Below are 43,973 nucleotides of genomic sequence, written 5' to 3' on the forward strand. Positions count from 1 at the left end.
GGGCTGCCGGCGCGGGTGCTCGCCGGCCTGCCGGCGCTCAGGCGGGGCGCCAGGCTGCTGACGGTGCCGGCCCTGGGCCTGGGCGAGGGCGCGCGGCTGGCCTTCGAGCCGGCGGGTGGTCCTCTCGGCTAGAGATTCTGCCCTTGAGGCCCAGATGAAGAACGCGACATGGTTTCAGAACGCTGCTTGACGTCCTATCTTATCGGCACGCCAGGTCCGCCTGGCGATCGCATGGGAACCGCACGGTGAATAATTTCGGCCGCAATCTGGCGCTGTGGGTGATCGTGGCGCTGCTGCTCGTGGCGCTGTTCAATCTGTTTCAGCCCAATTCCTCTACCCGCCAGACCGGCCAGCAGGTCGCCTACAGCGACTTCCTGAACGAGGTGAATGGCGGGCGGGTCCGCGACGTGACCATCACGGGCCGTACCCTCACGGGCCAACTCTCCGATGGGCGTTCCTTCTCCACCTATACGCCAGAGGACCCCACCCTGGTCGGCAAGCTGACCGACAAGGGCGTGCGCGTCGTGGCGCGGCCGGAGGAGAGCGACGTCAACCCGCTCTTCCACTACCTCCTGAGCTGGTTCCCGATGCTGCTGCTGATCGGCGTCTGGGTCTTCTTCATGCGCCAGATGCAGGGTGGCGGTGGCCGGGCCATGGGCTTCGGCAAGTCCAAGGCCAAGCTGCTGACGGAAAAGCAGGGCCGCGTGACGTTTGAGGACGTTGCGGGCATCGAGGAAGCCAAGGGCGAACTCGAAGAAATCGTGGACTTCCTGCGGGACCCGCAGAAGTTCCAGCGCCTCGGCGGCAAGATCCCCAAGGGCGTGCTGCTGGTGGGTCCCCCGGGTACCGGTAAGACGCTGCTGGCCCGCGCCATCGCCGGCGAGGCCAATGTGCCCTTCTTCACCATCTCGGGCTCCGACTTCGTCGAGATGTTCGTGGGTGTGGGCGCCTCTCGCGTGCGCGACATGTTCGAGCAGGGCAAGAAGAACGCCCCCTGCATCATCTTCATCGACGAGATCGACGCGGTGGGTCGCCACCGTGGTGCCGGCCTCGGCGGCGGCAACGATGAGCGCGAGCAGACCCTCAACCAGATGCTGGTCGAGATGGACGGCTTCGAGGCGAATGAGGGCGTGATCCTGATCGCCGCCACCAACCGCCCGGACGTGCTGGACCCCGCGCTGCTGCGCCCCGGCCGGTTCGACCGCCAGGTGGTGGTGCCGAACCCGGACGTGATGGGCCGCGAGAAGATCCTGCGCGTGCATATGCGCAAGGTGCCGCTGGCTTCCGACGTGGACCCGAAGACCATCGCGCGTGGCACCCCGGGCTTCTCGGGCGCTGACCTCGCCAACCTCGTGAACGAGGCGGCGCTGCTGGCCGCGCGGACCGGCCGCCGCACCGTCGGCATGCACGAGTTCGAGATGGCGAAGGACAAGGTGCTGATGGGTGCCGAGCGGCGCTCGCTGGTCATGTCCGACGACGAGAAGCAGATGACGGCCTATCACGAGGCCGGCCATGCCCTGGTGGCGCTGCATGAGCCGGAATGCGACCCGGTGCACAAGGCGACCATCATCCCGCGCGGCCGCGCCCTGGGTCTGGTCATGTCCCTGCCGGCTGGCGACCGCTATTCCAAACACAAGTCCAAGCTGAAGGCGGAACTCGCCATGGCGATGGGCGGCCGTGTGGCGGAAGAGCTGATCTTTGGCCCGGACAAGGTTTCCAACGGCGCCTCGGGCGACATCAAGATGGCCACCAACCAGGCCAAGATGATGGTGACCGAGTGGGGCATGAGCGAGAAGCTCGGCATGATCGCCTATGGCGACAACAGCCAGGAGGTCTTCCTCGGCCATTCCGTGACGCAGTCGAAGAACGTGTCCGAAGCCACGGCGCGGGAGATCGACAGCGAGGTGCGGGCGATCATCGACCAGGCTTATGCCCGCGCGAAGCACATCCTCCAGGTGAATATCGAGGAGCTGCACGCGCTGGCGAAGGGCCTGCTGGAGCATGAGACGCTTTCGGGCGACGAGATCCGCATGGTGCTCAAGGGCGAGCCTGTGGTCCGCAACCGCCCGGACGAGCCCACCAATGCCGGCCGTGGCAGCGTGCCGACCTCCGGGCGGCCGCAGGCGCCGCGTCCGGGCGGGCTGAACCCTTCGCCGCAGCCGGGAACTTGAGGCTAAGCCATTCCGCTTCCGGTGGAATGTCGGCTAGAGAGAGGGACCCCTTCGCGGGTCCCTTTTTCGTTGGAGATCCTCCATGGCCGAACGCTGGCTGGAGCCCCTGGGGCTGTTGCACGGCCCGGCGGGCTTCCATGCTGTCCGCGCCGGGCATGCCATGCCCCTGGCTGGCGGCCCCGCGGCCTTCTCCCTGCTGCGGCTGATCGAGGACGGGAAGGAGCAGGGCATCCACCCCGCCTCCGCCCTGCCGCAAGGCTGGGAGGACCTGCTGCCGCCCTTGACCCGGCGCCCGCTGCCTTTCGCCGGCCTGCCCAATGACCGCCCGCTGGTGATGGGCATCCTGAACGTGACGCCGGACAGCTTCTCGGATGGCGGCAAGCATCTCGATACCCGTGCCGCCATCGCCGCCGGGCATGCGATGCTGGAGCAGGGGGCGGATATCCTGGACATCGGCGGGGAAAGCACCCGCCCTGGCTCTGTGCCACTGACGGCGGAGGAGGAGATCGCCCGCGTGCTGCCGGTGGTGCGGCAATTGGCGACCGCGGCGGTGGTCAGCGTCGATACCCGCTTCGCCGCCACCATGCAGGCGGTGCTGGATGCGGGGGCCGAGATCGTCAACGACATCTCCGCCCTGCGGCAGGAACCGAAATCCGTGCGGGTGGTGCAGGAGGCCCGCGCCCCGGTCGTGCTGATGCACATGCCGGCCTTGGACCTGCGCAAGATGCACGAGGCCACCCGCTATGACGACGTGGTGCTCGACGTGGCGCGCTTCCTGCGCCAGCGAGTGGAAACGGCCGAGGCCCTGGGCATCCCACGCGGCCGCATTGCCGTGGACCCTGGCATCGGCTTCGGCAAGACACGCGAGCAGGACCTGTTGCTGCTGAACCGGTTGCCGCTGCTGGCTGGCATTGGCTGCCGTGTGCTGGTCGGTGCTTCCCGCAAGCGGCTGGTGGGCTGGGTGACGGGGGTGGAAGACCCGGCCGAGCGCGTGGCCGGCAGCGTCGCGGTGGCCGTGGCCGCCGCCGCCGCCGGGGCCAGCATCCTGCGCGTGCATGACGTGGCGGAGACGGTGCAGGCGCTGCGCATGTGGCAGGCCTGCGCCGATGGCGCGCCGCCTCAGCCGGTGGAGCCGGCCTGAATGTCCACCAAGACCCGGCGGCGCCGGCGCGATGGACGCGCGGCACAGCCCCGGCTAGAGCCGCTATCAGAGACCCTGAGTGAAGGAGCGTCCCGCATGACCCAGGCCGTGCGCCGCCTGTTCGGCACCGACGGTATTCGTGGCGTGGCCAATCGTGCCCCCATGGATGCCCTGACCGCCCTGCGGCTGGGCCAGGCCGCCGGGCGTTTCTTTAGCCGTGGCGCGCACCGGCACCGCGTGGTGATCGGCAAGGACACGCGCCTCTCCGGCTATATGCTGGAGCCAGCGCTGACGGCGGGCTTCGTTGGCGCGGGCATGGACGTGGTGCTGGTCGGGCCGCTGCCGACGCCGGCCATCGCGCTGCTGACGCGCTCGCTGCGGGCGGACCTGGGCGTGATGATCTCCGCCAGCCACAATCCCTTCGAGGACAATGGCATCAAGCTCTTCGGCCCGGATGGGCTGAAGCTCTCCGACGCGCAGGAGATGGAGATCGAGGCCATGATGGCGGGCGAGCCCACGGGCCTTGCCGCGCCCTCCCGCCTCGGCCGCGCCAGCCGGCTGGAAGACGCCCCAGGCCGTTATATCGAGGCGGTGAAGGCCAGCTTCCCCAAGCGCCTCAGCCTGTCCGGCCTGCGCATCGTGGTCGATTGCGCCCATGGCGCCGCTTACAGGGTGGCGCCCACCGTGCTCTGGGAACTGGGGGCGGAGGTCGTCTCGGTCGGCGTCTCGCCGGATGGCTTCAACATCAACAAGGAATGTGGCTCCACCGCGCCGGGCAAGCTGGCCGAGCTGGTGCGGGAGCGCCGGGCGGATCTCGGCATCGCGCTGGATGGCGATGCCGACCGGCTGGTGCTGGTGGATGAGCAGGGCCAGATCATCGACGGCGACCAGATCCTGGCCACCATCGCGGAATCCTGGGCGGCGCAGGGGCGGCTGACCGGCGGCGGCGTCGTCGCCACCGTCATGTCCAACCTGGGGCTGGAGCGCTTCCTGGACGGACTGGGCCTGAACCTGCTGCGCACCAAGGTGGGTGACCGCTACGTGTCGGAGCGGATGCGGGAGACCGGCTGTAATTTGGGTGGCGAGCAGTCCGGCCACATGATCATGAGCGAATTCGGCACCACCGGCGACGGGCTGGTGGCGGCTTTGCAGGTGCTGGCGGAACTGGTGGAGCGCAAGCAGCCGGCCAGCGAGGCCTGCCGCCGCTTCACGCCGCTGCCGCAGCGGCTGGTGAATGTCCGCTTCAGCGGCGGCAATCCGCTGGAGGATGCCAGCGTGAAGGATGCCATCACCGAGGCGGAGTCGAAGCTGGGCAGCCGCGGCCGTGTGCTGATCCGCCCCAGCGGCACCGAACCGCTGATCCGCGTCATGGCCGAGGCGGAGGAGGAAGGCATGGTGGAGGAGACGGTGGAATCCCTCGCCGCCCTGATCCGCGCCCGCGCCGCTGCCCTGCCGGCCAAGGTGGCCTGAATGCGGGGGCGTGTGCTGATCGTCGCCGGCTCGGATTCCGGCGGCGGCGCCGGAATCCAGGCGGATATCAAGGCCTGCGCGGCGATGGATGCCTATTCCGCCACCGCCATCACGGCCCTGACGGCGCAGGACACGCTGGGGGTGCATGGTGTGCATCCGGTGCCGCTGGATTTCATCCGGCAGCAGATCCGCCTGAGCCTGCGGGATATCGGCGCCGATGTGGTCAAGACCGGCATGCTGGGCGATGCCGCGACCATCGAGGCGGTCTGCGACGCGCTGGCCGAGGACGGGCAGGGCATTCCCCTGGTGGCTGACCCGGTGATGGTGGCCAAGGGTGGCAGCAACCTGTTGGCGCCGGATGCCGTGGCGACGCTGAAGCGCCGCCTGCTGCCCATGGCCGCGCTGGTGACGCCGAATATCCCGGAAGCCGAGGTGCTCTCCGGCCTGCGCATCACCGGGCTGGAGGAGATGCGTGCGGCGGCGAGAGCTATTCTGGCGCTGGGTGTGCCGGCCGTGCTGCTGAAGGGCGGCCACCTGGAGGGTGACCAGTTGCTGGACCTCTTGGCCACTTCCGACAGCGAGGAAGTGTTCGAAGGCACCCGCATTCCCAGCCGCCATACCCATGGCACCGGCTGTACCCTGGCTTCCGCCATTGCCGCCGGGCTGGCGCAGGGCATGGTGCTTTGGGACGCCGTGGCGCGCGGCCGGAGCTTCGTGCAGGCGGCGCTGCGAGCGGCGCCGGGGTTGGGAAGGGGCCATGGGCCGCTGAACCATGGCGTCACGGTTGACCCGGCAAGGATTGCGGCCCTGTCATGAGATAAGCGCGGCTTCGCAAGCCGCCCACCTCTGGCAAGCTCGGCCATGCCGCACTGCGGCAGAGGAGGTTCGCGATGATGCGCCTGTCGACCTATACGGTGGATGCTTTCGCCGAGCGTCCCTTCGCAGGCAACCCGGCGGTGGTCGTGCCGCTGGAATCCTGGCTGCCGGACGAGGTCATGCAGGCCATGGCGGCGGAGCATAACCTCAGCGAAACCGCCTTCTTCGTTCCGGACGGGGCGGGGCAGTGGCACCTGCGCTGGTTCACGCCGCGCTTCGAGGTGAATCTCTGCGGCCACGCGACACTGGCCACCGCCTTTGTGCTGGCGACGGAACTGGGCGCCACGGGGCCGCTGCGCTTCCGCACCGCGTCCGGCATCCTGGGCGTGGAGCGGGAGGACAACCGCTTCGTGCTGGACTTCCCGGCCATGGTGCCGGTGCTCGCCACGCGCCCACCGCCGGGCCTGGCCGCCGCGCTGGGCGCGGTGCCGCGTGAGGTCTGGAAGGCGCGGGACTGGATCTGCCTCTTCGACAGTGCCGAGACGGTGCGGGCCCTCACGCCGGACCATGGCCGCATCGCCACCATGCCGGATTCCGTGCCCGGCGGGCAGGCCAGGGTCATGGCCACAGCGGTTTCGGACGACCTGCGCTACGACGTGGTGTCCCGCTACTTCTCGGCCCGCATGGGGGTGAACGAGGACCCGGTGACGGGTTCCGCCCATACCCAGCTGGTGCCCTTCTGGTCGGCACGGCTGAAGCGCCAGTCGCTGGTCTGCCACCAGGCCAGCGCGCGCGGCGGCACGCTGTGGTGCCGCCTGGAAGGGGATCGCGTCCGCATGGGCGGTCATGCGGTGCTCTATGCCCGGGGCGAGGTGTTCCTGCCCGTGCCGCGCTTGATCGACGCGCCGATACCGGCCTAACCCTGCCGCGACAAAGTCAGAGTCCACCACCATGCCGAAGATCACCCAGCCGAACCTCCGCCCGGCCAATCCGATGTTCTCCTCCGGCCCCTGCGCCAAGCGGCCCGGCTGGTCCCTGGCGGCCTTGGAAGGCGCGATGGTGGGGCGCAGCCACCGGGCGCCGCAGCCCAAGGCGCGGCTGGCTGAGGTGATCGAACGCTCCAAGGCCGTGTTGCGGATGCCGGAAGGCTGGCGGCTGGGCATCGTTCCCGCTTCCGATACCGGCGCGGTGGAGATGGCGCTGTGGTCGCTGCTGGGGCCGCGTGGCGTCGATGTGCTGGCCTGGGAAAGCTTCTCGGGCGAATGGGCGAATGACATCACGACGCAGCTGAAGCTGCCGGATGTGCGGCTGATCAAGTCCGCCTATGGCGCGCTGCCGGACCTGGCGCAGGTCTCCTGGGACCGGGACGTGGTGTTTGTCTGGAACGGCACCACCTCCGGCGTGCGGGTTCCGGGCGGCGACTGGATTCCCGACGACCGCCAGGGGCTGGCGATCTGCGATGCCACCTCGGCCGCCTTCGCCATGGATCTGCCCTGGGACAAGCTCGATGTGGTCACCTGGTCCTGGCAGAAGGTGCTGGGAGGGGAGGCCGCGCATGGCATGCTGGCACTCTCCCCCCGCGCGGTGGCACGGCTGGAAGGCCATACTCCTGCCTGGCCGCTGCCGAAGGTCTTCCGCCTGACCAAGGACGGCAAGCTGATCGAGGGCATCTTCCAGGGCGACACCATCAATACCCCCTCGATGCTGGCGGTGGAGGATGCGTTGGACGGGCTGCGCTGGGCCGAGCGGATCGGCGGCCTGCCGGCGCTGGTGGCGCGGTCGGAAGCCAATCTGGCCGCCGTGGCCGCCTGGGTAGATGGGCAGGATCAGGTGGCTTTCCTGGCGGAACGGCCGGAGACGCGATCCTGCACCTCCATCTGCCTGCGCATCGTGGCGCCCTGGTTCATGGCCCTGAAGCCGGAAGGGCAGGCAGCGGCGGCGAAGGTGCTGGCCAGCCTGCTGGAGAAGGAAGGCGTGGGGCTGGATGCCGCTTCTTATCGCGATGCGCCCCCAGGCCTGCGCATCTGGGGCGGTGCCACGGTGGAGACCAGCGACATTGCCGCGTTGCTGCCGTGGGTGGACTGGGCGCTGGGCGAAGTCGCGGCGCAGTTCGCCTCCGCGGCAGCCTGAAGGCAGAAGAATCTCCCGCTAAATTGGTAAAAGGGGCAAAATGTTCCCTGCCTCTGCTCCGCTAGCGGGAGAGTTCGGTAAGAAGTCCTTACCTACATAGCTTAGCCTTTCCGCATCAGATTCGGTGCGGAGTGGCCTGCTATGCGTCTTCCCCTCGCAGCAAGTGGAGCAAGCGGCCGCCGGGGTGCCGTGGTGCTCTTCCTGGGCGCTCCGCTACTCTTCGCGGGCAATGTGCTGGGGGCGCGCTGGCTGGCGGGCTCGGTGCCGCCGATGACGCTCGCCGCCGGCCGCTGGCTGGTGGCGGCCTTGCTGTTGCTGCCAGTAGCCTGGCCCTGGCTGCGCCGCCACGGGCTGGGTGCCGTGCCGCCGATGCAATTGCTGCTGCTGGTGCTGCTGGGTGGCGTGGTGACGGTAGCACCACAATATGGCGCTGCGAGCTATACCTCTGCCGGCAATATCGCCCTGCTCGCGGCCATGACGCCGCTGCTGGTCGCGGTGATCGAACGTGTCGTCTGGGGCGTGCGGCTGCGGCCCGCGATGCTGGCGGGCATCGCCTGCGCCTTCTGCGGCATTGGCGTGGCTACCTTTCGCGGCGAGTTCTCGGCCCTGCTGCGGCTGGAAGTGAACCAAGGCGATGCGCTGATGCTCGCCGCCATCCTGGGCTGGTCCGGCTATACCGCATTGCTGCGACACCGCCCGGTGCCCTTGCCGCCGATGGTGCTGCTCTGGGTCGTGGCGGCGGGCGGGGCGCTTTGCCTGGCCCCACTGGCGCTGCTGGAGTGGTGGCAGGCGGGCGTGCCCTCCCTAGGGGCGAGGGCCTTCTGGGGCATGCTCTTTCTGGGCCTGGTGGCGGGGGTAGGGGCTTATGGCGCCTATGGCCGCGCCGTCAGTTTGCTGGGCGCGGCGCGGGCGAGCATGTCCATGTATCTGGTGCCAGCCTATGCCCTCGGCCTCGGTGCGCTGCTGCTGGGCGAGACACTGCATGCCTATCACGCCGTCGCGGTGGCGCTGGTGCTGGGCGGCGTGACGATGGGAAGCTTGCAACCGGCCCGGACCTGAGTCTCCTCCCGGGAAGGTGGCAGGCGGAAAGGCTGCGCCTCTCGTCGCCTGCCACGCCCTCCGGTGGGAATGAGGGTCTCAGTCGCAACCCATGTCTTGGGGGGTGGGAGCGGCCTGAGCTGAATCTAGGCTTTGGCCCGGTAGAGCGGCAAGCTGCAACGCATTGATCTACCCTTGGTTTAAAGGTGTCACGCCAATGTGATTCTCTTGTGGCGGATGCGCGGGGCGCGCTTGCCCGGCAAATGCCCGCGCCACCGGGATGCCACCTTGCCGCTGCCGCCGCGTTGATGCGGTGAACGCATCGCTTTACTGGCAGGGAGGGCAAGACAGCCGTGTCCCAGGTCCGGGCTTCGGCCCCGTGTCGTCCGCTGGTGGCCGCCCGGAATACCCTGGGTGAAGGGCCGGTCTGGGACGAAGTGGAGGGCTGCCTCTGGTGGGTCGATATTGCCGGGGCGGAACTGCACCGGCTGCGCCTGCCTGATGAAATACATGATCATTGGCCGATGCCTGAGCGGGTGGCCGCCCTGGCACTGCGCCAGCAGGGTGGGCTGGTTGTCGCCCTGGCTTCCGGCTTTGTCCGCTTCGATGGCGCTTCCGGAAGAATGGAGCCTTACCCAGGCCGTCCGCCTCTGCGCCCTGGCCAGCGACTGAATGATGGCGCCTGTGATGCCGCCGGTCGCTTCTGGTGCGGCGCGATGCGGGAGGAGGGGGAAGGGCCGGATGCGGCCCTGCATGTGCTGCAGCCTGACGGCAGCCCGGTGGAACATCCTGCGAGCCTCAGCATCATCAATTGCGTCAACTGGAGCCCGGATGGGCGCACCATGTATTTCTCCGACACGCCGGCCGGCATCATCTATGCCTGCGACTTCGATATCGGCAGCGGCCGGATGGGAGAGCGGCGCATCTTCCATGCCGGCCAGGATGTGCCCGGCCAGCCGGATGGCGGCACGGTGGATGCCGAGGGCTGCCTCTGGAGTGCCCGCTACGGCGGCGGCGGCGTGGCGCGCTTCCGCCCGGATGGCAGCCTGGACCATTTCCTGCCCCTGCCGGCACAGAAGATCACGTGCTGCGCCTTTGGCGGGCCGGAGCTTCGCACCCTCTTCGTCACCTCCGCCACCGAAGGCCTGAGCGAGGAGGACAAGGTGGCCCAGCCGCTGGCGGGGCATCTCATGGCGCTGGAGCCCGGGGTCGCCGGCCGGCCGCCGAGGCGTTTCGCCGGCTGAGGCCGGCTATCCCGGAAGGCAGCGCGTGATGCTTCCATGCCCGCGCGCCAGCACCGGGCGGGTGCCCTCGGGGCAGGCCATCTGCTCATGGCTGGCAGCGGGAAGCCCGCGGTCCCAGCCAGGGGCCGGCGAGCCGATACCGGACACCGAAGCACCGCCCCGCCGCCGCCCGGCGCCATCGCAACGGCCCGGCACGCCCTTCACCGGGGAGCCACCATGCGGGCAAAGCCAGCGCCGGATGTCTTCCAACTGGGCGGAATTCGGCCTGCGGTATTCCGCCGCTGCCGCCGGCAAGGTCGCCAGCCCCAGCGCGATGCAGATCGCCATGCCCCGGATCATGCCGCTCCTATCGCATGAGGAGGCCTGCCGCGTGAAGCGCCGCCCGCGCGGGGCAGCAGGGACGTGAAGACTGATACATTGCGATACAGACTGCATGAAACAAAGATGTGCCGCTCGCCACGTAGGGCTTGAAGGGGTGGGCGGACGTGGCAACATGAGCCCCATGGATCAGCAGTTCCGCAATCGCCCCGTCATCGACATGACCCCGGAAGGCGAGTTCCGTGGGCCGACCCCCCGCCGTGCCAGCCCGCTGGATAAGCTGCTGGGCCGCCTGGGGGGCGTGGCCGCACTGGTCGCGCTGGTAGCTGGCGGCATCGTTGTGGCGGGCGTGGCCATCGCCTTCTTCGCCATCGCCTTGCCCGTGGCGTTGCTGGCCGGGGCGATTGCCTTTGGCAGCTTGTGGTGGCGCATGCGCCGGGCCGGCCGGCAGGGCCTTGGCTTTGTGCATGTGATGCGGCGCTGAGCCGCCCCGGCTTCACGGTTGATCCCGCCCGCCTCTACGAGGTGGGCGATGCCGGGGAAGTGCATGTCGCACCCCCCGAGGAAGCGACCAAGCCAACAGCCGGTGTCTGGGGCTGGTGGGCCGGAGCGGTCGCTCTCAACATGGCCAGTGCGGGCAGCGCGGCAGCGGGCTTCATGCTCGGCGGCCGGCTGATCGGCGCTGCGATGGGGCTGGTGGTCATCGGCACCGCGCCTTTGCTGGCTGTCGCGCCCACCATGATGCTGCTGCGCCGCCGGCGCCTGCACCGGCGGCTGCACCGCCGGCCCGAGGGTTTTGGCCGGCGCTAACGCCCGCCCGGCAGACGCTGCCGGAAGGCCAGGGCCTCCGCCATATGCGTCCGGGTGATCAAGCCCTCTCCCGCCAGATCGGCGATGCTGCGCGCGACGCGGAAACAGCGGATGAAGCCGCGATTGGACAGGCCGAGTTGCGCTGAAGCCTTCTCAGCCAGGGCCAGCGCCTCGGGCGCCGCCTGCGTGGTCAGGGCATCCAGCGGCGCCTCGGCATTGGTGGTGCCGGCGCGGACATGCTGCGCCTGGCGTGCCCGCGCCACCCGCGCGGCGACCACGCCGCTGGTTTCCCCCTTGGGCGCGCGGGCCAGTTCGCCGGGCGCGATGGGGGCCATGCCGATGGTGAGGTCGATGCGGTCCAGCAGCGGGCCGGAAAGGCGGGACTGGTACTGCTCACCACAGCGAGGCGCCTGGCCGCATTCTCGTGGGCCATCGCCCAGATGGCCGCAGCGGCAGGGATTCATCGCCGCCACAAGCTGCACCCGTGCCGGATAGGTGACATGGGCGGCGGCGCGGCTGACCGTGCAGGTGCCGGATTCCAGCGGCTGGCGCAGTGCTTCCAGCGCGGGCCGGGGAAATTCCGGCCATTCATCCAGGAACAGCACGCCGCGATGCGCCAGCGAGATCTCGCCCGGCTTGGCGCCTGGCCCGCCGCCGACGAGTGCCGCCTGACTGGCGGAATGGTGCGGCTCCCGGAAAGGTGGGCGGGCGGAGATGCGGCCTTGCTCGATCAGCCCCGCGACGCTGCGCACCAGGCTGACTTCCAGCGCCTCCTGCGGCGTCAGGTCCGGCAGCAGGCCGGGCAGGCGCGCCGCCAGCATGGACTTGCCGGCGCCCGGTGGGCCGACAAGAAGGAGGTTGTGCTGCCCTGCCGCCGCGATCTCCAGCGCCCGCTTGGCACTTTCCTGTCCCTTCACGTCCGAGAGGCAGAGACCAGGCGCTGTTTCCGGCTGCAGGCCCGGCGGCTTCGGCGGGTCCAGGATCTGCCGGCCGGTGAGATGCGCGATGAACTGCCGGAGGTCATCGGCGGCCAGGATCTCGATCTCGCCTACCCAGGCGGCTTCGTCCCCTTGCGGCCCAGGGCAGATCAGGCCCAGCCCGCGCGCCGCGGCGCCCAGGGCCGCCGGCAGGATGCCGGCCACGGGGCCCACGGTACCGTCCAGCGCCAGTTCCCCCAGAGCGGCGAAACCGGCCAGTTCCTCGCGCGGCACCACCTCCATCGCAGCCAGCACCGCCAGGGCGATGGGCAGGTCGAAGTGGCTGCCTTCCTTCTGGATATTGGCCGGGGCGAGGTTCACCAGCACACGTTTCGGCGGCAGGGAAAGCCCCAGCCCTGTCAGTGCGGCCCGCACCCGCTCCCGGCTCTCCGCCACGGCCTTGTCTGGCAAACCGACCACGGTGAAGGCTGGCAGGCCAGCAGAGATCTGGACCTGCACCTCCACGGGCAGGGTCTCGATCCCGGAAAAGGCAAAGGTCGCCAGCCGCGCGATGGTCATGAAGCATCGCTAGCGCGCCGCGTGGCGACTTTCAACTTATAGGATCATGCCTTCCAGGCGGTCAGGAAGCGTTCCAGCAAGGAACCGAGAACCTCCACATTGTAGCCGCCCTCCTGCACCAGCACGGTCGGAACGCCCAGGGTGGAGATCTTCTCGGCGGCGCGGGCGAAGCCGTCGGCGCTGACGCCGAGGAAGCTCAACGGCTCATGCTCCGAGGCATCGAAGCCCAGCGGTACCACCAGCGCATCGGGCGCGAAGGCCCTGATCCGCTCCAGTCCCGCATCGATGGCCGCCAGCCACGCCTCGTCGCTGCTGCCGCGCCGGAGGGGCAGGTTGAGGTTGAAGCCTTGGCCAGCGCCGCCGCCGGTCTCGCCGGCATAGCCGACATACCAGGGATAATAGCCGGCGGGATCGCCATGGACGGAGACGGTGAGCACATCGGCGCGGTCCCAGAAGATGCCCTGGGTGCCATTGCCATGGTGGGCGTCGATATCGAAGGTCGCCACCCGATTCGCGCCGGCAACACGCAGGCGCTGCGCGGCAAGGGCGCTGTTGTTGATGTAGCAGTGGCCGCCGGCACGGCCCGCATAGGCATGGTGCCCCGGCGGCCGGCAAAGGGCGTAGGCGGTGCCGCCATCGGCCACGGAATCCGCCGCGGCCAGAGCCACGCCGGCAGCACCCGCCACGGCTTCCCAAGTGCCGGCGCCGATGGGGCAGGCATTGTCGGCCGTGTACCAGCCGACGCGGCCGATGATGGAATCGGGGCAGGTGGCGCCCTGCGCCAGCATCTCGGGCGAGGGGTGCATGTTGGGCACCGCTTCGGGGCCCCGTTCCTGCAACCCGTTCCAGCCGCGCATGGCGCTTTCCAGGAAGTCGATATAGCCGGCGTCATGAATGGAGAGCAGCGCCTCCCGCGTCGCCGCCTCCGGCTCCGCCGGCGTCAGCCCCAGGCGGTGCAGGGCGGAAAGCAGGGCGCCCGCCCGCTCCGGCACCTCGAAGTTCGCACGGACCTGACCGCGCTGAAGGAAGAACTGCGGAGTGTGCCGCAACTGGCTGGGATGAGCGAAGGTCTGCATGGTGCGGTGACGCTAAGACGGAGAGGCGGGCTTGTCGATCCGCCCCCGTGAAGGTTAGCGTTTCACTTAAGGGAAGATCCAACGGAGTGAATCGATGACCGTGTCGCGTCGCGGCCTTATGGCCGCTGCTGCCGTGCTGCCTGTCCTGTGGCGTGTCGAGGATGCCATTGCGCAGGGCGTGCAGCCCAAACGCGGCGGCACGCTGAACAGCATCGTGAACCCCGAGCCGCCGATTCTGCACGTCGGTATCAACAATCAGGCGCCGACGCTGATTATCGGCGGCAAGATCTTCCAGGGCCTGCTTCGCTACGACGCGAAGCTGAACCCCATGCCGGAGCTGGCGAAGAGCTGGGAGGTGAGCCCCGACGGGCTCGAATATACCTTCCATTTGCAGGAGAATGTGAAATTCCACGACGGGAAGCCGATGACGGCGGACGACGTGGTCTTCTCCATCATGAAATTCCACATGGAGGTCTCGCCCCGCGCCCGCGGCGTCTTCGCCCGCATCAAGGAAGGCGTGGCGGTGAACCCCACCACGGTGAAGTTCGTCCTGTCGGAGCCTTTCGAGCCCTTCCTGCTGATGTTCGACAACACGGTCTCGGCCATTGTGCCGAAGCACCTGTTCGACGGGCAGGATTACCGGCAGGCACCGGCGGTGCAGAAGCCGGTCGGCACCGGCCCCTTCAAATTCGCCGAGTGGCAGCGCGGCAACTTCATCAGGCTGGAGCGCTTCGACGAATACTGGAAGCCCGGCCAGCCTTATCTGGACGCCATCATCTATCGCGTGGTGCCGGACAGCCAGAGCCGCCGCCTGGCGCTGGAATCCGGCCAGGTGCAGCTGACGCAGTCCAACGATATCGAGCCCTTCGACGTGCCGCAGATGCGCGCGCGCCCGAACCTGGAGGTGAAGACCACCGGCTGGGAATACATGGGCCCGCTGATGTGGATGGACTTCAACCACCGCGTGAAGCCGCTGGACGACGTGCGGGTGCGCCGGGCACTGACCATGGCTGTGAACCGCGACTTCATCGCGCAGCGCCTGTGGTTCGGCATCGGCAAGCCCGCCACAGGGCCTTTCCACAGCGCCACGCGCTTCTACGATGCCAGCGCCAAGGCGCCAGCCTATAATGTGGAAGCCGCCAAGAAGCTGCTGGACGAAGCCGGACTGAAGCCGAACGGGCAGGGCGTGCGCTTCACCATCAAGCATCTCAGCCTGCCTTATGGCGAGGTCTTCACCCGCCTCGGCGAGTTCCTGCGGCAGTCCTTCCGCCAGGTGGGCGTGGACCTGCAACTGGAAAGCGTGGATGTCGGCACCTGGTCCCAGCGCACGGCCAACTGGGAGTTCGATACCACCATCAACTACCTCTACCAGTATGGCGACCCGACGCTGGGCGTGGAGCGCTCCTACGTTTCCACCAACATTAAGAAGATCCTCTTCTCCAATGTCGCGGGCTACGAGAACCCGAAGGTGGACGACCTCTTCAAGCAGGGCCGCGACGCCGCCGACCCCAAGGTGCGCCAGCAGGTCTTCAGCGAGGTGCAGAAGCTCCTGGTCGAGGACGTGCCCTTGCTCTGGCTCATGGAAATGTCCTTCCCCACCATCTACGACAAGAAGCTGAACAACGTGATCACCTCGGGCTCCGGCGTGCACGCCAGCTTCGACGACGTGTTCCTGGCCTGACGGTCGCATGGAACTCTCGCGTCTCCCTGCTTATCTGGCGGGGCGCCTGGTCAAGGCGGCGCTCGTGGTGCTTGCGATCGTCGTCTGTAATTTCTTCCTGATCCATGCCGCCCCCGGCGACCCGGCGAGTATCATCGCCGGGCAATCCGGCGCGGCGGACGCGAAGTTCCTGGAGCAGCTGCGGGCCCAGTTCGGGCTGGACCAGCCGCTTTACGTGCAGCTTTGGCTGTATCTGAAGGGCATCCTGACGCTCGACCTCGGCTTCAGCCACCGGCAGCAGGCCAGCGTCGCCTCGCTGGTGCTGGACCGGCTGCCGGCCACTTTGCTGCTGACCGGCGCCGCCTTCATCTTCGCCATCGTGCTGGGCGTGACCATGGGTGCCCTGGCGGCGCGCCGCGTTGGCACCTGGTCTGATTCCATCATCACCGTGCTGGCGCTGACCTTCTACGCCACGCCGCTCTTCTGGGTGGGGCTGATGCTGGTGCTGCTCTTCAGCGTGGCGCTGGAATGGCTGCCGTCCTTCGGCATGATGTCGGTGGGGGTGGAACTCTCCGGCTTCGCGAAGATGCTGGATATCGGCAAGCATCTCCTGCTGCCGGCGTTGACGCTGGGGCTCTTCTATGTCGCCGTCTATGCGCGTCTCTCCCGCGCCACGATGCTGGAGGTGGCGGACCAGGATTTCGTGAAGACCGCGCGCGCCAAGGGTGTGCCGGAGGGGCGCATCCTGCGCCGCCACGTGCTGCGGAACGCGCTGCTGCCGGTCATCACCTTCGCCGGCATCCAGGCGGGGCAGCTCATCGGCGGCTCCATTCTGGTGGAAACCGTCTTCGCCTGGCCTGGCATCGGCCGGCTGGCCTTCGAGGCGCTGCTGGCGCGCGATTATCAGGTGCTCATGGGCGTCTTCTTCTGCACCAGTGTCATGGTGGTGCTGTTCAACCTCATCACCGACCTGCTCTACGCGGTCATCGACCCGCGCGTGGAGGTGTCGTGATGAAGACCTTCTGGCGCAATTTCGCCCGTAATCGCGGCGCGGTGGTCGGGCTGGTGATCTTGATCGCTGTCATCATCGTAGCCATCGGGGCGCCGTGGTTCTTCCCCGGTAGCCCCTGGGACATGGCGGGCGCGCCCTTCATGCCGCCCGGCGAGATGGGCATGATGCTGGGTTCCGACAGCCTGGGGCGCGATGTCGCGGCCGGCATCGCGCATGGCGCGCGGGTGTCGCTGCTGGTGGGCGGCGTTTCCACCGTGGTGGCGCTGGTGATCGGCGTGGGCCTGGGCGCCATCGCCGGCTATCTGGGCGGCTGGGCGGATGACGTGGTGATGCGCTTCACCGAATTCTTCCAGACCATCCCATCCTTCGTGCTGGCTATCCTGCTGGTGGCGATCTTCACGCCCAGCATCCAGTCGATCGTCTTCGCCATTGCCGTGGTGTCCTGGCCACCGGTGGCGCGGGTGGTGCGGGCCGAGTTCCTGTCGCTGCGGTCGCGCGAATTCGTGCAGGCCTCGGAAGTGCTGGGCAAGTCGCGCATCTCCATCGTGCTAGGCGATATCCTGCCGAATGCGCTCTCGCCCATCGTGGTGCTGTCCTCGCTGATGGTGGCTTCCGCGATCCTGCTGGAAAGCGCGCTGTCCTTCCTGGGGCTTGGCGATCCGAACCTGATGTCCTGGGGCTTCCTGATCGGCTCCGGCCGCAGCGTCATCCGTATCGCCTGGTGGATGAGCGTCTTCCCCGGCATCGCCATCTTCCTCACCGTGCTCTCCCTCAATCTGGTGGGTGAGGGCCTGTCCGACGCGCTGAACCCGCGACTGGCCCGCAACCGCGGAGGCAAGCCATGACCCGCCTGCTGACGGTCGAAAACCTCACCGTGGCGCTGCCCGCTGGCGCCGACCGGCCGCATGCGGTGGAGGGCCTCTCGCTGCATCTCGATGCCGGCGAGATTCTCTGCGTGGTGGGCGAGAGCGGCTCGGGCAAATCCATCACGGCCAATACGGTGATGGGCCTGCTGCCCAAGCTGCTGAAGGTGAAGTCGGGCAAGATCACCTTCGAGGGCGAGGATGTTCTCTCGCTGCCGGAGGAAGCGCTTCGCGACCGGCGCGGCCGCCGCATGGCCATGGTGTTCCAGGAGCCGATGACGGCCCTGAACCCGCTGATGCGGGTGGGCGACCAGATCGCCGAGGCGTTGGCCGTGCATGGCCGTGCCCAGGATGCCGCGCAGCGGGTGCCGGAACTGCTGGCGGCGGTGAACCTGCCGGACCCGGCGGCCATCGCGAAGATGCATCCTTTCCGGCTTTCCGGCGGCCAGCGGCAGCGCGTCATGATCGCCATGGCGCTGGCGCTGGAGCCGGCGCTGCTGATCGCGGACGAGCCGACCACGGCGCTGGACGTGACCACGCAGATGCAGATCCTGCGCCTGATCCGTGAGATCCAGTCGCGGCGCGGCATGGGCGTGATGTTCATCACCCATGATTTCGGCGTGGTGGCGGAGATCGCGGACCGCGTGGTGGTGATGCAGCATGGCCGCATCGTGGAACAGGGGCCGGCGCAGCAGGTGCTGAATGCGCCGACGCATCCCTATACCCGCGCGCTGATCGCCGCCGTGCCGCATGGCGATGCCACCAAGCAGACCGCGCCCACCCGCACCCCGGTGCTGGAAATGAAGGGCGTCGAGAAGACCTACCAGCGCGGCGGCTGGTTCGGCGCCCGCGCGGTCGTGAAGGCGGTGCATGATGCCGACTTCACCCTCTACAAGGGTGAGACGCTGGGGCTGGTGGGCGAAAGCGGTTCCGGCAAGTCCACCCTGGCACGCTGCGTGGTACGGCTGGTGCAGCCCGAGAAGGGCGAGATCCTCTTCGCGGGGGAAGACCTGCGGCCGCTCTCCCGCAATGGCTGGCTGCCTTACCGCAAGCGCATCCAGATGGTGTTCCAGGACCCCTATGCCTCGCTGAACCCGCGCCGCAAGGTGGGGGATGCCATCGCGGAAGGGCCGATCACCCATGGCGTTCCGGCAGCCGAGGCACGTGCCCGCGCGGCGGAGCTGCTGCGGCTGGTGCAACTCGACCCCTCGGCGCTGGAGCGTTACCCGCATGAGTTCAGCGGCGGGCAGCGGCAGCGTATCGGGCTGGCGCGGGCGCTGGCCATGCAGCCGGAACTTCTGATCGCCGATGAGCCTGTCTCGGCCCTGGATGTTTCCGTGCAGGCGCAGGTGCTGAACCTGCTGGCGGATATCCGCAAGCGGCTGGGCCTGACCATGCTCTTCATCACCCACGACCTGCGCGTCGCGGCGCAGATCTGCGACCGCATCGCCGTCATGCAGCGCGGCGCCATCGTGGAACTGGGCACCACCGCCGAGGTCTTCGGCTCCCCCAAGCACGCTTATACCCGAGCGCTGCTCGACAGCATTCCCGGCCAGGGCTGGACCCCGCCGGCGCTTTCCGCCTGAAGGATACCCGACACATGACGACGCTCGACCCCGGCGCGCGGCGCGCCATTCTGAACGCGGTGAAGGCGCTGGAGGCTGAATCGGTGGCCGCGCTGGAGCGGCTGGTGCGCTGCCCTTCCACGCTGGGCAATGAAGCCTCGGCGCTGGACGAGATGGCGCGGAACTACGAGGCCCTGGGCCTCACGCCGCAGCGCATCCCGACCGTGCCCGCCAAGCTGGCGGACCACCCCGGCTTCTCCCCGCCGCTGATTTCCTATGAAGGCCGCGACAATGTCGCCGCCGTCTTCCAGCCGCGCGAGCGCAAGGGCCGAAGCCTGGTGCTGCAGGGGCATGTGGACGTGGTGCCGGAAGGCGCCGCCGATATCTGGGCGACGCCGCCCTACGAGCCCTCCATCCGCGGTGGCCGCATGTATGGCCGTGGCGCGGGCGACATGAAGGCCGGCGACATCTCCAATGTCATGGCCTTCCGGGCGTTGCAGCTCGCGGGCTTGCAGCCGGCGGCGGAAGTGCAGTTCCACTCCGTGATTGAGGAGGAATGCACCGGCAATGGCGCCCTGGCCTGCATGATGGCCCTGCCGAAATGCGATGCCGTGATCATCCCTGAGCCCGGCCCGGGCGTGGAGGGCCTCTATACCGCCGAGGTCGGCGTGATCTGGGCCTGGGTGACGGTGACGGGCCGCCCCGTGCATGTGCGCGACATGCAGGCCGGGGTGAACGCCATCGAGGCCGCCTATGTCATTTCCCAGCGCTTCAAGGCCTATGAGGCCGAGATGAACCGCGCGGAGAATGTCCACTCCTCCTTCTTCGGCGTGAACCACCCGGTGAACGTCAATTTCGGCACGGTGCAGGGCGGCGAGTGGAACAGCTCCGTCCCCACACGCACCAAGATCGGCCTGCGCGTCGGCATCATGGTTGGCAATACGGCGAAGCAGGTGAAGGCCGATATCGAGCGCCTGGTGGCCGAGGCCGCGGCGGATGAACGGCTGCGCGGCACCAAGGTGGAACTGGAATTCGCAGGCTTCATGGCCGACCCCTGCGTCTTCGACAAGGAAGCGCCCATCGTGAAGATGGTGCAGCGTCACTTCGCCGAAGCGAATGGCCGCGAGCTGCGCGACTACCCGGCTTCGGGCCTGACCGATGGCCGCTTCTTCGAACTGTACCAGGGCACCCCGGTGGCGTGCTTCGGCCCGGATGCGGATTCGATCCATGGTATCGACGAAAGCGTTGGGCTGGAAAGCTTTCATGCCACCACCAGAACCATCGCGCTGACCATCGCCGAGTGGTGCGGGGTGGAGAAGGCGTGACCAGGACGAACCTGCCGGTCTCCGGCGCCCGGCTTTGGGACAGCCTGATGGAGATGGCGCGCATCGGCGCCACTCCCAAGGGCGGCTGCAACCGCCAGACCCTGACCGAATTGGATGGCGCCGGACGTGCCCTGCTGCGCCGCTGGGCCGAGGAAGCAGGGTGCAGCCTGACGGTGGACCGCGTCGGCAACATGGTGCTGCGGCGGGAGGGGCGGGACCCCTCCCGCCCGGCGGTGGCCATCGGCAGCCACCTGGATACCCAGCCCACCGGCGGCAAGTTCGACGGCGTGCTGGGTGTGCTGGCGGGGCTGGAAGTGCTGCGCGCGCTGCATGAATCCCGCATCGAGACCGAGGCGCCCATTGTCCTGATCAACTGGACCAATGAGGAAGGTGCCCGCTTCTCGCCGCCCATGATGGGCAGCGGCGTTGCCATGGGCCTCTTCGAGGAAGCCGAGGTGCTGGCGAAGCAGGACCCGGCCGGCGCCGTCTTCGGTGAGGAGTTGCGCCGCATCGGCTGGCAGGGCGAGGCCGAGCCCACCGCGCTGCAATCCCTCGGCGCGTATTTCGAGCTGCATATCGAGCAGGGGCCGCTGCTGGAACGCGCCGGCATTCCCGTGGGCATCGTGGACCGCGCACTGGCCCAGGCCTGGTTCGACGTGACGGTGACGGGGGAGGAGGCCCATGCCGGCTCCGCCATGCCGCCGCGCCGCGATGCCCTGGTGGCCGCCGCCATGCTGGTGCAGGCGGTGGAGGAGATCGCGCTGGCCGAGGGCGGGCGTGGCACCGTGGGCCGCCTGACCTTGCAGCCGGACAGCCGCAATGTCGTTCCCTCCCGCGTCTGGTTCAGCGTCGATCTGCGGCATGGGGACGAGGCCGCGCTGGCGCGCATGGGCGTGGCCCTGCGGGAACGCGCGGCCAGCCTCGCCGCCCGCCGGCGCGTCGGCATCGAGGTCGAGGATTTCTGGACCTTCCCGCTGACGCCCTTCGCGCCCGCGCTGGTCGAGGCGCTGGAGCAGGCGGCGCGTGGTCGCGGCCTGAACTACCAGGTGATGCCGACCGGCATCGGGCATGACGCCGTCTATGTCGCGCGGCGGGTGCCGACCGCGATGATCTTCGTGCCCTGCGAGGACGGCATCAGCCACAACGAAGCGGAAAACATCACCCCCGCCTGGGCCGAGGCCGGGCTGGTGGTGCTGGCCGATGCCGTGCTGGCCACAGCCGGCCGCGCCAAAACGGAGTAGAGCCATGCGTATCGCCATCGGCGGCTTTCTGCACGAAAGCCATTCCTTCGCGCCGCGCCCGACCACCTGGGCCGACTTCCAGTCGCCGGGCGGCTTCCCGGCCTTTGTGCGCGGCGCCGGGCTGTTCGATGCCCTGCGGCCGACCTCCGCGCCTTCCGCCGGGGCCCTGTCGGTGGCCGAGCCTCGGGGCGTGGATCTGGTGCCGCTGGCCTGGTGCTTCGCCAACCCCGCTGGCCCTGTCACGGAAGAGGCCTTCGAGCGTGTGGCGGGCTGCCTGGTCGGCGACCTCTCCACCGCCTTGGATGCCGGGCCGCTGGATGGCGTCTACCTGGACCTGCACGGCGCCATGATGGCCGAGCATTTCCCGGACGCGGAAGGCGAGTTGCTGCGCCGCGTGCGGGCCGTGGTGGGGCCGGATGTGCCCATCACCGCCAGCCTGGACCCGCATGCCAATGTCACCGGGCTGATGGTGGAAAAGGCCGATGCGCTGGTGCCCTTCCGCACCTATCCGCATGTGGACATGAAGGCGGCCGGTGCCCGCGCCATGGAGCTGCTGATCGCCCGCATCGGGCGTGGCTCGCCCTGGCCGCGTGCCTTCCGCCAGTTGGATTACTGGACGCCGCTGACCATGCAATGCACCATGGTCTCGCCCATGGCGGATGTGCTGGCGGAACGCGCGCGCCTCGCCGCCGGCGACGGCGTGGTGGAACTGGGCTTCTGCTTCGGCTTTCCCTACGCCGATTTCCCCGGCTGCGGCATGGCCATCTCCTGCTATGCCGAGGACCAGCAGACCGCCGAGATCGCCGCCGACCAGTTGAAGGCGTGGCTGGACACCCATGAGGCCGATTTCGCCGGCGGCGCCCTGCCGGCTGCGGAGGGCGTGGCGAGGGCCATCGCCGCCGCTGCGGCCAATCCGGGCAAGCCCATCGTGCTGGCCGACACCCAGGACAACCCCGGCGGCGGCGGCCATGGCGACACCACCGGCCTGCTGGCCGAGTTGATCCGCCAGGGCGCACCCGCCGTGCTGGGCATGATCAACGACGCCGAGAGCGCCGCGGCCTTCCATGCGGCGGGCGAGGGGGCGGAAGTTGCCCTGAAGCTAGGTGGCAAATCGGATGGGGCACCCATCGAGGTCACGGCCAAGGTGCTGCGCCTGACCGATGGCCGCTTCACCTGCACCGGGCCGATGAGCGCGGGCAACCCGGCGGATCTCGGCCCCTCGGCGGTGATCGGCATTGGGCCGGTGAAGGTGATCGTGGTCAGCCGCAAGATGCAGGCGCATGACCAGGCGCTGTTCCGCCATGCCGGCATCGAGCCGGCGGAGCAGAAGATCCTGGCCCTGAAGAGCAGCGTGCATTTCCGCGCCGACTTCCAGCCGATCGCGCAGGAGGTGATCGTGGTGGCGGCGCCGGGGCCAGTGCTGGCGGATCCGTCCTCCTTGCCCTTTTCGCATCTGCGGCCAGGTATCCGTACGCGCCCCCTGGCATGATGTAATGCAACGCCGGTTGCACTAGTGACTTAATGGCGGAATATCTGTTGAGGCGTTATCTGAACTTGATTTGATAACGCATTGTTCCGCCGTCACTTGGCATTGCGTAGGGTATGAACAGATCTCTTTCCGTTTACCTGGACTTGGTTCGGTTTCTGGCGGCTATGGTGGTTTTTCTGGGCCACCTCGCCGGCAAGCGCTTCACGGGAGGGCTGTTCTGGCAAGCGAACCCCTTGATGGACGAGGCGGTGACGGTTTTCTTTGTCATGTCCGGCTTCGTTATTAGTTATGTCGTTTATGAACGACGTGAGAACCGTGATAGCTATTTTGTGGCTCGCGTAGCACGGATTACATCGGTGGCTATACCAGCACTCCTGATGACGGCTGTGCTGGATGGTATTGGACGTTCACTGCATCCCGAATATTACAATGAGAGTTGGGGATTTTCCGATAACCAGCCTGTTCTTCAGTATGCCGGCGCATTACTGTTTTTGAACCGTATTTGGTATGCCCAGGTCGATGTAGGTTCAAACCTTCCATACTGGTCGCTCTGCTACGAAGTCTGGTACTATTTTGTATTCGGAATGTTCTTCTTCGGTAGAGGCAAAGCGCGCCTCCTTGGCTGCGCAGCCGCGGCGGCTATCTGCGGCCCTGCCATTCTGAGCTTGATGCCGATCTGGCTCTGCGGCCTTGTCGCACATCGCTGTTGCCGAAGAGCCTTTATCGGCCAGGGTGCTGGTTTGGCCCTGTCTCTTTTCACGGCAACAGCCCTTGTGGCCTATCTCAGCGTCGCGAAACAGTTCGATGCTGTGCTACCGCAACTCTCATCATTCTTCGGGAGAGAGAATATCGTTCATGACTGGATCGTTGGCGTGCTTTTCGCCGCGCATCTGGTCGGCATCTCGGCGGCCTCGACGGGGCTGGCCCGTTTCATCTTGCCTCTGGCGCGGCCGATCCGCTGGCTCGCAGGAGCGACCTTCTCCATCTACCTCTTCCACCTGCCGCTGGCGCAGTTTCTAACCACTGTAGTGCCCTGGCCACCCGAGCATGCTTTGACGCGCATCGTCATGCTCGCAGGATCTCTGGGGCTGATTTTCGTGGCGGCGGAATTCACCGAGCGGCGAAAGGGCCTCTGGATGCCATTCGCCAGAATGCTGCTCAACTCGTTGAAATCGACGCGCAGGTTGGTTTCAGCGCGTCAGACGGCAACCTCCTAAGGCTGCCGTCCAGGTCGCCTTAGCGGCTCAGCTATCCAGCAGCGCGCGGACCGCATCCGGGCGCGGCATCGGCGCCACGGCGCCATAGCCGGTGGTGGCCAGGGCTGCGGCGGCATTGGCGTAGAGCGCCGCATCCTCGGCGCTGTCACCGGCCAGGATGCGCGCCAGGAAGTTGCCGGCGAAGGTATCACCCGCGCCGGTGGCATCCACCGCCTTCACCTTACGGCCAGGGATGCGCGTGCGTCCCTCCCGCGTCGCCACCATCGAGCCATCCTTGCCGAGCTTCAGCAGCACCAGCGGTGATAGCTTCAGGTAGAAGTCGGCAATGGCGTCCGGATCTTCCAGCCCGGTCAGGAAGGTGGCGTCGTCCAGGCTGGGCAGAGCGATGTCGGCGCTGGCGATGGCGGCATGCATGATGGCCCTGGCGCGCGGCAGCGGCCAAAGGGCACGGCGCAGGTTGGTGTCGTAGGACACCTTCACCCCGGCTTCCTTCGCCACCTCGATGGCGCGGAAGCAGGCGTCGCAGGCGCTGGTGGAAATCGCCTGGCTGATGCCGGAGACATGCAGGATCTTGGCCGCGCGGATCGCCTCCACCGGCACATCCTCTGGCGTGAAGCGGGCGGCCGCGCTGTTGCTGCGGTAGAAGGTGAACTCGTGCCCTTGGGGCCCGTGCTTCACGAAATAGACCGCCGTGGGGGCGTCCGGCTTGCGCAGGACTGTCGCGGTATCGACACCCTCCCGCGCCCAGAGGTCCATGAAGCTCTGGCCCGGGGCATCCTGGCCGATGGCGGTGATATAGCCGGACTTCGCCCCCGCCCGCGCCGCCGCGATGGCGGCGTTGGAGGTGTCGCCGCCATGGCCTTCCAGATAAAGCGGGCGGCTCTGGTCGTCCTTGGCGCTCTGGTTGAATTCCAGCATCGGCTCGCCGATGCAGAGCAGATCCACGGCGCTCATGCCTGCAGGATGCCCAGCGCCTCGCGCGCTGCCGCCTCGACCGCCGCGCGGTTGTTGGCAGCGATGGCGCCTTCATCCACCAGCTTGCCGCCGATGCCGACAAAGGCCGCGCCCGCCGCGATGTAATCGCCGGCATTGCGCGCATCGACGCCGCCAGTCGGGCAGAAGGTCACGTCGGGGAAGACCGACTTCAACGCCTTGATATGGCCCGGCCCACCGGCCGAGCTGGCCGGGAAGATCTTCACCACATCCGCGCCGGCGGCGCGGGCGGCGCGCACCTCGGTGGGGGTGAAGGCACCCATCATCACGCAGGCATCGGCGGCGCGGGAGGGGGCCACCAGCGCGGGCTCCACCCAGGGGGAGACGACGAACCTGGCGCCGGCCTTGATGCTGGCCTCGGCGGCCGCCGCATCTGGCACTGTGCCGACGCCCACCAGCAGCGCCGGATCGGAGGCCACGTCGCGGATCACGGAGAGCGCATCCGGGATGGTCAGCGTGATCTCGAAGATCGTGATGCCGGCGCCCTTGAGCCATTCCACGGCGGTGGCGGCCCTGGCTGCGGTGCTGGTCCGCACCACCGGCACGATGCGGGCGGCGCGGAAGGTTTCGATCAACGAGTGCTGGGCCACGATGTCATCCTGCGGGTTCCGGTTCGGGCGAAGCTAGCCCCGACCTTTCTCCGCGTGAAGCCACAGGGGGTTCAACCCGCCGCCTCCATCTTCGCGGCTGTCTCTTCCAGCCGCAGCGCGGCGGCCCGGGCATGGCGCAACTGCCCGGCGGTGTCGCCCAGGTTCTGCTGGTAGCCGGCCAGGCTGCCTTCGAGCCCTGCCGTGGCCTCCCGCAGTTCCCCGAGGCTGCGGCGGAAATCACCGATGGCGGCGCGCTGCTCCGCCACTGCCTGCTCCAGCCGGCGCAAAGCCAGGCGCAGGCGGTCCTGTCCGGTGTGGGGGAAGGCGAAGACGGTGTTGTCCTGCAAGGCCGGTGGCTCCACGACGTTAAGGAAGCATTTATGATTTCCTAGACCAATCCATAAAAAGAGACAAAGCCCTTTTTAAGGTTTTGTTGATCTCTTCGCCCGCCCTTGCTGCGCCAACCCATCTGGCCTAAGCCGCCGCCCCTCCATTTTCGGGTATGGCCATGCAGGACGTGATTGGCATCGATTTCGGAACGACCAACAGCGTCATTGCCCTGCGCCAGCCGGATGGGCAGGCGGTGGGCCTGCGCTATGCCGCCGGACGCGGCGTGGTGGACACCTTCCGCTCCGTGCTCTGCTTCTGGGCCGAGGAAAGCGGCGCCAGCCGCGGCAAGCTGCAGCACGCCGCTGGCCCCGATGCCATCGAGGCCTATCTGGACGACCCGCTCGGCGCCCGGCTCATCATGTCCATGAAAAGCTATCTGGCCAGCCGCAGCTTCGTGGAAACCCGTGTCTTCAACCGCCCCTTCGCGCTGGAGGACCTGATCTCCACCTTCCTCCGCGCCCTGGTGGCGGGGGCGACAGGCATGCCGGGCGGCAAGGCCCGCGTGGTGGCCGGGCGGCCGGTGCGCTTTGTGGGCGACAATGCCGATGACAGCCTGGCCGAGCAGCGGCTGCGCGCCGCTTTCGGTGCCGCCGGCTTCGTGGATGTCACCATGGCGTTGGAGCCGGAAGCGGCCGGGCATCGCTTCGCCGCCACGTTGGAAGGCAATGCCAATGTGCTGGTGGGCGATTTCGGCGGCGGCACCAGCGACTTCTCGATCCTGCGCTTCGAGCCGGGTGCGCGCCGCCATGTCACGCCGCTGGGCCACGCGGGCGTCGGCATTGCGGGAGATGCCTTCGACTACCGCATCATCGACAATGTCATCTCACCCGAGCTAGGCAAGGGCGACAGCTACCGTGTCATGGGCACCGACCTGCCGGTGCCGCCGGCCTTCTTCACCAGCTTCGCCCGCTGGCACCAGCTTTCGCTGATGCGCGCGCCCAAGACGCTGCGCGAGATCAACGAGGTCGCCCGCATGGCGCTGCATCCGGAGCGCCTGCACCACCTGATCCGACTGGTGGAGGATGAGGCGGGCTATGCGCTCTACCAGGCTGTCTCCGCCGCCAAGGCCGCGCTCTCGGGCGCCGAGGAAGCAGTGCTGCGCTTCACGCACCGGGACCTCGCCATCGAGGCCCCCATCCGCCGCGCCGATTTCGAAGGCTGGATCGCGCCGGAACTGGCGCGGCTCTCGGATGCCATCGACCGGGCCCTGGCCGACGCGAAGCTGGCGCCGGAGCAGGTGGACCGGGTCTTCCTGACCGGCGGCACATCGCTGGTGCCGGCGGTGCGGCGCTTGTTCGACCAGCGTTTCGGCGGCCGCGTCACGGGCGGTGGCGAATTCGTCTCGGTGGCGGAGGGGCTGGCGCTGATCGGCGCCTGAGCCCTTCAGGCGGCGTGGCGGCGGAAGGCGGGGCGGCGGTGGCGCACTTCCGCCTGCCGCGCCCTGGTGGCCAGCATGGTCAGCCCAGGGAGGGACTGCACCAGTAGCAGCCCGGCCCAGCCCAGGGTCTCCTGCACGCCCCAGGGCTTTGCCAGCACCACCGCCACGGCACCGGCCCAGAGCAGGCCAGTGAGCAGCATTTCCATTCGGTGGCCGCTGGCGCGACCGGTACGGCCGCCCAGCAGGCCTTGCCAGGCGGCGCGGCCGGTGCCCCAGCTGGCCGCAGCCTCGCCGCCGGGCAGCGGCGCCAGGCTCAGGACCAGCAGGATGGGCAGCAACGGCAGCGTCGGCACCAGGGACGCGTTGTCCCACAGCGCCAGCAGCACGCAGGAGAGGGAGGCAAAAACACCCGCCAAAGCCAGCGCATCCAGCAAGGCCGGGGCGCCAATGGCCAGCAGATGCCCGCGCTGCGTGGCCGTCAGGCTTCGGTCGCGCCGCAGCAGCACGGCACCGATATGCTGGCGCAGGGCCGCCATCGTGCCGGCGACACGGCGATGGCGGCGGGAAGCCCAGTCCTCCCGCGCCGCCGCCGGCACGGCGCGGCCCATCGGTTCCGGCTCGAAGGCGCTGTCCCAGCCATGGCGCATCAGCGTCAGGCCCAGCGCGGCCTCGGGGCAAAGGCTGCCGGTATCCCAGCCGCCGGCACGGCGCAGCGCCTCGGCGCGGAACAGCGGCAGGCCATCCAGCGGCAGCAGGCGGTCAGCAGGCTTGACCGGGGCTTCGCCGGCATCCAGCGGCGCCAGCGCGCCCTGGACCATGCCCAGGCCCGGCTGACGGAAGAGTGGTACCATCCGCCGCAGCCAGCTGGCGCGTACCACCTGCCCGGCGCTCAGCACGCCGATCAGGGTGGCATCGGGCGCGGCTTCACCCAGGGCGAAGTTCAGGGCACCGGCGCGGTCACCGGATGTGCAGCCCAGATGAAAGAAGCGGAACTGCGGGCCCAGCCGGGCGCAATGCTCGGCGGCAGCCTCCCAGAGCGCGGGCTCGGCTGTATGGGTATCCACCACCAGCACTTCCAGCGCCGGGTAATCCAGCGCCGCCAGCGAATCCAGTGTGCGCCGCACCTGTTCCGGCGCGGCGTCGCGCAGGGGGAGGTGCAGCGACACCTTGGGCCAAAGGCGCGGCAGGACATAGGAAGCAGGCAGGCAAGCGGCAACGGGGCGTTGGGCGCTGAGTTTCATGGGCGGCCTCCGTTTCTGCTGTGGCGGTTGCGTCTGATGCCGTTCTGGGCCTGCTCTGCGGCGCCACGCGGTCGGCTTGATGGCAGGAATGGGGCTTTCACCTCCGCCCGGCGGGGTGACCCGGTGTGTGATGGGCGCTAGAAGGGCCTGATTTCCGAAATTCTGGTGGAGCGCCATGTCCCTGCTGCTCGAACTGGGCATCATCCTGCTGTTGGTGCTGCTGAACGGCACCTTCGCGATGAGCGAGCTGGCCATCGTCTCCTCCCGCCGTGGGCGGTTGCTGGCGCTGCAGCGCTCCGGCAAGCCGGGCGCCGCCGCCGCGCTGGCGCTGGCGGAGGACCCGAGCCGCTTCCTGCCGACGGTTCAGGTGGGCATCACCCTGGTGGGCATCTTCGCCGGCGCCTTCGCGGGGCAGGGGCTGGCCAACCGGCTGGCGGAGGTGCTGGTGCTGATTCCCGGCCTCGCCGCCTATGCCCCGCAGGTCTCGCTCTTCATCGTGGTGCTGCTCATCACCTATCTCTCGCTGATCCTGGGCGAATTGGTGCCGAAGCAGTTCGCGCTGCGGAACCCGGAGGGCGTGGCCTGCCTGGTGGCGCGGCCGATGACGGCGCTTTCCCGCGTCGCGGCGCCCATGGTCTGGCTGCTGTCGCATTCCTCGGCGCTCGTGCTGAAGCTTCTCGGCGCCTCCGCCCCCGTTGAATCGTCGGTGACGGAAGAAGAGGTGAAGGCGGTGGTGGCCGAGGGCGCCCAGGCCGGCGCGCTGGAGACCGAGGAGCGCCACATGATCGAGCGCGTGCTGCGGCTGGCCGACAAGCCCGTGCGCGCCCTGATGACGCCGCGCAACGAGGTGGACTGGATCGACCGCGATGCCACGCCAGCCGAGATCGTCAGCCGCCTGAAGGCCAGCGAAGTGACACGCTTCGTGGTGGCCGAAGGGCGCATCGACAATGTGGTGGGCGTGGTGCACGCCAAGAACCTGCTGGACCAGATGCTGGAGGAAGGCGGCACGCTCTCCGTCGCTGCCGCCATGCAGCAGGCCATGGTGCTGCCGGACAGCCTTTCCGCCCTGGATGCGCTGGAGCGGCTGCGGCAGGACCGCGTCGGCCTGGCGCTGGTGATGGATGAATATGGCAGCTTCGAGGGCGTGGTGACGGCTTCCGACGCGTTGGAAGCCATCGTGGGCGAGTTGGGCGGGGAGCCGCAGCCCACCACCGCCGGCGGCGCCGTGCAGCGCCAGGACGGCAGCCTGCTGCTGGATGGTATGATGGCCAGCGACGAGGCGCGGGACCGGCTGGACCTGCCGGAGCTGCCGGGCAAGGGCGGCTACCACACCGTGGCGGGACTGATGCTGGCACTGCTGCAGCGGGTGCCGCGGGAAGGCGACCGGATCGTCTGGGCCGGCTGGCGCTTCGAGATCGTGGACATGGACGGCCGGCGCATCGACAAGGTGCTAGCGCATCGCGAGGAAGCAACCGGCGCATAGAAAAAGGGGGCCTTTCGGCCCCCTTTCTTTTTAGCTCGCCTGAGCCGGTCTCAAAGACCGGCCTGGCTGACGAACTTGGTGTTCAGGTAGGACTCGATGGCCTCCGAACCGCCCTCGGAACCGTAGCCGCTGTCCTTGATGCCGCCGAAGGGCACTTCCGGCAGCGCGAGGCCGAGGTGGTTGATGGTCATCATGCCCGTCTCGACCTGCGAGGCGATGGCATTGGCCGTCTTCGCGGAAGAGGTGAAGGCATAGGCGGCGAGGCCGAAGGGAAGGCGGTTGCTTTCCTCCACCACCTCGTCGAAGTCGCGGAAGGGCACCATCAGCGCCAGCGGGCCGAAGGGCTCCTCGTTCATGGCACGCATCTCGCGCGTCAGGCCGGTCACCACCGTCGGCTCAAAGAAGTAGCCCTTGTTGCCGATGCGGTTGCCGCCGGTGCGGACCTCCGCGCCCTTCTGCACGGCGTCAGAGATCAGAGCTTCCATGGCCGGGATGCGGCGGTCATTGGCCAGCGGGCCCATCTGCACGCCGTCCTCAAGGCCGTTGCCGACCTTCAGCGACTTGGCATAGCTGGTGAAGGTATCGACGAACTGGTCGAAGACCTTCTCCTGCACCAGGAAGCGTGTGGGGGAGACGCAGACCTGGCCGGCATTGCGGAACTTGCTGCCGGCAAGGGTCTTGCTGGCCAGTTCCACATCGGCGTCGTCGAAGACGATGGCCGGCGCATGGCCGCCCAGCTCCATCGTCGCGCGCTTCATGTACTTGCCGGCCAGTTCGGCCAGGTGCTTGCCCACCGGGGTGGAGCCCGTGAAGGTCACCTTGCGGATGGTCGGGTGCGGGATGAGGTAGGAGGAGATCTCCGCCGGCACGCCATAGACGAGGCCGATCACGCCCTTCGGCACGCCCGCGTCGATGAAGCAGCGGATCATCTCGGCCGGGGAGGCCGGAGTCTCTTCCGGCGCCTTCACGATGATGGAGCAACCCGTGGCCAGCGCGGCGGAGAGCTTGCGCACCACCTGGTTGATCGGGAAGTTCCAGGGGGTAAACGCGGCGACGGGGCCAACCGGCTCCTTGATCACCAGCTGGTAGACGCCTTCGGCGCGGGCGGGAATCACGCGGCCATAGGCACGGCGGGCTTCTTCCGCGAACCAGTCGATGGTGTCGGCGCCGGCCAGGATTTCCATCTTGGCCTCGGGCAGCGGCTTGCCCTGCTCCATGGTCATGACGCGGGCGATGTCGCCGGCGCGCTCACGCAGCAGATTGGCGGCCTTGCGCATCAGCTTGGAGCGGTCGAAGGCCGAGACCTTCTTCCAGACATTGAAGCCACGCTCGGCCGCTTCCAGCGCCTCGTCGAGGTCCGCCTGGCTGGCATGGGGAACGGTACCGATCTGCTCTTCGGTCGCCGGGTTGAGGACGGGGATGGTGCGGTTGCCGGTCGCCGGGCGCCACTGGCCATCGATATGCAGCAGGACGTTATGGTCCATGAACAGCGTCTCCTCACAAGAGTCCGCCGCAATGTGGAACCGGGCGGGGCGGAACGCTACCCCGCCCGGTCCATCTTTTCGCGAGTCAGTGCACGGAGAGTGCGGCGACCCCTGGCAGCGTCTTGCCTTCCAGCCATTCCAGGAAGGCGCCGCCTGCGGAAGAGACGTAGGTCAGCTTGTCGATGACGCCGGCATGGCGCAGCGCGGAGACGGTATCGCCACCGCCACCGATCGACTTCAGCTTGCCAGCTTCGGTCAGCTTCGCCGCCGCCTGCGCCACCTCGACGGTGGCCTTGTCGAAGGGCGTGATCTCGAAGGCGCCGAAGGGGCCGTTCCAGACCAGCGTGGAAGCATTCTCCAGCTTCGATTCCACCATAGCCACCGTGCGGGGGCCGACATCCAGCGCCATCATGTCGGCGGGCACGTCATCGAGCCCCACGATCTTGCTGGGTGCATTGGCGGCGAAGGTTTCCGCCACCACCAGATCCTCCGGCAGCACGATCTCGCAGCCACCGGACTTCGCTTCCTCCAGGATGGCGCGCGCGGTATCGTGCATCTCCGCTTCCTGCAGCGACTTGCCGACGGACTTGCCTTGCGCGGCCAGGAAGGTATTGGCCATGGCGCCGCCGATCACCAGCACATCCACCTTCTTGGAGAGATTCCCCAGCAGGTCGAGCTTGGTGGAAACCTTGGCGCCGCCGACGATGGCGACGACAGGGCGCTTCGGGCTGCCCAGCGCGGCATCCAGCGCTTCCAGCTCCGCCTGCATCAGGCGGCCGGCATAGGCGGGCAGCTTGTGCGCCACGCCTTCCGTGCTGGCATGGGCGCGATGCGCGGCGGAGAAGGCGTCATTGACGAACACATCCGCCAGCTTCGCCAGCCCTTCCACCAGCGCGGGGTCGTTCTTCTCTTCCCCGGCGTGGTAGCGGGTATTCTCCAGCACCAGCACCTCGCCATCCTTCAAGGCGGCGACAGCGGATTCGGCATCGGGTCCGACGCAATCATCGGCGAAGGCCACGGGCTTGCCCAGCACTTCGCCCAGCGCGGCGGCGATGGGCTTCAGCGACATCTCGGGCACGCGCTTGCCCTTGGGCCGCTCGAAATGCGAGCAGACAATGACCTTCGCGCCCTTCTCCGCCAGTTCGCGGATGGTGGGCACGAGGCGCTCGAGCCGCGTGCGGTCGGTGATCTTGCCGTCCCGTACAGGGACGTTCAGGTCGGCGCGCAGCAGAACCCGCTTTCCGGCGGGTTCCAACTGATCCAGCGTCCGGAAAGCGGGCATCCTGCTACGCCTTCCGGATCAGAGCTTGCCGAGGTAGGCGGCGGTGTCCGACATACGGTTGGAGAAGCCCCACTCGTTGTCGTACCAGCTCATCACGCGCACCAGCCCGCCATCGACCACCTGCGTCTGCGTCGCATCGAAGGTGGAGGAATGGGAGTCATGGTTGAAGTCGATCGAGACCAGCGGCGCCGTGTTGTAGCCGAGGATGCCCTTCAGCTCGCCTTCGGCGGCTGCCTTCATCACGGCGTTGATGGCGTCCTTGGTCAGGCCATCAGTCTTGCTCGGCACGAAGTCGAGCGAAACCAGCGAGACGTTCGGCGTCGGGATGCGGATGGCGGTGCCGTCCAGCTTGCCCTTCAGCTCCGGCAGCACCAGGCCGACGGCCTTGGCCGCGCCCGTGGAGGTCGGGATGGCGGAGACGGCGGCGGCGCGGGCGCGGTGCAGGTCCTTGTGCAGCGTGTCCACGGTGTTCTGGTCACCCGTATAGGCGTGGATGGTGACCATGTAGCCGCGCTCGATGCCGAACTTCTCATGCAGCACCTTGGCGATGGGCGCCAGGCAGTTGGTGGTGCAGGAGGCGTTGGAGACGATCTTGTCCTCGGCCGTCAGCGTCTTGTGGTTGACGCCATAGACGATGGTCTTGTCCGCGCCTTCGCCGGGGGCGGAGATCAGCACGCGCTTGGCGCCCGTGCCGAGCAGGACCTGCGCCTTCTCGCGCGCCGTGAAGATGCCGGTGCACTCGGCCGCGATGTCCACGCCGTCCCACTTCAGCTTGGTGGGGTCGCGCTCGGCCGTCACCTTGATCGGGCCCCAGGTCTTGCCGTGGGCCTTGATGGTGATGCTGTCGCCCTCGACGATCACCTCGCCGGGAAAGCGGCCATGGACGCTGTCGTAGCGGAACAGATGGGCATTCGCCTCAACCGAGCCGAGGTCGTTGATGGCGACGAATTCCACATCGTCACGCCCCGCCTCGCAGGCGGCGCGCAGCACCAGGCGACCGATGCGCCCGAACCCGTTGATCGCGACCTTCACAGCCATGGTTTTCGTCTTTCCCGTCTTGAACAATGCTTGTTGTAGTAGGTCAGGCGAGCTTGCGCTTGACCGTCGCAACCGCAGCCTCGGCCGTAATGCCGAAGTGGCGGTAGAGTTCCTCTGCCGGTGCCGAGGCGCCGAAGCCGGTCATGCCGATGAAGGTGCCATCGGCACCCAGCCAGCGTTCCCAGCCGAAGCCCAGCGCCGCCTCGATGCCCACTCGGGGGGCATCGCCCAGTACTTGGGCACGATAGCTCTCATCCTGAAGGGCAAACAGTTCCCAGCAGGGCAGGGATACCACGGCGGTCGGGATGCCCTCTGCCTCCAGCGTCTCGCGCGCCGCCATGGCCAGCATAACCTCGGACCCTGTGGCGATCAGTGTCGCCTTGCGGGGGCCGGAAGCCTCTGCCAGCACATAGCCGCCGCGGGCGGACTTGTTCTCGCCCGCCTCGGTCCGCAGCGCCGGCAGGTTCTGGCGGCTCAGCGCCAGCACGGCAGGGCCGTCGGCACGCTGCACGGCCAGTTCCCAGCATTCCGCCGTCTCCATCGCATCGGCGGGCCGATAGACGAAGAGGTTGGGAATGACGCGCAGGCTGGCCAGCGTCTCCACCGGCTGGTGGGTCGGGCCGTCCTCGCCCAGGCCGATGCTGTCATGCGTCAGCACATGGATGACGCGCTGGCGCATCAGCGCCGCCAGCCGGATGGCCGGGCGCATATAGTCGGCAAACACCAGGAAGGTGCCGGAATAAGGGATGATGCCGCCATGCAGCGCCAGCCCGTTCATCGCGGCCGCCATGCCGTGCTCGCGGATGCCCCAGTGGATGTAGCGGCCCGCCAGGTTCTGCTGGTTGAAGACCGGAATGCCCTGCACGTTGGTGTTGTTGGACCCCGTCAGGTCGGCCGAGCCGCCGACCATTTCCGGGATCGCGGGCACCAGGGCGTGCAGCGCGCGCTGGGAGGCGACGCGGGTGGCGATCTTGGGCTTGTCCTCAGCCAGCTTGGCACGATGCGCGGCAGCGGCCTCGTGCCAGCCTTCCGGCAGCTTGCCGGCCATGGCGCGCTCGAACTCCGCCTTCTGCGGGTGCTTGGCCAGGCGCTTCAGCCAGGAGCGGCGGGTGCCGGCGGCGCGGCGGCCGGCGGCCTCCCAGGCGCCCTTGATCTCTTCCGGGACCACGAAGGGCTCGGCATCCCAGCCCAGCAGTTGCTTGGCGGCCTGCACCTCGGGCGCACCCAGGGCGCTGCCATGGGTGCTGGCGGTGCCGGCCTTGCTGGGGGCGGAGAAGCCGATGATGGTCTTGCAAGCGATGATGGTAGGCTTGCTGCTGCGCGTCGCCGCGTCCAGCGCCCGGGCCACCGCCTCATGGTCGTGGCCATCGACGCGCCGCACGGCCCAGCCATAGGACTGGAAGCGCCGCAGCACATCGTCCGAGGAGGTGATGGAGACATCGCCATCGATCGAGATGCCGTTGTCGTCCCACAGCACCGTCAGCTTGTTCAGCTTGAAGTGACCGGCGATGGAGGCGGCCTCGTGGCTGATGCCTTCCATCAGGCAACCGTCGCCGGCGATCACCCAGGTGCGGTGGTCCACCAGGGACTTGCCGAAGCGGGCCGAGAGATGCCGCTCCGCCAGCGCCATGCCCACGGCGGTGGAGATGCCCTGGCCCAGCGGGCCAGTGGTGGTCTCGATGGCCGGGTGCTCGCCGAATTCCGGGTGGCCTGCGGCCACGGAATGCAGCTGGCGGAAATTCTTGATGTCCTCGATGCCCATGCCCGCGTGGCCCGACAGGTAGAGCCATGCATAAAGCAGCATGGAGCCATGGCCGGCGGAAAGCACGAAACGGTCGCGGTCGGCCCAGCGCGGGTCGGCTGCGTCGTATTTCAGGTACTTGCTGAAGAGCACCGTGGCGGCATCGGCCATGCCCATCGGCATGCCGGGATGACCTGACTTGGCCTTTTCAACCGCGTCCATCGCCAAGACACGGATAGCGTCCGCCATGCGGCGTGATTCCGTGGCGGGCAGCGCAAGGATCTTCTGTTGCGCGGCGATGGCCGGATTGGCGTTAGGCTCGATGGTAGGAGCAATGCTGGCCACTGGACCAAAACCTCTGGTAGGGCAGGTGCGGGCTATAAAGGCCCTGCCGCCGGGCGGCAACCCGGCACGGCCCCGTTTGCGCTCAGCTACCGCTTGTGTTCCGATAAGGGACCACAACCGGAAGGATATTCCATCTGCACCGGCCACCCCGCTTTCTTGGTGTCTCCAGCCTGCCTGTTTCGCTCGGGCTGATCGCTGGCATCGCCGTGGTCGCCGCGCTGCCGCTTGGCCTGCCAACGTTGCTCCTGGCCGCGCTTGTCGCGCTTGTGATGGCATTCCTGCTGCGGCGCCTGCGCAAGGCTTCGGTGATGGCCGAAGCGCGTGCCGAGCTGTTGCGGGAACGCCTGACCCTGGTGCTGGAAACCGTCCCCGGCGGCTTCGCGCTGTGTGACGCGCAGGGGCGGCTGCAACTAGCCAATAGCCGCTTCCGCCGCCTTTTCGCGCAGGTCGAGCCGGGTTCGCCACTGGGTGCCCTGCTGCCCTCCGGCATGGGAGAGCAGGGCGCCTTCGACCATGGCCTGCGGGATGGAAGCTGGCACCGCGTGACGCGCCAGCCCCTGCCGGATGGTGGCTTCACCCTGGGCGCCGTGGATATCACGCCGTTGAAGCAGCAGGAGCAGGTGCTGGCCGCCCGCAACGCCCACCAGCAGGCGCTGCTGGAACTGGTGCCTGTCGGCATCTGGGAACTGGACGAGACCGGACGCTCCGTCTTCGCCAACCGGCAGCTCGCCATCCTGATGGGCGGCAGCGTGCCTCCGGGCCTGGCCGAGGCCGGGCTGCAGCGCGTGACCCCGCCGACCGAGCCGATCCGCAGCCTGCCCGCGCCGCGGACGGCGGTGGAGGTGGAGCACCACGGTGATGGCATGCCGCGCCGCCTGCTGCTGGTAGCTTCCGATGCCCTGCAGCCCACCGAGCCCGCGGCGGAGGAGGCGCCGCGCCACACCCGCCTGGTGACGCTGCTGGACATCACCGAGCGCCGGCTGGCCCAGGCGGAGGCCGAGCGGCTGGCCTGGCAGGACCCGTTGACCGGCCTGGGCAACCGCGCCCGCTTCATCGCCACCTTGTCCGAGCGCCTGGTGACGGAAGGCTCGGGCGGGCTCACGCTGCTGTCCATCTCGCTCGGCGGCATCGGGCAGGTGAACGAGCGGCATGGTCATACGGTGGGCGACGCGGTGCTGCGCGCCGCTGCCTTGCGGCTGAGCCAGGCCTTGCGGGCAGAGGACGCGGTGTTCCGCGTCGGCGGCAACAAGTTCGTGGTGCTGGCGCCGGCCATGGACCAGCAGACCATCCGTTGGCTCTGCGACCGGCTGGCGCAGGTGCTGTTCGACAGTTTCCGGCAGGGGGCGCTGGAAGTGGCGCTGCTGCCTGCCATCGGTGTGGCCACGGCGCCGCAGGTACGGGGCGGTGGCGAGACCCTGCGCCGCGCCGCGGACCTCGCCCGCCACCGCAGCGAAGTGGAGGCACGCACCCCCGTCTTCTACGAGGAAGCCCTGGGCGCCGCCGCCGACCGCCGACAGAAGCTGCGGAAGGCCCTGGTCCAGGCCATCCCGGCTGGCGAGCTGCGGCTGGTCTGGCAGCCGCTCTTCGACACGCGCAGCTACCGGATGGTGGCGGCCGAGGCGCTGCTGCGCTGGGACTGTGGCGCCCTGGGGCACGAGGTGATGCCGGGGGAGCTGCTGCCGCTCGCCACCGAGCTGGGCATGCTGGCCGAGATCGACTTCTGGGTGCTGTGGGAGGCCCTGGCGACCAAGCGCCGCTGGGCCGGCAGGGCTGGGGCGCCGGCCACGGTGGCCATCAATATCTCGGGCGCGACGCTGCGCGCGCCCGGATTCCCGGCGCAGGTGCGCGCCGCGCTGGACCAGCAGGGGGTCGCGGCGGAAGAGCTGGATATCGAGATCCCGGAGGATATCCCGGCCCGCGACATCCAGGCCCTGGCGCAGAACCTGGAAGCGCTCCGGGCCATGGGCGTGCGGCTCTCGCTCGACGATTTCGGCGGCGGGGTGTCCGCCATGGCGCATCTGGTGCAGCTGCCGGTGCAGCGGGTGAAGCTGGACCGTTCCATCACCCACCGCCTGCCGGAAGGGAGGCAGGAGGCCGCGGTGCTGGGCGCGGTGGCGGCCCTGGCGCGCAGCCTCGGCATCGAGTTGGTGGCCGAGGGCGTGGAAAGGGAGGTCCAGGCCAGCACCCTGCGGGCCGAGGGCTGCTTCATCATGCAGGGCTGGCTCTATGGCCGGCCGCTGGCGGCCGACCTTCTGGTGCCGCCCGAGGGCTGAGGCGCCCCCGGGCGAGGCGGGCTCAGAGCGCCCGGTTGGCGCGGGCCACCACGGCCTCGAAGAGCACCTGGCAGCCGGCGGCGGCTTCCTCCGGCAGGATGCTCTCGGCCTCGTTGTGGGAAAGGCCGTCCTTGCAGGGGGTGAAGATCATCGCGGTCGGCACGTGCCGCGCCACATAGACGGCATCGTGCCCGGCGCCGGAGACGATCTCGCGCGTCGAATAGCCCAGCCGCGCCGCGCCCTGCCGCACCAGATCAACACAGGAAGGGTCGAAGGGCTGGGCCGGGATGCGGAAGAGCTCCTCGAGCTGCAGGCTGCAGCCGGTGGCTTCCACCAAAGCCTTGGCCTCGGCGGGGAAAGTGGCGGCGAGGCCCTCGATCTGCGCGTCGTCCGGGTGGCGGAACTCCACCGAGAAGCGCACCTCGCCCGGCACAACGTTGCGGCTGTTGGGCAGCACATGCAGTTGGCCCACCGTGCCGCGCCCCTCCTCGCCACGCTCCCGCATCAGGGCATCCACGCGCTCGATGACACGGGCGGCGGCCACCAGCGCATCCCGCCGCGCGGAAGGCGGCGTGGTGCCGGCATGGGAATCCTGGCCGATGACGGTAGCGTCGTACCAGACCTGCGCCTGGGCGCCGGTGACGACGCCGATCTGCTTGCCCTCGCGCTCCAGGATCGGGCCCTGCTCGATATGCAGCTCGAAATAGGCATCGGCCGGGAAGGGGGCGGCGGGGTGGCTGCCCTTGTAGCCGATGGAATCCAGCGCATCGGAAACGCTGACGCCTTCCACGTCCTTCAGGCCATAGACCTTCTCCAGCGCGTAGATGCCGGCCCAGGCGCCGCTGCCCATCAGCGAATGGCCGAAGCGGCTGCCTTCCTCGTCGGTCCAGTTCACCAGCTCGATCGGCGCCTCGGTCTGGATGTTGAGGTCATGCAGCGTCCGCATCACCTCCAGCCCGGCGATCACGCCTAGCGCGCCATCGAACTTGCCGCCGGAGGGCTGGCTGTCCAGGTGGCTGCCCAGCAGCACCGGCTTGCGGGAGGGGTCACGCCCCTCGCGCCGCGCGAACATATTGCCGATGGCATCGACCCGCACGGTCAGGCCCAGCGCCTCGCACCAGGCCGAGAAGCGCTGGCGCCCAGCCTTGTCCACCTCGGTCAGCGTCAGGCGCTTCACGCCGCCCTTGGGCGTGGCGCCGATCTCCGCCATGGACATCAGGCTGTCCCACAGCCGCTTGGGATCGATGCGCTGGTTGGTGCCGGACATGCGGGCTCCTTGCTCCTGCAGGCGAGAACTCGGGCGGCATAGTGCGGCAGGCGGCGGCAGGCGGCCAGTGGCCACTTGCCGGCAGGCGCCGGCTTTGCTGCACTGGCGTCAGAGCCAAGAATGGAGGCCCCCGATGGCCCATGCCCTGGAAACACCGCGCGGTCCCGCCATCCTGCGCAATTCCGACCTGGATACGGCCGCGGTGCGGCAGGCGCGGGTGGACCTCGCCGCCTGCTTCCGCATGGCCTCCCGGCTCGGGATGCACGAGGGCATCTGCAACCATCTCTCAGCCATGGTGCCGGGGCGGGACGATGTCTTCCTGGTGAACCCCTATGGCTGGGCCTTTTCGGAGATCACGGCCTCCCGCCTGCTGGTCTGCGACTTCCACGGCAATGTGGTGGCCGGGGAGGGCACGCCCGAAGCGACGGCCTTTCATATCCATGCCCGGCTGCACATGAAGCACCCGCGTGCCGCCGCGGCCTTCCACACCCACATGCCCAACGCCACGGCCCTGGCCATGCTGGAAGGCCCGCCGCTGGTCTGGGCCGGCCAGACCGCGCTCAAATTCTACGGCCGCACCGCCGTGGACGAGAACTACAACGGCCTGGCGCTGGACGAGGCCGAAGGCGACCGCATCGCCGCCGCCATGGGCGAGGCGGATATCGTCTTCATGAAGAACCATGGCGTCATGGTGGTGGGCCCGACCATCGCCGAGGCCTGGGACGACCTCTACTACCTTGAGCGTGCCGCCGAGGTGCAGCGCCTGGCGATGGCGACCGGCCGGCCGCTCAAGCCGGTGGCCCATGACGTGGCGCGGCGAGCCTATGAGCAGATGCGCGAGGGTGACGCGGATAGCGCGCGCCTGCACCTGGAGAGCATCAAGCGCATCCTGGCCAAGCAGGAGCCCGATTACCTGGACTGACGATGAAAGCGAAAGACGGTTTTGCTTTCGCTATCAAGGCAAGTCTGGCGGCGGGACCCGTGCGGCGGCATAGCCCCGCCGCATGAGCACCGAACCCGCCCCTCTCGACGACGTCGCCTCCCGCCCGGTCCTGCGCCTGATGCCGGGGCGCGACCGCCGGGTGAAGTCCGGCCATCCCTGGGCCTTCTCGAACGAGATCACCATGACCCCGGCGGCCCGCGCCCTGCCGGCCGGCACGCCCGTGAGGCTGGAGGGTGACGACGGCGTCAAGCACGGCACTTGGCTGTTCAACCCGCATAGCCTGATCGCGGCCCGGCGGATCTCGCAGGACCCTGGCATGGTGCTGGGCGCCAGCTTCTTCCGCGCCAGGTTGGCCGAATGCATCGCCCTGCGTGACCGGCTGGTCGGCGCGCCCTTCTACCGCCTGGTGCATGCCGAGGCCGATGGCCTGCCCGGGCTGGTGATCGACCGCTATGGCGATGCCCTGGCCCTGCAAGCCAATACCGCAGGCATGGACCGCGCCACGCCGCTGCTGGTGGCCGCGCTGCGGGAGCTGATCGACCCGCGCGCCATCGTGGCCCGCAACGATTCCGCCGTGCGTGGCCTGGAAGGGCTGAAGGAGGAAAGCGGGTTGCTGCATGGCGATGATGCCACGGCCCGAGTGCGGGAAGGCGGGCTGGATTTCTCCATCGACCTGCTCTCCGGCCAGAAGACCGGCTGGTTCTTCGACCAGCGCGACAACCGCGCCCGGGTCGCCGCCTTTGCCAAGGACGCGACGGTGCTGGATGCCTTCTGCCATACCGGCGGCTTCGGCCTGCTGGCCGCCCAGGCCGGCGCGCGGCAGGTGACGCTGCTGGACCGCAGCGAGCACGCCCTTGCCCTGGCGATGGACACCGCCCGCCGCCATGGCTTTGGCGAAAGCGTCTCCGCCAAGCGGGGCGACGCCATGGAAGTGATGGAGGCGATGATCGGCGCCGGCCAGCGCTTCGACGTGGTGGTGGCGGACCCGCCAGCCTTCGCCAAGGCGCGCAAGGACCATCCGGCGGCGATGCGTGGCTATGCCCGGCTGGCGCGGTTGGCTGCAACCCTGGTGGCGCCCGGGGGATATCTCTTCATGGCCTCCTGTTCCCACCACGTCTCGCCCGGCGACTTCACCGATGCGGTGGCGCAGGGCATTGCCCGTACCCGCCGCCATGCCCGCCTGCTGGCCACCACCGGCGCCGGCATGGACCACCCCGTCCACCCGCTGCTGCCCGAGAGCGCTTATCTCAAGGGGCTGCTGCTGCACCTTCCGGCATGAGCGGCGGCCTTTCCCGCGCCTTTCGCGACACGGATTACCTTACGGAAGGCGCGGTGGCGCGGATTGGCCGGCGCTCAGCCAGCATGGCGGCACTGCTGCGGCGGCTGGGCGCGGGGCAGGGCGTCTTTCTCAGCGCCTGGAACCCCATGGCCAAGTCCCAGCCGCTGGGCTGGAATCACCGGGCACAGGCCCGGCTGTGGCGGGAGGCGCGACGCCGGCGCTTCGTCCCCGCGCGAAGCCAACCCCGGCCGGCTGCCCATGCGCATTGGGGTGAGGACCAGATCTTCCTGGCGACGGACCTGCGGGTGGCGCTGCGCCTTGCCCGCCGCTTCCGGCAACTGGCCGTCGTGGCGGTCAGGCACGACGGTGCAGCGCGCTTGGTCTGGCTAAAATTTTAAGAACAATGTCTTGGAAGCTGTTTCTGCCGTTTAAATTGAGGTGAGCATAAAGAAGCGCCGGAAGGGCAGCAGGACCGTGCCATGGGCTGAAGGCGGGTATTCTGGCCTCAATGCCTCGGCATAGGCAGTCAGGAAGCCCGGCTTCATGGCTTCCGGCAGAGCATCAACAAAGGGCCTTAAGCTACTGCCGAGGGCCCATTGCACCACTGGGTCCTGCCCATGCAGCTCATGGACATATTCGGTGAACCAGAGGTCCAGGCTGGCGGCGCGGGGCCGCAGCAGGTCGTAGTAGTCGCGCATGGCCAGGATGGGCGGCGCCGAGCCGACCTTCTCCAGTGCCTGGGCCCAGGGGCCTTGCTCCGCCACGACATGTTGCAGCCGCCGCACGGGCGCGTCGTGCATCGCTGGCATCTGCACCGCCAGCACCCCGTCAGGCGCCAGCAGCGATAGCAGGCGGGGGAAGAGCGCCTCATGCCCTGGCAGCCAGTGCAGCGCCGCATTGGAGAAGATGACATCCACCGGCGCTTCAGGCTCCCAGGTGGCGATATCCGCCTGGGCCGTGGCGAAGCCGGCGCTCGTTGCCTTAGCCAGCATCTCGGCCGAGGCATCGACGCCGATCACCTCCGCGCCCGGGAAGCGGGCCGCCAGCAGCGGCAGGGCATTGCCGGCGCCGCAACCCAGGTCCACCACCCGGCGCGGGCCAGGATGGCGGATGCGTGCCACCAGATCGGCTGCCGGTTGCAGCCGCTCCCCGGAGAAGCGGAGGTATTGCTCCGGGTCCCAGGCCGGGTTGGCGGCCATCAGGAGGCCACCCAGCCTCCGTCGATGGACAGCGCCGAACCGGTCAGGCTGCCGGTATCCGGCCCACAGACATAGAGTGCCATGCGGGCCACCTCCTCAACCTCGACCCAGCGCTTGCTCGGCTGCTTGGCCAGCAGGTGGTCCTTCAGGGCCGCTTCCTCGGACACGCCCTTGGCCTTGGCGATGGCGCCCACCTGCACCTCGGCCAGCGGCGTGCGGACGAAGCCAGGGCAGATGGCATTGCAGGTGACGCCGGTCTGCGCCAGCTCGATAGCCGTCACCTTGGTCATGCCGACCACGCCATGCTTGGCCGCGACGTAGGCCACCTTCTCCGGCGAGCCGACAAGACCATGGGCGGAAGCAATGTTGACGATCCGCCCCCAGTTCCGCTTCCGCATCCCGGGTAGCACCGCCTTGGTGGCATGAAAGACGGCGGAGAGATTGATGGCGATGACCGCATCCCACTTCTCCTCCGGGAAGTCCTGCACCGGGCTGGTGAACTGGATGCCGGCGTTGTTGACCAGGATATCCACCTGGCCCAGCAGGCTCTCGGCCTCCGCCACCATGGCGCGGACCTCCACGGGCTTGGACAGGTCGGCGGCGGAATGATGCGGCTCGATCCCGTCCCCGGCCCGGGCCACGGCGCGCTTGGCGGCCTCGATATCCTCCGGCTTGCCGAAGCCGTTCAGCATCACCTTGGCACCCGCGGCGGCGAGGGTGGCGGCGATGCCGAGCCCGATGCCGCTGGTGGAGCCGGTGATGATCGCGGTGCGACCGATGAGCGTCTTTTCCATGATCAGAGTGTGACCCTTACTGCCAACGGTGAAGCAGGCCGAGGATGCGCCGCATCGGGGAGGATGTGAATTCCGCCCCCCGCAGGCTCCCGGCGGCGCGCGCCACGGCCTCCGCCGCCGTGCCGCGCGGCACGGGCAGGGCGGCGATCTCCGGCCCCGCCATGTTGCGCG

At 68.4% G+C, this 43,973-nt stretch carries 39 protein-coding genes; 24 read left to right on the top strand and 15 right to left on the bottom strand.

The genetic code is table 11. The features are described from left to right. The first annotated feature begins 245 nt into the window (after positions 1-245). The 7 genes from ftsH (at position 246) to IBL25_RS07975 (ending at position 8,787) form a co-directional block, all read left to right on the top strand. Complete coding sequence (ftsH, locus tag IBL25_RS07945) at positions 246-2,171, top strand: ATP-dependent zinc metalloprotease FtsH (protein ID WP_187778017.1); 1,926 nt, start codon at positions 246-248, stop codon at positions 2,169-2,171. A gap of 82 nt (positions 2,172-2,253) precedes the next feature. After that, on the top strand, positions 2,254-3,312 hold the full coding sequence (gene folP, locus IBL25_RS07950; RefSeq protein ID WP_187778018.1) for a dihydropteroate synthase: 1,059 nt from the start codon (positions 2,254-2,256) through the stop codon (positions 3,310-3,312). A gap of 96 nt (positions 3,313-3,408) precedes the next feature. After that, a complete protein-coding gene (gene glmM, locus IBL25_RS07955; protein ID WP_187778019.1) occupies positions 3,409-4,782 on the top strand; it encodes a phosphoglucosamine mutase in 1,374 nt (457 codons plus the stop codon). Continuing rightward, the gene (gene thiD / locus IBL25_RS07960) at positions 4,783-5,598 is read left to right on the top strand and encodes a bifunctional hydroxymethylpyrimidine kinase/phosphomethylpyrimidine kinase (protein WP_187778020.1); all 816 of its coding nucleotides are present in this window, start codon (positions 4,783-4,785) and stop codon (positions 5,596-5,598) included. A gap of 74 nt (positions 5,599-5,672) precedes the next feature. Next, the gene (locus IBL25_RS07965) at positions 5,673-6,518 is read left to right on the top strand and encodes a PhzF family phenazine biosynthesis protein (RefSeq protein ID WP_456315863.1); all 846 of its coding nucleotides are present in this window, start codon (positions 5,673-5,675) and stop codon (positions 6,516-6,518) included. Between the two features lie 31 nt (positions 6,519-6,549). After that, the gene (locus tag IBL25_RS07970; RefSeq protein ID WP_187778021.1) at positions 6,550-7,728 is read left to right on the top strand and encodes a phosphoserine transaminase; all 1,179 of its coding nucleotides are present in this window, start codon (positions 6,550-6,552) and stop codon (positions 7,726-7,728) included. Positions 7,729-7,869: 141 nt separating this feature from the next. Next, complete coding sequence (locus IBL25_RS07975) at positions 7,870-8,787, top strand: DMT family transporter (RefSeq protein ID WP_187778022.1); 918 nt, start codon at positions 7,870-7,872, stop codon at positions 8,785-8,787. A 188-nt stretch (positions 8,788-8,975) separates the two neighbouring features. Here IBL25_RS07975 and IBL25_RS26865 read toward each other — a convergent pair whose 3' ends face one another. Beyond that, positions 8,976-9,284 carry a hypothetical protein gene (locus tag IBL25_RS26865; protein ID WP_238940283.1) on the bottom strand — a complete coding sequence of 103 codons (309 nt, stop codon included), beginning with the start codon at positions 9,282-9,284 and terminating at the stop codon, positions 8,976-8,978. Between IBL25_RS26865 and IBL25_RS07980 the strand changes: the two genes are divergently transcribed. Further along, a complete protein-coding gene (locus tag IBL25_RS07980) occupies positions 9,204-10,010 on the top strand; it encodes an SMP-30/gluconolactonase/LRE family protein (RefSeq protein ID WP_367615576.1) in 807 nt (268 codons plus the stop codon). The two genes, IBL25_RS26865 and IBL25_RS07980, sit on opposite strands and share 81 nt — an antisense overlap. Positions 10,011-10,016: 6 nt before the next feature. Here the strand turns inward: IBL25_RS07980 and IBL25_RS07985 are convergent, their stop codons facing one another. Continuing rightward, a complete protein-coding gene (locus IBL25_RS07985; RefSeq protein WP_187778024.1) occupies positions 10,017-10,349 on the bottom strand; it encodes a hypothetical protein in 333 nt (110 codons plus the stop codon). Between the two features lie 154 nt (positions 10,350-10,503). On the opposite strand from IBL25_RS07985, the gene IBL25_RS07990 reads away from it, so the two are divergent. Further along, the gene (locus tag IBL25_RS07990; RefSeq protein WP_238940279.1) at positions 10,504-10,812 is read left to right on the top strand and encodes a hypothetical protein; all 309 of its coding nucleotides are present in this window, start codon (positions 10,504-10,506) and stop codon (positions 10,810-10,812) included. 140 nt (positions 10,813-10,952) lie between these two features. Next, entirely contained in the window at positions 10,953-11,138 is a 186-nt protein-coding gene (locus IBL25_RS07995; protein WP_187778053.1) for a hypothetical protein, read from the top strand. Here the strand turns inward: IBL25_RS07995 and IBL25_RS08000 are convergent. Together IBL25_RS08000 and IBL25_RS08005 are read right to left on the bottom strand one after the other, a co-directional pair. Next, complete coding sequence (locus tag IBL25_RS08000; protein WP_187778025.1) at positions 11,135-12,634, bottom strand: YifB family Mg chelatase-like AAA ATPase; 1,500 nt, start codon at positions 12,632-12,634, stop codon at positions 11,135-11,137. The genes IBL25_RS07995 and IBL25_RS08000 overlap by 4 nt on opposite strands. Positions 12,635-12,678: 44 nt before the next feature. Beyond that, on the bottom strand, positions 12,679-13,710 hold the full coding sequence (locus IBL25_RS08005) for a histone deacetylase family protein (protein ID WP_187778026.1): 1,032 nt from the start codon (positions 13,708-13,710) through the stop codon (positions 12,679-12,681). A gap of 94 nt (positions 13,711-13,804) precedes the next feature. Between IBL25_RS08005 and IBL25_RS08010 the strand changes: the two genes are divergently transcribed. From IBL25_RS08010 to IBL25_RS08045, 8 genes are all read left to right on the top strand, one after another. Further along, on the top strand, positions 13,805-15,391 hold the full coding sequence (locus IBL25_RS08010) for an ABC transporter substrate-binding protein (protein WP_238940280.1): 1,587 nt from the start codon (positions 13,805-13,807) through the stop codon (positions 15,389-15,391). Between the two features lie 7 nt (positions 15,392-15,398). Continuing rightward, entirely contained in the window at positions 15,399-16,382 is a 984-nt protein-coding gene (locus IBL25_RS08015) for an ABC transporter permease (RefSeq protein ID WP_187778027.1), read from the top strand. Then, positions 16,382-17,227, top strand: coding sequence for an ABC transporter permease (locus IBL25_RS08020; RefSeq protein WP_187778028.1), 846 nt, complete (start codon positions 16,382-16,384; stop codon positions 17,225-17,227). Before IBL25_RS08015 ends, IBL25_RS08020 begins: the two co-directional genes overlap by 1 nt. After that, entirely contained in the window at positions 17,224-18,831 is a 1,608-nt protein-coding gene (locus IBL25_RS08025) for an ABC transporter ATP-binding protein (RefSeq protein WP_187778029.1), read from the top strand. The genes IBL25_RS08020 and IBL25_RS08025 overlap by 4 nt, the downstream gene beginning before the upstream one ends. Positions 18,832-18,845: 14 nt before the next feature. Beyond that, on the top strand, positions 18,846-20,135 hold the full coding sequence (locus tag IBL25_RS08030; protein WP_187778030.1) for an ArgE/DapE family deacylase: 1,290 nt from the start codon (positions 18,846-18,848) through the stop codon (positions 20,133-20,135). Further along, positions 20,132-21,376 (top strand): Zn-dependent hydrolase, encoded by a 1,245-nt coding sequence (locus IBL25_RS08035; protein ID WP_187778031.1) that lies wholly within the window; start codon positions 20,132-20,134, stop codon positions 21,374-21,376. Before IBL25_RS08030 ends, IBL25_RS08035 begins: the two co-directional genes overlap by 4 nt. Before the next feature lie 4 nt (positions 21,377-21,380). Further along, positions 21,381-22,865, top strand: a complete 1,485-nt coding sequence (locus IBL25_RS08040) for a M81 family metallopeptidase (protein ID WP_187778032.1) — start codon at positions 21,381-21,383, stop codon at positions 22,863-22,865. Positions 22,866-22,978: 113 nt separating this feature from the next. After that, entirely contained in the window at positions 22,979-24,082 is a 1,104-nt protein-coding gene (locus IBL25_RS08045) for an acyltransferase family protein (protein ID WP_187778033.1), read from the top strand. A 27-nt stretch (positions 24,083-24,109) separates the two neighbouring features. Here the strand turns inward: IBL25_RS08045 and IBL25_RS08050 are convergent, their stop codons facing one another. The 3 genes from IBL25_RS08050 to IBL25_RS08060 form a co-directional block, all read right to left on the bottom strand. Next, the gene (locus tag IBL25_RS08050) at positions 24,110-25,036 is read right to left on the bottom strand and encodes a sugar kinase (protein WP_187778034.1); all 927 of its coding nucleotides are present in this window, start codon (positions 25,034-25,036) and stop codon (positions 24,110-24,112) included. Then, a complete protein-coding gene (locus IBL25_RS08055) occupies positions 25,033-25,665 on the bottom strand; it encodes a bifunctional 4-hydroxy-2-oxoglutarate aldolase/2-dehydro-3-deoxy-phosphogluconate aldolase (RefSeq protein ID WP_367615575.1) in 633 nt (210 codons plus the stop codon). Before IBL25_RS08055 ends, IBL25_RS08050 begins: the two co-directional genes overlap by 4 nt. Before the next feature lie 71 nt (positions 25,666-25,736). Then, positions 25,737-26,012 (bottom strand): hypothetical protein, encoded by a 276-nt coding sequence (locus IBL25_RS08060; protein ID WP_187778035.1) that lies wholly within the window; start codon positions 26,010-26,012, stop codon positions 25,737-25,739. Positions 26,013-26,173: 161 nt separating this feature from the next. Here IBL25_RS08060 and IBL25_RS08065 point away from each other — a divergent pair, with 161 nt between their 5' ends. After that, complete coding sequence (locus IBL25_RS08065) at positions 26,174-27,433, top strand: Hsp70 family protein (protein ID WP_187778036.1); 1,260 nt, start codon at positions 26,174-26,176, stop codon at positions 27,431-27,433. A gap of 5 nt (positions 27,434-27,438) precedes the next feature. Here IBL25_RS08065 and IBL25_RS08070 read toward each other — a convergent pair whose 3' ends face one another. Next, complete coding sequence (locus tag IBL25_RS08070; protein WP_187778037.1) at positions 27,439-28,674, bottom strand: glycosyltransferase; 1,236 nt, start codon at positions 28,672-28,674, stop codon at positions 27,439-27,441. Positions 28,675-28,849: 175 nt separating this feature from the next. Here IBL25_RS08070 and IBL25_RS08075 point away from each other — a divergent pair, with 175 nt between their 5' ends. Further along, complete coding sequence (locus IBL25_RS08075; RefSeq protein ID WP_187778038.1) at positions 28,850-30,157, top strand: hemolysin family protein; 1,308 nt, start codon at positions 28,850-28,852, stop codon at positions 30,155-30,157. A 50-nt stretch (positions 30,158-30,207) separates the two neighbouring features. Here the strand turns inward: IBL25_RS08075 and IBL25_RS08080 are convergent, their stop codons facing one another. The 4 genes from IBL25_RS08080 to tkt all read right to left on the bottom strand — a co-directional run bounded on the left by IBL25_RS08080 (position 30,208) and on the right by tkt (position 36,047). After that, entirely contained in the window at positions 30,208-31,641 is a 1,434-nt protein-coding gene (locus tag IBL25_RS08080; RefSeq protein WP_187778039.1) for an NAD-dependent succinate-semialdehyde dehydrogenase, read from the bottom strand. An 85-nt stretch (positions 31,642-31,726) separates the two neighbouring features. Beyond that, a complete protein-coding gene (locus tag IBL25_RS08085; protein WP_187778040.1) occupies positions 31,727-32,923 on the bottom strand; it encodes a phosphoglycerate kinase in 1,197 nt (398 codons plus the stop codon). A gap of 18 nt (positions 32,924-32,941) precedes the next feature. Beyond that, a complete protein-coding gene (gap, locus tag IBL25_RS08090; protein WP_187778041.1) occupies positions 32,942-33,961 on the bottom strand; it encodes a type I glyceraldehyde-3-phosphate dehydrogenase in 1,020 nt (339 codons plus the stop codon). Positions 33,962-34,004: 43 nt separating this feature from the next. After that, positions 34,005-36,047 (bottom strand): transketolase, encoded by a 2,043-nt coding sequence (tkt, locus tag IBL25_RS08095; protein WP_187778042.1) that lies wholly within the window; start codon positions 36,045-36,047, stop codon positions 34,005-34,007. Positions 36,048-36,355: 308 nt separating this feature from the next. Here tkt and IBL25_RS08100 point away from each other — a divergent pair, with 308 nt between their 5' ends. Then, positions 36,356-38,320 carry a putative bifunctional diguanylate cyclase/phosphodiesterase gene (locus IBL25_RS08100; RefSeq protein ID WP_187778043.1) on the top strand — a complete coding sequence of 655 codons (1,965 nt, stop codon included), beginning with the start codon at positions 36,356-36,358 and terminating at the stop codon, positions 38,318-38,320. A gap of 22 nt (positions 38,321-38,342) precedes the next feature. On the opposite strand, the gene IBL25_RS08105 is transcribed toward IBL25_RS08100, so the two are convergent. Further along, positions 38,343-39,587, bottom strand: a complete 1,245-nt coding sequence (locus IBL25_RS08105; RefSeq protein ID WP_187778044.1) for a Zn-dependent hydrolase — start codon at positions 39,585-39,587, stop codon at positions 38,343-38,345. A gap of 133 nt (positions 39,588-39,720) precedes the next feature. Here IBL25_RS08105 and IBL25_RS08110 point away from each other — a divergent pair, with 133 nt between their 5' ends. The 3 genes from IBL25_RS08110 to IBL25_RS08120 all read left to right on the top strand — a co-directional run bounded on the left by IBL25_RS08110 (position 39,721) and on the right by IBL25_RS08120 (position 42,207). Next, positions 39,721-40,509: an aldolase gene (locus IBL25_RS08110; RefSeq protein WP_187778045.1), complete on the top strand. Its 789-nt coding sequence runs from the start codon at positions 39,721-39,723 to the stop codon at positions 40,507-40,509. Between the two features lie 82 nt (positions 40,510-40,591). Further along, positions 40,592-41,809: a class I SAM-dependent rRNA methyltransferase gene (locus tag IBL25_RS08115; RefSeq protein WP_187778046.1), complete on the top strand. Its 1,218-nt coding sequence runs from the start codon at positions 40,592-40,594 to the stop codon at positions 41,807-41,809. Further along, a complete protein-coding gene (locus IBL25_RS08120) occupies positions 41,806-42,207 on the top strand; it encodes a DUF3293 domain-containing protein (RefSeq protein ID WP_187778047.1) in 402 nt (133 codons plus the stop codon). The genes IBL25_RS08115 and IBL25_RS08120 overlap by 4 nt, the downstream gene beginning before the upstream one ends. 30 nt (positions 42,208-42,237) lie before the next feature. On the opposite strand, the gene IBL25_RS08125 is transcribed toward IBL25_RS08120, so the two are convergent. Continuing rightward, complete coding sequence (locus IBL25_RS08125) at positions 42,238-43,008, bottom strand: methyltransferase domain-containing protein (RefSeq protein WP_187778048.1); 771 nt, start codon at positions 43,006-43,008, stop codon at positions 42,238-42,240. Next, a complete protein-coding gene (locus IBL25_RS08130; RefSeq protein WP_187778049.1) occupies positions 43,008-43,802 on the bottom strand; it encodes a 3-hydroxybutyrate dehydrogenase in 795 nt (264 codons plus the stop codon). The genes IBL25_RS08125 and IBL25_RS08130 overlap by 1 nt, the downstream gene beginning before the upstream one ends. Between the last annotated feature and the right edge of the window lie 171 nt (positions 43,803-43,973).

This window comes from Pseudoroseomonas ludipueritiae (genome assembly GCF_014490445.1).
Lineage (GTDB): Bacteria > Pseudomonadota > Alphaproteobacteria > Acetobacterales > Acetobacteraceae > Pseudoroseomonas > Pseudoroseomonas ludipueritiae.

Coding starts and splice junctions, on each gene's coding strand:
- IBL25_RS08050 (WP_187778034.1), bottom strand. CDS start 25,036: ATGAGCGCCGTGGATCTGCTCTGCATCGGCGAGCCGATGCTGGAATTC.
- IBL25_RS08120 (WP_187778047.1), top strand. CDS start 41,806: ATGAGCGGCGGCCTTTCCCGCGCCTTTCGCGACACGGATTACCTTACG.
- IBL25_RS08020 (WP_187778028.1), top strand. CDS start 16,382: ATGAAGACCTTCTGGCGCAATTTCGCCCGTAATCGCGGCGCGGTGGTC.
- IBL25_RS07970 (WP_187778021.1), top strand. CDS start 6,550: ATGCCGAAGATCACCCAGCCGAACCTCCGCCCGGCCAATCCGATGTTC.
- IBL25_RS08080 (WP_187778039.1), bottom strand. CDS start 31,641: ATGGACCATAACGTCCTGCTGCATATCGATGGCCAGTGGCGCCCGGCG.
- IBL25_RS08045 (WP_187778033.1), top strand. CDS start 22,979: ATGAACAGATCTCTTTCCGTTTACCTGGACTTGGTTCGGTTTCTGGCG.
- IBL25_RS08110 (WP_187778045.1), top strand. CDS start 39,721: ATGGCCCATGCCCTGGAAACACCGCGCGGTCCCGCCATCCTGCGCAAT.
- thiD (WP_187778020.1), top strand. CDS start 4,783: ATGCGGGGGCGTGTGCTGATCGTCGCCGGCTCGGATTCCGGCGGCGGC.
- gap (WP_187778041.1), bottom strand. CDS start 33,961: ATGGCTGTGAAGGTCGCGATCAACGGGTTCGGGCGCATCGGTCGCCTG.
- IBL25_RS08030 (WP_187778030.1), top strand. CDS start 18,846: ATGACGACGCTCGACCCCGGCGCGCGGCGCGCCATTCTGAACGCGGTG.
- IBL25_RS08015 (WP_187778027.1), top strand. CDS start 15,399: ATGGAACTCTCGCGTCTCCCTGCTTATCTGGCGGGGCGCCTGGTCAAG.
- IBL25_RS08105 (WP_187778044.1), bottom strand. CDS start 39,587: ATGTCCGGCACCAACCAGCGCATCGATCCCAAGCGGCTGTGGGACAGC.
- IBL25_RS08130 (WP_187778049.1), bottom strand. CDS start 43,802: ATGGAAAAGACGCTCATCGGTCGCACCGCGATCATCACCGGCTCCACC.
- IBL25_RS07990 (WP_238940279.1), top strand. CDS start 10,504: ATGAGCCCCATGGATCAGCAGTTCCGCAATCGCCCCGTCATCGACATG.
- IBL25_RS07975 (WP_187778022.1), top strand. CDS start 7,870: ATGCGTCTTCCCCTCGCAGCAAGTGGAGCAAGCGGCCGCCGGGGTGCC.
- IBL25_RS26865 (WP_238940283.1), bottom strand. CDS start 9,284: ATGATCATGTATTTCATCAGGCAGGCGCAGCCGGTGCAGTTCCGCCCC.
- IBL25_RS08025 (WP_187778029.1), top strand. CDS start 17,224: ATGACCCGCCTGCTGACGGTCGAAAACCTCACCGTGGCGCTGCCCGCT.
- IBL25_RS08085 (WP_187778040.1), bottom strand. CDS start 32,923: ATGCCCGCTTTCCGGACGCTGGATCAGTTGGAACCCGCCGGAAAGCGG.
- folP (WP_187778018.1), top strand. CDS start 2,254: ATGGCCGAACGCTGGCTGGAGCCCCTGGGGCTGTTGCACGGCCCGGCG.
- IBL25_RS08005 (WP_187778026.1), bottom strand. CDS start 13,710: ATGCAGACCTTCGCTCATCCCAGCCAGTTGCGGCACACTCCGCAGTTC.
- IBL25_RS08065 (WP_187778036.1), top strand. CDS start 26,174: ATGCAGGACGTGATTGGCATCGATTTCGGAACGACCAACAGCGTCATT.
- IBL25_RS08070 (WP_187778037.1), bottom strand. CDS start 28,674: ATGAAACTCAGCGCCCAACGCCCCGTTGCCGCTTGCCTGCCTGCTTCC.
- IBL25_RS08125 (WP_187778048.1), bottom strand. CDS start 43,008: ATGGCCGCCAACCCGGCCTGGGACCCGGAGCAATACCTCCGCTTCTCC.
- IBL25_RS08010 (WP_238940280.1), top strand. CDS start 13,805: ATGACCGTGTCGCGTCGCGGCCTTATGGCCGCTGCTGCCGTGCTGCCT.
- IBL25_RS08075 (WP_187778038.1), top strand. CDS start 28,850: ATGTCCCTGCTGCTCGAACTGGGCATCATCCTGCTGTTGGTGCTGCTG.
- IBL25_RS08115 (WP_187778046.1), top strand. CDS start 40,592: ATGAGCACCGAACCCGCCCCTCTCGACGACGTCGCCTCCCGCCCGGTC.
- IBL25_RS07995 (WP_187778053.1), top strand. CDS start 10,953: ATGGCCAGTGCGGGCAGCGCGGCAGCGGGCTTCATGCTCGGCGGCCGG.
- IBL25_RS08100 (WP_187778043.1), top strand. CDS start 36,356: ATGGCCGAAGCGCGTGCCGAGCTGTTGCGGGAACGCCTGACCCTGGTG.
- IBL25_RS07985 (WP_187778024.1), bottom strand. CDS start 10,349: ATGATCCGGGGCATGGCGATCTGCATCGCGCTGGGGCTGGCGACCTTG.
- IBL25_RS07965 (WP_456315863.1), top strand. CDS start 5,673: ATGATGCGCCTGTCGACCTATACGGTGGATGCTTTCGCCGAGCGTCCC.
- glmM (WP_187778019.1), top strand. CDS start 3,409: ATGACCCAGGCCGTGCGCCGCCTGTTCGGCACCGACGGTATTCGTGGC.
- IBL25_RS08000 (WP_187778025.1), bottom strand. CDS start 12,634: ATGACCATCGCGCGGCTGGCGACCTTTGCCTTTTCCGGGATCGAGACC.
- IBL25_RS08040 (WP_187778032.1), top strand. CDS start 21,381: ATGCGTATCGCCATCGGCGGCTTTCTGCACGAAAGCCATTCCTTCGCG.